Source organism: Actinomadura sp. 9N407 (assembly GCF_044326315.1).
Lineage (GTDB): Bacteria > Actinomycetota > Actinomycetes > Streptosporangiales > Streptosporangiaceae > Spirillospora.
The window spans coordinates 113770-171121 of sequence record NZ_JBIRAW010000019.1 but is presented as its reverse complement, the minus strand read 5'-3'; the positions used below and the strand labels follow the sequence as shown (position 1 = coordinate 171121).

Below are 57352 nucleotides of genomic sequence, written 5' to 3'. Positions count from 1 at the left end.
GGATGGTGCGCTGCGCGGTCACCACCGACGCGGGGCAGCGAACGCCGCCGCCGGCGGGCAGGCCGTCGGCGAGCAGGGCGGCGGCGGTGACGACCTTGAAGGTGGAGCCGGGCGGGTAGGTACCCAGGAACGCGTTCATCCCGCCCAGCCCGTCGGCGACGGCCAGCACCTGCCCGGTGGACGGGCGCACCGCCACCAGAGCGGCGCTCCGGTCGGTGATCGCCTTCTCGGCCGCGGCCTGGATCCGGCCGTCCAGCGTCGTGCGGATGCGTTCGGATGGGTCGGCGCCCAGCACCGCCAGCCGCTGGGGGGCGCGGCCGGCTTCGGTGACCTCGACGGCCCACCCCGAGGTGTCGGCCTCGAAGTCGCCCAGATCCTCCGCCATGGCCGCGATGTAGGGCTGGAGCGGGCCGCCGTCCGGCAGCACCCGCCCCCGGCCGTCGGTGAACGTCGCTGGGGCGGCCCGGGTCTCGGCCAGCGACCACACGGCGAAACCGGTCACGGACGGATGCAGGGTGGCCGGGCTCCACAGGACCCTCCAGCGGCGCTCGACCAGCCTCAGGACGAGGGTCGACCGGTAGGACCACGTCACCTGTCCCGCGAGACGGCGAGTGACCTTGAACTCCCGGCGCGCCCGGTTCCGCTCGCCCGCGTTCTGGACCAGCGGGCCCGGCACCAGCGCGACCGTGTGCACCTGCAGTCCCCGGGACAGGGCCCGGTGCTGCGCGGCGAAGTCCGCCGGCGGGTCGGCGACCAGTTCGGCCATGCGGTCCAGGGAGCCGCCGCGCCAGGCGGCGAAGTAGTCGCGGGAGACCTGCTCGGGAGTGCCCGGGTCCCGCCACGGATACGTCACGGCGGCGGCGCCGCCGACCGCCAGGACGATGAGAAGCAGCACGGCCAGGACCAGGACCCCACGAGATCGCAACGCCGCCTCCTTCGAAGGCCGCCAACGATCATCTCCGATCTCGGGCCCCGGCGGGCTGGCCGGTTCCGGGCACGTAGATCCTCGACCACGCTGGCCTGCGATTTCTTCCACGTCGATTGTGAGGTGACCTTGCGCCGGGTCTATGTGTTCTTCGTGATGGAGGTGGGCACCCGTCACGTCCACCTTCTGGGCGTGACCGCGCACCCGGACGGGGCATGGACGGTGCAGCGGGCACGGGATCTATTGATGGATCTGGGCGAGTGGGCCACCGGGTTCCGCTTTCTGATCCGCGACCGGGCGGGGCAGTTCACCGCGGAGTTCGACGCAGTGCCGGCGGCTGCCGGGATCGCGGTGGTGAAGATCCCGCCGCGCAGCCCGAAAGCGAACGCCATCGCCGAACGCTGGGTCCGCACTGTGCAGGCCGAGGTCACCGACCGGATGCTGATCACCAGACCCCGGCGTTTGCACGCGGTCCTGAGGGGAGTACATCGCGCATTACAACCGGCATCGTCCGCACCGAGCCCGGAATGTGCGGCCACCAGACCACGACGACATCACCACGGCCGAGGTGACGGACATGCCGTGAGGTTCCCCCGTAGGACGGCCACCTGGGGTGAGATGGGTCAGTGTCCGGTCTGTGAGGTTTGGTGCTGTTCCTCGAAGGTGCCAGTGCGACCGTGGAGAGCGGCTCGTTCATGTCCTCCGCTCTCCCGGTGGCCGGTTTCGCGATCATCGAAGCCGCGTCCATGGAGGAAGCCATCCAACTGGTGTCGATGACCCCATGCGCAGTTGCACAGGGGGCGAGGTTTGGCCGTTGTAGGAATCGTCGTAAAGCAAGGCGACGCATCCCTGCGGTTATAGCCGCGCGGTCTGCGGTATGAGCGCGCGGCCGGATCTTCGGCGGGTGCGGCATCAGAGCCGGGTCGGCGGTCATCGGGACAGAAGGACGCCGATCACGATCAGGAGCGCCACCGCCATGAGGGGAACGACAGTGAAGAACGCGAGTTGGAGCAGGCAGCCCCGCTGCTTCACAGTGCCGGGAGCTCCGATGGTGCCTGCGAGGTACAGGGGCGCAGGGCCGCGGTACTCCAGCTCAGATGGCTGCTCAGGGGTGAGGACCTTGTCTGCGGGGATCTCGAAGGCCGCCCTCCCTCAACGCTGGTGGTAGTGGGCACCGTCGATACCGACGGTGACGGCAGCCTTGGCGACTGAAAAAGAAATATGACACAAGGTGTCAGGTTTTGGGTCGAGCATGGTTTCACCGGTCGGCGTTGATGGTGGGCGTGGACCGGGCACCACGATGGATACGGATGAAGAAGGAACTCCATGCGCGAAACTCGAGAAGATCTCAAAGAGTTGCAGGCCCTGCTGGACGCTTCTCTGTCCCGCTCCTCCGCGCACCTCCGCTCGATCATCGGCACCGAGAGCACACTGACCGCGGAGCAGCTCACGCGGGTCCTCAGCGGCATGTGCGCCCTGGCCCTGTCCACCGTGACGGCCAAGGGCGAACCGCGGATGAGCGGCGTGGACGGGCATTTCCTGCACGGCAAGTGGCACTTCGGCACGGCGCGCGGCGCCGTCAAGGCCCGTCACCTCGCGGCCCGGCCGGCCGTCAGCGCCGCGCACATGCGCGGTGAGGACCTGGGTGTGTTCACGCACGGCACGGTGGAGATCCTCAACCCCCGGCACGGCGAGCCGGCCGCGGACTGGCCGGACCTGCTCGCGTACTTCAAGGACTTCTACGGCGCCGACTCCTTTGACTGGGACAACGACGTGGTCTACTACCGGCTGCGTCCGCACTGGATGAGCGTCTACGCATCCGATGTCGCCAAACTCACTGCGGTGTCCCGGTCCTGATCCGCAACACGGGCCGTAGCGGTACGGGCTACGTCCTGGCTGACAGGTCCGGTGAAGCGGCCGCTCGGCGCCATTGGTGACGAGCGGCGTCGCATGGTGGCGTGATCGGTTTTTTCGGCATGGGTGGGGCCTGGCCGCCCATGTCCTGCTGTGTTGCGAGAGAGTGGACGAAGATTGACTGCATTCGTACGGGACGTCGCGGGTGTGGGGCGCGAGACCACCGACGTGGTGGGGGCTCGTACCAACAATCTGCGGGACGTGTCGGTGAGCATCCCCAAGGGGCGGCTCGTCGCCTTCACCGGAGTGAGCGGCAGCGGCAAGACCTCGCTGGCCATCGACACGCTGCACAACGAGGCCCAACTGCGGTATCTGGAAGGACTCTCGCCGTTCGTGCGGCAGTACATCACCCAGCGCAATCGGCCGAAGGTCGACCGCATCTTGGGACTCGGTGCGACGCTCGCGGTCGACCAGCGCCGCCTGAACCGCAACCCCCGCTCCACGGTCGCGACGATCACCGGCATCGACGGGCACCTGGGGCTGCTGTACTCGCGCCTCCCGGGGATCGGCGGGGATCCGGCGGCGGAGAGCGGGGACGGGCACCTGACGACCGCTCACTTCGACCGGAACACACCGGAGGGCAGCTGCGTGGACTGCCACGGGGTGGGCGGGCGCTGGCAGGCGCAGGAGGACCTGATCATCACCTGCCCGGAGCTTCCGCTCTTCGAGGGTGCCTCGCCGTGGTACGCCAAGTGGCGGTCGGGGGAGCACGCGTTCGTGCCGGCGCTCGCCGAGATGCGGGGCGTGGACCTCGGCCGGCCGTGGCTGTCGCTGCCTGAGGAGTTCCGTCACTGCGTGCTGTACGGCACGGGTGAGGAGACGGTCGAGGCGACCGTTGACATGCCGAACAAGAACGAGACGGCCTTGATGACCTACACCTCGAGCCAGCCGCTGCGGGGCGCGCTCGCTGAGGTGGAGCGGGTGTTCGTGAACGCCAAGGCGTCCAGCGCCAAGCAGCGCTACCTGCCGTACATGCGCAAGCAGCCCTGCGGCACTTGCGGCGGCAGCGGGTACGACCGGGTGGCCCGGTCCGTGCGGCTCGGCGGGCTGACGTACCCCGACCTGCTCGAGGTGGAAGTACGGGAGGTGCGCAGCTGGGCGAAGCGCGTGGCGGACGACCTGGGCGCCCGGCAGCGCGAGGTGGGTGAACCGTTGCTGCAGGACCTGGGCCGCAGGCTCGGGATCCTTGACCGGCTCGGCCTGGCTCATCTCCGGCTGTCCCGGAGCGCGGCGACGCTGTCGGGGGGTGAGTTGCAGCGGACCCGGCTCGCCGCGCAGCTCAGCACCGAGCTGAGCGGCATCATCTTCGTCCTGGACGAGCCCGGGACCGGGCTGCATCCGGCGGACAAGGCGCACCTGCTCGACATCGCTCTGGAGCTGCGCGAGGCCGGCAACACGGTGCTCCTTGTCGAGCACGACCCGGAGCTGATCGCCCGGGCCGACTGGGTGATCGATATGGGGCCCGGCGCGGGCCGCCTCGGCGGTGAGGTCCTGGTGTCGGGGCCTCCTGCCGACGCGGCCGCCCACCCGAAGTCGCTGACCGGGCGCTATCTGGCCGGTGAGGGGCCGCGGCTGCGCCGGCCCCACCGCCCGGCCGGGGATGACACCGGCTGGGTGGCGCTGCACGGCCTGCGTGTGCACAACGTGACCGCGGACCTGGTGCGTTTCCCCGCCGGTCGGCTCACCTGCCTGACCGGGGTGAGCGGCAGCGGCAAGAGCAGCCTGCTCGGCGCGCTCGGGGCGAGCGTGGAGGCCGCCCTGAACGGGACGGCGACCGACACGGTGCGGGAGGTGACCGGCCTCGAGGGGTTCAGCTGGGTCGCCGTCGTCGATCAGGATCCGCTCGGGCGAACGCCGCGATCCAACCCCGCTACCTACAGCAAGGCGTTCGACATCGTCCGCAAGCTGTTCGCCGAGACCGACGTGGCGCACGGGCGCGGGGTCGATGCCTCCTGGTTCAGCTTCAACACCGCGGGTGGCGGCCGTTGCGAGACCTGCACCGGGTATGGCCGCAAGCTGGTCGACATGCACTTTCTGCCGGATGTGTGGGTGGTCTGCGACGCGTGCGAGGGTCGGCGCTACAAGCCGGAGGCTTTGGAGATCAGGTATCAGGGATTGGCCATCGATCAGGTGCTGGAGCTGACCGTCGCCGAGGCCGTGGAGCAGTTCTCCGAGCCCCGGCAGCTCGGGGAGACCCTGAGAGCCTTGAACCAGGTCGGGCTCGGCTATCTCCAACTCGGCCAGAGCGCCACAGAGTTGTCCGGCGGCGAGGCGCAGCGGCTGAAGCTGGCGTCCGCGATCCAGCGCGGTGCTGCGAGCCGCAAGGCCGGCCTCGTCGTTCTCGACGAGCCCGTCTCAGGCCTGCACCCGTCCGACATTCAGCGTGTGGTGGATGCGCTCGATGTGTTGCTCGACTCGGGCAACACCGTCGTCGTGGCCGAACATGACATCCCCGTCGCCGCGTCCGCGGACTGGGTGATCGACCTGGGGCCGGGAGCCGGTCCGGACGGGGGCACGGTGGTCGCGGAGGGCACCCCGGACACCGTCGCGACGGCGGACACCCCGACCGCCGGTTTCTTCCGCCGGTACGCGGCGGGCCTGCCGCTCCTGGAGGTGCGGGAAGGCGCGCGCTGCTGAGGGGCAGGGCCCGTCTTTGCGTCACGATCCCGATGCGCAGCAGGCCGGCGGCGATGCCGGCGCTCTGGCGGCCGCTGAACCAGCCCAACGACCGCCGCCCGGCAGCGGCCGTCCAGACCTGCAGTTCGTGGTTGGGCGGCCTGTGGTCGGTCGGCCACCAGGTCAGCTCGGGGCCGGGCTCGCCGCAGACGGGGCGGTCCGGAGTCCGGGTGCCGAAACGGGCGGCCCACAACGATCGGGCCGACGGGGTCGGCCCAACGGGAACAACCGAACGCTCAATGCCGTGCGGTGCTCATCATTCCGCTCTGCCCAGCCCCAAGGTGCCCGTCATGCGCTTGCGCCTCGCCCGGATGAAATGCCGTTACGCCGCTCGCACCGACGGCTCGTGAGACTTATGGGGTAGATGCCGATTGGCTCAGCAGCGTGGTGACCGTTCGGCTCGCCCGTTCTTAGCGTGCGACTAAACATTCCCTCCCTTCAAGGAGGCCGTCAGTGGCCGGACACACCAGAAGAACGATCCTGCGGGGCGGCGCGGTGACCGCCGCATCGGTTCCGCTGGCGCAAGTGGCCTCGCCTCCCGGAAAGGCGTCTGTTCAGGGGCTGGTCAGCGTGAGGCCGGGAGATCCGCGCTATCCCTCGATGGTGCGCCGAGGCTACAACCGGCGGTTCGAGGGGCGGCCAGAGGAGATCCATGTGGTGCACTCCGCTGACGATGTCGTACGCGCAGTGGACGATGCGGTGCGTACCGGCCGGAAGCTCGCCGTGCGCAGCGGAGGTCACTGCTTCGAGAACTTCGTGGACGCCCCGGACGTCCGGGTGGTCATCGACCTCTCCGAGATGACGACCGTCCGCTATGACCGGCGCCGTAGGGCCTTCGAGGTGGAAGCGGGCGCCACGTTGGGTGAGATGTACCGGAGGCTGTACGTCGGGTGGGGCGTGACCGTCCCGGCCGGAACCCACGGCTCGGTGGGGGTCGGCGGCCATGTCAGCGGCGGCGGCTACGGTGCCCTGTGCCGTCTGCACGGCCTGTCGGTCGATCACCTGTACGCGGTGGAGGTCGTCGTCGTCGGACGGTCGGGCAAGGCCAGGAGCGTGGTGGCCAGCAGGGAGCGGTCAGACCCCAACCGGGACCTGTGGTGGGCCCATACCGGAGGCGGCGGCGGGAACTTCGGGATCGTCACCCGCTACTGGTTCCGGTCGCCGAGCGGCAGTCCGCTGCCGGCTCCTCCGGCCACGGTCTTGGACTTCACCCTGTCATGGCCGTGGGAGCGGCTCGACCGGGAGACGTTCGTCCGGCTGGTGCGCAATTACGGGGAGTGGGGCGAGCGCAACTCGGCACCCGGGTCGCCGGCGTGCGCGCTGTACGGCGAGTTCTTGCTGAGCACCAGATCCGCCGGACACCTCACGCTGATCGGCCAGGTCGCCGCAGACAGCGGCGCCACGCGGCTGCTGGACGACCTGACCACCGCGCTCGGAGGCGGCGTCGGGGTACGGCCGTCGCGTCAGGCGTCCACCCTTCCCTGGCTGACCGCGGCGATCCACGGTCTCGACGACGCGCCGGGCCCTTTCTACAGCGTCAAGATCAAGTCGGGCTATCTGCGGCGGCGCTTCACCGATCGGCAGGCCGTCGCCCTCCACCGGCATCTGACCAGGTCCGACTACGACCATCCGGGCGGGAGCGTGTTCGTGAACACCTACGGCGGCCAGGTCAACACCGTGCGGCCCGGTGCGACCGCCACCGCCCACCGTGACTCGATCTTCAAGGTCGGCTTCCTCGCCGGCTGGGAGGACGCGGCCGAGGAGGCCCGGCACCTGTCGTGGATCCGCGAGGTCTACCGCGACGTCTACGCCGACAGCGGTGGCGTCCCGGCCGACGGTGCGTACATCGGCTACCCCGACAGAGACCTGGCCGACCCGACGTGGAACGGCTCGGGCATCCCGTGGCACACCCTCTGCTACAAGGACGGCTACGCTCGGTTGCAGCAGGTCAAACGGCACTGGGACCCGCGTGGCGTGTTCCACCACGCACTCTCCGTCCGCCCCTCCTGAAGCGAGGACCTACGCGATCGAGATCGGGTTACCGCCGAGCGGAGGATGACCTTGCTCGGCGTTGAATCCGAGCCGAGGGGATCCGGCTCCAGGCCCGCCTGGACACCTATCTGGTGGACCGGGTCCTGAACCTGCACAACATCCTCGTCGGTCTTGCATCGGGGATCGCGGGATTGGCCGCGGCCGACCTGTTGAACGTCCCGGAGAACTATCGGGACTATCGCGTCGCACTATGGCTGCTGTGGTTCGCCGCGCTGCTTGCGGTGGTGACCGCCTACGCCGGAGCCGTGATCGACTCGGTGCTGCTGCCCGCTCAGATACCGGGAATCGTGGACCTGATCCTCCCGCTCGCGCTCGGGATCGCGGAGTTCCTGTTGTTCGCCATCCTGGCCCCACAAGGTCACCAACCTGTCCAGCTAGGCCTCGCCTGATGGCCACATGGTTCTGAAGGTTCAGCGACATCAACGTCTGGGCGGAATCTTCAACGAGTATCGACATGCCGCTTGGCCTGCATGGATAGGGTTTTCGGCACCCGCAACGTCCACGCCGACACCGACGAGTTCTTCTTGGTGCTGGACGGCGAGTTGGCCATCGCCCTGCGCGATGGCGGCGACGACTCAGGCGCTGAACGGTCCGTCACCTTGCCCAAGGGGACGGTGTTCGTCGTCCCGCGCGGTATTGAGCACAAGCCGTCCTCGCCTGGAGGGGCTTCGATTTTGATGTTCGAGCCGACCGGCACCCTGACCGTGGGCGATCACCATGAGGCGGTGCCCTCCCATATCGACTCCACCACGGGCCACGCTCTTTCCCGCCCACCTCAAGCGTGAGCCGGGCAGTTGTGGCCCGGGCTGTTTGATCGCGAGACCGGCTTCCACCGTGGGTGCGTGCGAGGCGGTGGTAGCGATGGGGTGCCGTAACGAACAGGCGAGTCGAGAATGCGGCCGCAGCGGCTTCATGTTGACCATGCCTGTCCGACTGTCCTACCCCGGGCTCTCCCACCCCCGGACAGAAGGCAGGCCCATAACGTCCCCGCCGATCACTATGCGCGTCGTCCGGCTCTCCGGCTCCGTGGACAACCTGCGACTGACCACGCTCCCGCCCTACAGGGACGGCTGGGTGCGCATCCGCGTCGAGGCGTTCGGGCTCAACCGCTCGGAGTTGAAGCTTCGACTGGGTTTGAGCCTGGGCGTCAACTTCCCTCGGGTGCCGGGTATCGAGGCCGCCGCACGATGCGGGCCGAGGCCACACCGCATGCCGATCGCTGGGGCGCGGCACCTACACGCATTCCTGGATGAGTACGTCGCGCATTACAACCAGTATCGTCCGCGCCCGGAATCTGCGTCCACCAGACCGCGACGACATCACCACGGCCGCGATAACCGACATGACGACGGCGAGAATACGGCGGCGGAGAGTCTGGGGCGGTTTGCTCAACGAATACCGGCAGTCGGCATGACCCCGACCGGTCGACCGCGACGTCGCAGGTCACACACCGCGACAGAGTTATGGAACCCCACAGCGTGGACGATATTTTCGGCACCCGCAAGGCGGTCTGCGGCTTCTCGGCATCGTCGTTGTCGCCACCCTCGGGCCCATATCCAGGCCCTTCGCGTCAGTCGAAGGTGGTGGAGATTTCGTGCCAACCGCCGGGGACGAAGGTGGTGGCTTCGTCCGGTCCCCAGGTTCCTTTGGCGTAGGGGAGGGGCTGGGTGGGGAGGTCGAGGACGGGCTGGATGATGCGCCAGGATTCTTCGGCCAGGTCGAAGCGGACGAAGCGGCGGGGGTCGCCGGTCATCGCGTCGGTAAGGATGCGCTGGTAGGCCGCTTCCATCGGGCCTAGGACCTTGGTGAAGTCCACGCTGAGCGGGACTCGCCGGGTGCTGTCGCGTCCGGGGACCTTGGCGAGCAGGTCGAATGTGACCCCCGCATCGGGCTGGATGCGGAAGCGGATCAGATTGGGCTCTGGGGCGCCGTCGAAGAAGCTGATGGGCGGGGTGCGGAGTTGGGCGACCACTTCCAGATCGGTGGTGCCCAGTGCTTTACCGGAGCGGATGTAGAACGGGACGTCGGCCCAGCGCCAGTTGTTGATGCGCAGGCACAGCGCAGCGTAGGTCTCGGTGGTCGAACCCCCACGGACGCCTTCGGTGGCGAGGTAGCCGTCGTACTGGCCGCGGACGATATCGCCGGGTGCAACGGCCTCGACGGCGCGCAGGACCCGCCATTTCTCGTCGATGAAGGCGCGTGAGTCGGTCGACGGCGGCGTGTCCATGGCCAGGAGCGCGAGGATCTGCAGAAGGTGGTTCTGGACGACATCGCGGATCGTGCCGTTGGCGTCGTAGAACGAGCCACGGTCGGCGACGTCGAAGTCCTCGGCCATCGTGATCTGCACGTTGTCGACGTAGTGACGGTTCCAGATCGGCTCCAGGAGCATGTTTTCGAACCGGAACATCAGCAGGTCCTCGATCGGTTCCTTGCCGAGGAAGTGGTCGACGCGCCTCAGATGGTCCTCGTCGAAGAACTTCAGCAACTCGGCGTTCAACGCCCGCGCCGACTCCAGGTTGTTGCCGAACGGCTTTTCGACGACCATCCGGGCGTTCCTGTTCAGGTCGACCCTGGCCAGACCCTCGGCGACCGTCGCGAACAGCGAAGGAGGAACCGCAAGATAGTGAGTGAGGAATCCCGCATCGCCGACCTCGCCACGGATCGCATCGAAGGTGGCGCCGTCGGTGTAGTCGCCGGCGACGAGCCGGAGGTTCCCGGCGAACTTCTCGAACGCCGCGTCGTCCACCTTGTCGTGCTTGGCCTCGCAGGCCTCACGGGCCCGACTTCGCAGCCCGGCCAGGTCGAGGTCGGTCTTGGCGACCCCCACGATCGGCTGGTCCAGCACCCCGTCCGCCGTCAGCTGGTATAACGCCGGCAGCAGCATCTTGTACGCCAGATTCCCGGTGATCCCGAACAGCACCATCGCGTCGGCCCGCTCCATCGCCGCCCCCTCTTCTCGGCTCACAGCTTGACGCCTCGGCCATCCGGAGAACAAGCGTCCCGCGGGTCGCATAGCGCTCGGTCATGGTCAGAACGTGTCGCCTCGTCTCCATCGATCCCGGTTCGCATGTCGTTCCGTGCCGATGCCTGTGGGGCTCCAAAACGGGACATAGGTGTCTGACCTGCCGGTATGTCAACCGTGGTGGCCGCTGCGCTGGCAGGATCGGGTGCTTGTGACGGTACGGATGCTGTATGTGATGTTCGTCCGCTTGGCCGGGTGGATGGCGCTGCTGGCGCGTTCGACGGCGTCCAAGGATGCCGAGCTGCTGGTGCTGCGCCATGAGGTCGCGGTGTTGCGGCGCCAACACCCCAGGCCCAAGCTGGACTGGGCCGATCGAGCGGTGATCGCTGCCCTGGCGCGACTGCTGCCCAGACCCGCGAAGATGAGCCGGGCGGCGATCGTCCGGCTGGTCGGCGCGGTGCTGATGGAGCAGACCGACGAATGGGCCGAGGCCCGCCGCTATATGGGTCTGGAATTCCTGGCCAAAGCCCGCCTGCGCGTTATCGACGGCACCACACCCGACCCCAAGATCGACACCCAGGAACTCACCGCTTAACCTGCAGAAACAGGATCACGCGGAGACCCGCTCATACACCACTCCGCTGGACGTGACCCGCGGTCCTGGATGAATATGTCGCGCACTATAACCAGCATCGTCCGCACCGAGCCCGGAATCTGCGGCCACCAGACTCCGACGACATCACCACAGCCGCCGCAGTAACCGACATCGCGACGGCGAGAATACGGCGGCAGAGGGTCCTGGGCGGACTGATTAACGAGTACCGGGAGGCAGCGTGACAGGCATCAGCCGACCGTGATGCCGCAGGTCAAACACCACGACAGGGTTATGGAACCCCACAGGGTCGGCAGCGTCCGCCGCGAGTGCACCGACCGGCTCCTCATCACCGGTGAACGGCACCTGCGCCACGTGCTGGCCGAGTACAACACTCACCGGCCTCATCGGAGCCTGGCTCAGCAACCCCCCGACGCACGCAACCCACGGCGCCAACCCCACAACATCCGCGTCCTGCGCCGTGATCGACTCGGCGGACTCATCCACGAGTACTCGCAGGTCGCATGAGGTGACACGGTTTCCGGCACCCACACGGCCGAGGTGGGATCACGCCGACCGGCTCTGGCTCACAGCGTTGTCCCGGCTGGTTCGCCGCCGTTACTGGGCGAAGATCTTCCCGGTCACGATCGCACCATCACCTGACCGTCCGCAAGTGGACCTACACCGACCGGCGTCGGCCAGGCCGACCGTCCACCGGGGCTTCCATCGAAACGCTCAGGCTCATGCGGTCACAGCTCCCGCGGTTCGGTAGTTCGCAAGAGACCCGGCATGACAGCCATCAGTCGACCGTGACGCCGCAGGTCAAACACCACGACAGGGTTATGAAACCCCACAGGGGATGGCGCAGAAAGTGTCCCCTCCTGGATCGCGGCTGCGAGGTGTGCTTCTGCGGTCCTGCGTTGCCTGTAGAGGCGATCTATGCAGATGCCCTGTTCGCGGGCGATGTCTCGTACCGACAGGGCGTCCAGGCGCGTCGCGACGATCAGTGAAGCGCCGACCGGGGTGATGATCCCCTTGCGCACGGCGTCCAGCAGCAGGGACATCGGATCGGTGTCCCTGCCGCTGGCGGCGGACGCCAACTCCCATGGGTCGCGGGGCAGGTGACGGGCTTCCCATCCGAGGGCACGAAGTGCTCCCTTCCGCGCCCACAGCATCAGGCGAGGGGAGATGTTCGGCCGCTCGGTGTCGATGCGCGTCAGCTGGGTGACGAACTCGGTGAGCAGCTCCGACACGATGTCGTCGGCGTATCGCGCGGGGCTGGAACGGATCAGCCGGGCGGCTATGTTCTTCAGGCCTGGCATCGCTACCCCGACGCAGCCGATGACCCATGCGGGGTCCCCGGTACGTGCGCGGGCGACCAGCTCTGCCCAGGCGGCGTCCTTGAGGGCGTCGGAGGTGTTGCGTCCAGCAGCAGCGGCCGTAGTTCTCCGAGATCGATGCGGCGGGCGGTCAGGTCGTGCCCCAGCTGCTGGCCGTTGACCGCGAGCGGACTCGGTCCGGTGATCAGGAGCTTGAAGGATTGCTCGGCGACTCTCAGCGCTTTGCCTGGCTGCGTGCTGTCGCCACCGGCCCGAGCTGCTTCGTTGTCGGCTGCGGTGGTGACTTGGTGGAAGGACATGACGACCCCCGTTGCGTCGTGGCGGTTGATGGCGCCAGGTATCCGCCACGGCGTGAGCACTTCATGAGCAGCCGGTAGGCCGAAGGCAGGTGCTCACGCGGTGTCGAAGAGCTGCAGAGATCGGCTGTGACCTGCGGATACGACGCTGCTGGCGAGTCTTTGGGCAGGGACGGTAAAGCTGGAGTGAGTGCCGAGATTTTGGATGACCTCGTCATTTCGGCGAGGCGGGAGATGCTGGTAAAGATCTCGTGTAGGAACCCGCTCATCGCTTGCCCGCGAGGCGTCACCTGCTCCAATGAGGGCTAGGCGGCTGCGCGCTGGTACGCCTCAACAGGCCGTTCCGAAACCACAAAGCGCGGGCGTCCGGCTAACCGAGTTGCAAGCCAGGCGGAACTTGCGGGGCGATGCTGGCTGAACCAGCGCGAGGTGGGGTTGCTCCTGCAGGAGTCGACTCTGGGCCGCGGAGGTGCCGTTCCAGCGCGGTCGCCAGGGCGTTGGAACCGGCGTATCAACAGCCGCACCGGAGGAAGCATCGGCCCGCGCCAGGGAGATTGAGACGACATTGAAATGACGCGGGAAGGGCCTGAGCGCTTCGTCATGCGTCAGAACCGTTGTGAGTGGACTGGGCGAAGCGCCGCAGGGGGCACTGGCCGCATCGGCCGGGGAGGAACGGGGCCGGCGATGGTGGTGGTGGGTTGGTGCCGCTGCCGCGGTCATGCTGGTGCTCGCTGTGCTGCTGGTGCTGTTGTGGCCGGTTACGGCGTGGTGGGTCGAGCACGTCGACGGTGTGAAGCTGCATGGCCGGGATGCGCTCACGGGTAAGGATCGGCAGGAGTCATTGGACAAGGCCCGTGGCCGGATCACTGCGATGGCCACCGGGTTCCTGGCAGCGGTCGCGATCTACTACACCGCCGCCAACGCGCGCTCAGCCCGTGAGACCGCCAAGGCGGCGCAGGAAAGCGTGCACGCCGCCCTGCGTGCGGCCGACCACACCGAGCAAGCCCAGCTCCGCACCCATGAGCTGACCGAGCGCGGCCAGCTCACTGACCGGTTCACCGCCGCCGTTGCCCAGCTCGGCGACACCAACCCCGCCATCCAACTCGGCGGCGTCCACGCCCTGGCCGGGATCGCCGACGACGCCTCCCGCACCCTCCGCCAGACCTGCATCGACGTCCTGTGCGCCTACTTGCGCCTCCCCTACACCCCCGACCCCGGACCTCTGCCCACCGACCAGCAGACCACCCCCACCGCCGAACGCGACACGCACCACCAGCAGCGCATCGTCTACCGGGGGCTGCGCGAAGTACGCCACACCATCCTCCGTCTTATCGGCAACCACTTGCGCCTACCCGCCGAGGACCCGTATTGCTGGCAAGGCCACGACTTCGACTTCACCGACGTCGTCTTCGACGGCGGTGACCTGCACGGCGCTCACTTCACCGCTGGCACCGCCAACTTCACTAACGCCACCTTCGCCAACAGTTTTAGCTTCCGGAACGTGACGTTCTCTGGCGGCCAGGTCAGCTTCGCGGGCGCAAGGTTCTCCGGGCAGGTCGACTTCGCGGACGCGATGTTCGCCGACGGCGAGGTCAATTTCTGGGGCGCGATGTTCTCTGGCGGCCAGGTCAGCTTCGCGGGCGCAAGGTTCTCCGGGCAGGTCGACTTCGCGGACGCGCAGTTCTCCGGCGGAGAGGTCAACCTCGTGAACGCGACGTTCTCCGGTGGCCAGGTCAGCTTCATGGGTGCAACGTTCTCCGGTGGCCAGGTCAGCTTCAGGGGCGCGATGTTCTCCGGTGGCCAGGTCAGCTTCGTGAGCGCAACGTTCTCCGGTGGCCAGGTCAGCTTCGTGGGCGCGACTTTCTCCGACGGCAAAGTCATCTTCATAGGCGCGACGCTCTCTGGTAGCAAGGTCAACTTCTGGGGTGCGATGTTCTCCGGCGGCGAGGTCAACTTTGAGGATGCGACGTTCTCTGATGGCCAGGTCAACTTCATTGCCGCGATGTTCTCCGGCGGCGAGGTCAGCTTCGGGCGTGCATTGTTCACCGGCGGCCGCGTCGACGTCGCAGCACCGCGGGCGTGGGTACGGCCTCCGGTGGGGATCCCGATGGATGCTGAGGGGCGGCCTCCTGCAGGTGTGTCACTGCCGGACACGAACTGAGGAGGGGCGTCGTGGACCGACGTACGCAGGCCGCGAATATCCGGAGACGTCACGGCCGGGTTGACGTAACGTCCCGAGCCGACCACTGCCAGAACCTTGCCGAGGCCATGAAAGAACCGGATCTGACCTGCGTGTCTCAGTGACCCGCGTTGCCGCTGGGACGCGGGAGCCAGCCAGGTGCCGCCGGCCAGTAGCGAGGCCAGCCGGTAGGAGGCGCGTCGGTCCTGGCAGCGTTCGTAGGGCTGGGTGGTGACGGAGGAGGCGTGCCCCAGCAGTTGCTGGACGAGTTCGACGGGGACGGCGGCGTCCGGCAGCAGGGTGATGGCGGTGGCGCGCAGCACGGGCGGGGTGAGCCCGGCGTCGTCGCTGATCCGTCCGGCGGTTAGCGCGGCGACCTCGGCGGTCGCGCAGCCCGGTGGAGATCAGCAGCGCGGCCGCGGCGGCGTCGACCGGGCAGGTTCAGGCCCGGGCACGGCGGGCGTCGACCGGACCGGATAACGGTGCGACCCGCCTTGGACACGGTGGATCCATGAAACCGGCGCTGGTCAGGGCGGTACCCGGTGGCGGCCGTGCGACCGGGGCGCCCGGCCGCGTTCGGACACGATGTCGAGCCATGCACCACGCTCTGCTACCTGGCGGCGTGGGCCACGTTCGGGAGAAGGACGCCGATCAGCAGCCGACGATCTAGCGAAGTCGGCGACGAGATCGACACGGGCTTCCTCCAAGGCCTCGACTTCGCCGACCAGCCGAACTCAACCGATTCCTCCGGTTGCTGCACGCCTCGCTGGCTCCGTGATCGCAAGCGCGTCACTGCCAGATATCCGAGCATGATCCATGAGAGCTGGCTGGCCTGACCTGGAGGCCGCCGCCACAACCTTCCACCACACCACGAACCTCTTCAGCTGATTAGGGGCACCACCAGTCATCCAGGCCTTGGCTCAAGAATCACAGTTCGGTTGCTGCGCAAGCCCCGGCTCATCCCCGCCGTATGACGCTTCTGGTGAATCCGGAGGCCGGCTCTCCGAAGAGGAGGTCGAAGAAATAGGAGTTGTTCAGCAGTTCCGGGTAGTCCTCGGTGAGCCGGGTCAGGCTGCTGTTGAGAAAGCCCATCAGCGCGGCGAAGAACTCGGATCTGTCGGTGTCGATGATCTTGTCGCTGTACAGGCGGGTCAACTGGACGGCGTCGCCGTCGACAGTGATCTTGACGACGTCGTCCTGGTCGAAGAACGGAACGCTGCCGCGGCCCGACACGACGGCGTCGGTGAAGGCGCGCGGGAAGAACGTCACGACGTTGAGCAGAGCGAGGAAATTTCTGCCGTCGGTGCTGAGGTCCACATCGCCCGAACGGAGGATGAGCCTGCCGCGAAACAGCGAGGATTGCAGCCAGCCCAATCCGGTCGTGGCCAGGTCGGCGGGCGCGCCGTTGGGTAGGAGATGCCCTCGGGGGTCGCGCTCGAAATCGATGATCAGACTCATTTAGTCGCAGCTGTCCTTCAGGGTCGGGTGGATGGTACTGAACTGCCCGTCTGCCATGAACCAGACCTGGACGCGCCTCGTGCCCCTCGCCGGACCGCCGGCTGTCGGCTCGACCGTCCTATGTTCTCCCTCCGGTCGAGTTCGAACCAGTGGCAGTGGTTGCCCTGCTGATTGCTGGCGGTCGCCTCGAGGACCTCCCAGAGCAGTTCCACGATCCCCTCGACCGAGCTGAGCGCCTCGGTGAACTTGCTGCCGTCGGAGCCTGTGCCATGACTGTGCAGGGACAGAACGTGGGTCTCGATCCGCTGGACCACGTTGAGGATATTGAAGGGGGGTGTCATGGTCGCCGCGCCCGCAGTTGTGCACCAGGACAGATGACGTTCCCGCCTCCACGTAGTAGGTGTGGACGCCCTCGACGGAGAGGTTGTGGACGCTGCGCATGCCGAAAACCTCATCTGGGCAGGTCACGCGGCATGCCGGTACTCGTTGAGGATTCCGCCGAGGCGTTGGTGGCGTCGTATGTCCAGGTGGGCGATCTGGTCGGGGTCGGTGATCGGTGAGGGCAGCGGAGTGCACGGGCGGGCGTTCGAAATGCCCCGGTGCGGCCGGTGCTCGTTGTAAAAGGTCTCGAATTCGCGCAGGGCATGGAGCAGGTGGCGTTCGTTCCAGATCAGGGTCCGGTCGAGAAGCTCATGGCGGCAGGTTTGCACCCACCGTTCCATGATCGAGTTCATGCGTGGCATCCGGACGCCGGTGAGCACGATCTTGATGTCGGTGTCGGTCAGGACGGTGTCGAATAGTTCGGGGTACTTGCCGTCGCGGTCCCGGATCAGCCACCGTGCGCGGCACCCGGTGTCCTCCAGGTCCATGACCAGGTTCCTTGTGGCCTGGACCACCCACGCGGCGGTCGGGTGCGCCGTTGCACCCAGGACGCGTATCCGGCGGGTGCGGTGCTCGATCATCGCCAGCACGTACATGCGTGCACCGGTCAGGGTGACGGTCTCCAGGAAGTCGCAGGCCAGCAGAGCGTCGGCCTGGGAGCGCAGGAACGCCGCCCACGTGCCGGCGGCGCGTTCGGGTGCCGGGTCGATCCCGGCCTCCTTCAGGATTTCCCACACGGTGGAGGGCGCGACCTTCACGCCGAGCACGAGCAGTTCGCCGTGCACGCGGCGATAACCCCAGTCGGGGTTCTCCCGGACCAGGCGCAGCACCAGCGCCCGGATGGAGCGCGCCGTCGGCGGCCGGCCAGGCCGTTTCGGCCGGGACTGGGTAGCGTGCCGACGTCGGACAAGGTCGCGATGCCAGCGAAGCACCGTATCCGGACGCACCAGCAACCGTATCCGGTGCAGCGCTCCGGGCGTCAGACGGTGCAGTAGCGCCGCCAGGAACGCCCGGTCGACCGGGGTGAACCGCACCTTCTGTCCGCCCAGCGGACGTTCCAGCACCGCGAGTTGATGCCTCAGCGCGAGGATCTCGGTGTCCTTGTCCCGATCGCTCGCGGGAAGAAGGCGCAGGACCGAGAAGGTGTTCGCCACCGTCAGATAGGCCAATCGCAACAACACAGCAGACCATCATGCCGCGGTGACCACCTCGCGCACGGGTCGTTAGGAGCTGTTCAACCAGTGCCACTGCGCCCAGTGGCTTGATCACCGGCCGGGTGCACTCTCACCTGCATGGATGACATTTTCGGCACCCACAACGTTGCTCGGCGAGCAAGGGGTCGATATCCACGTCATCCAACGCATCCTCGGACACGCCCAGCTGAGCACCACGCGCCGGTACACCCACCCGACGGACGGGCTCACGGCCAGCGCCATGGGACGCATTGGAGCGGCGCTCTGGGGCCGATCTGGCCCCGAACCGCAACCCAAACTGCAACCGAGACGGCCCAGGGCAGACACCGGATCCGGTGTCTGCCCTGGTCACATGGGGTGGGTCGCGTGGGACTCGAACCCACAACCTACGGATTAAAAGTCCGCAGCTTTCATGTTAGGCCAGCTATTTTGGTGCCGCCCGATACCATTCTGTCCACGTCCAGTCCGATTTCGGTGCCAGGCCATATCGTTGCCTGTCAGTCCGTACCAAGGCTGCCGAGCCAACAACGAGCCAACATGGCCATCGATGGGCGTGTTTAATGGAGTGACCTCATCTCAGCGTACACGTGACTCCGGTAGGCACGCATCGCCGGCATGCAGCGCTGTGAGCATCATGAATGAGTCGGTTATGTGAGCCGGTCCCGGTTGGCGTTTGCCTCGGCCCGTACGGCCTCGGCGAAGGCATCGTCGTCGTCATCTTCCATATCCTCCTGGTAGAGGAGCCAGCAGCCGCGGATCCCGTCGAGGAGATCTTCCAGGAGGTTTTGCGCGGGCCGCGTGGGGTCGAGCGGGGTGGTGCGGATCTCGTCGCGGAGGGCTTCGCGCAGGCGGGGGTCCTGGTGCTGGTCGGCGAGCTGTTCGGCTTGGTCGATGCGTTCGCACAGGTCGTCGATGTCGGGGATGCGGCCTTCGGCGACGATCATGGCGTCACCGATCATGCCGGTGATCGTGGCGTACGGGGTCAGGCCGCTGTTCAACTGTTCCAGCACGATGGTGGGGGTCGCGTGTGCGAGGGCCTCGATGTTGTCGGCTTCCTCGACGATCTGGGTGGGCTGCAGGCTGGTGATCTCTGCGGTGACATCGGCGGCGGCCTGCAGCCAGTGCGCGGCGGCGATCGCAGCGGCGACCGGATCGACGTCGGTGAACAGGGCGGGGCTGCCGAGCGGGTTTCTGGAGAAGATCGTGTCGGCGGCGTCGACTTGTGAGGGTGAGGCGTCGGCGCGGGTGAGCGTGACGGCTTGGCGGGAGCGGCCGGTGAAATCGCCTCGTTCGGCCCGCTCCACCGCGGCCAGTTCCTCTTGGACTTCGGTGACGATCCGTGCGGTCAGGCCAGGATCGCTTGGGGCATGTAGTGCGCGACCGACCTGGTGGGCAGCCTCTTCGACGGGGTTGTAGGACTGGAGGAGCATGCCATCGGTGGGGAGGTTCGGATTGGTCACGGCGTCGGTGGCCTTGGTGAAGGCTTCCCGATGCCGTTCCCGGCGCCAGCCTTCGCTGTTCTCCCCTTGGTCCTCGGATGCCGAGGCGGGATGGGTGTAGGTGCGCCAGGCCTGGGCGCCGAACTGCGTCAGTGCATGCGCGAGGTGCTGGGCCTGGTCGCCGGAAACCTCGCTGGACAACTCGGTGACGGTGAAGGCGGTGTGAGCGGCGCCGGTCTCCCAGAACACCATGAGCGCATGACGGTCCTCGTCATAGGCGTAAGTACTCAACGGACCCTCCCAGAGGTGTTAGCAGCAACCGTGCCACGCCACACCCGGGCAAGGGGCGATCCGCCCCGGCCGCGCAGGCGCACTGACCAAGTCTGCGATCAAGAGCAACGCTGAACTCGGACCAAATCTGGCCAGCTCTGAGGAGTGACGGGGCCGGGCCGCTAGGTTCCTGTCATGTTCGGGCAAGCTGTGGTCAAGTACCTCGAAGAGCGGATGCGCGAGCGCCTCCATGGACAGGGCCTGACCGACGCGCACCTGGAGCGTCCGATGGGCGCACGAAGCCCACGCGTTAGCCACTGGCGACACCAGAACGCTCGACCCTCGTATGAGGATGCCAAGCGACTCGGCGAGGAACTGGCCAAGCAGCACCCAGAACTCGGCATCGGACCGTACGACCTCCTGCAGCAGGCCGCATATGACCCTGTGCCAGATCCAAAGGCAATCGAGTTCGAGGAGTATGTCCACGAATGGGACGAACTCACGATCCGGTTCCACCGGGCGTCGTGGTACCAGCGCTACTTGATCGTCCGTGAAATCAAAAAGATCCTCGACGAAAAGCCCTGACTGCTCGCGCAGGTTGCCCGTTTAATGCCCCACCATTGAGAACTCCGCGAGCCTGCAAGGCTCCGGGGGCTGGCCAAGCGAAGGGACCGACATGGGCAACACTACACAGGCCATGAGTGCTACGGAACGTCTCGTCAGGGCCGCCCTGGAACTCCACCGCCTCGCCAATGAAGCGAGGAATGACAAGCAGCTCAGCGCGACGGTGGAGGGCGTCGATCAAGCTGCATCGGCATTCGCTATCGATGTGAGCGATCACGTCGCCTCGCTCCGTGAATCCATTTCATCCGCTAGTGATTGATACTGGTCATGTCATGATCGCGATGCGCCGGTTGGGTCCACGACACAGAAAGCACCCTAAGAGCGTGTCTCGTGTGGAGGGTTTGGCGAGTTTCTTGTAGCAGGTGATGGTGGCCGCGAGGGTGAGGAAGGCGGTGAACGGATGGCCGTGGCGTTCGTAGCGGACGGTCAGCCGCCGGTAGCCAAACAGCCAGGACAGCGTTCGCTCGATCACCCAACGGTGGCGGCCCAGGCGTTCGCCGGACTCGATGCCGGGCCGGGCGATGCGCGGCACGATCCGCGCCTGCGTGACCAGGCCAGGTGCTCGCATGAATGACCAGGCACCGTCCCGGCTTCAGTTCACCACGGCTCAACTTCAGAACAATCGACCTTCTGCATCCGGAAAATCGCCGGGTTGGTCGATGTGAGGACGTGATCCATCGGAGATGTCTTTTGTCGGCTGCCCTGCTGGCGAGTGAGGGATACTTTCCGTTGGACCACGGAGGGTCTCGTCGCCGATTGGTTCGTTGAACTCTCGCTCTTCTATCAACGGTTCGTCGATCTTACCGAGACCGGCATGCGGGTCGAGGAGGCCAGTGATCAGGCCCTGGGTCAAGTCGATGTAGGTCAGGTACGGGGTCTCCCGCTTGGGGATGGTCCGTTTGTGGTTGCGCAGGGCGCGGTCGTTGTCGGCGATGATGATCTGGAAGGAGTTGTATCGGGCCCCGTAGGAGGATTGGCTCCAGGTGATCACGTAGTCGAGGACTCGGTTGTAAATATGGTCGGCCAGGTCGGTGTCGGCGTCGCCGGCACCGAAGTTCTTCCGGGGCGAGTCGATCATCAGGAGTGTAGGAAGAAGTGAGCTGGTGCCTTCCTGGGTGATGGCCAACAGCGCGAGACTGTAAGCGATGCTCACTGCCGAGCGTGCACCGCCGCCGCGACCGTCGAAATCCAGCCCGTCGATAAGTGGCAGGAGTGTGTTGCGGTCAATGTGCACCTGGCCGGTGAAGTGCGGCAGTTTGATTCGGTCCAGGATGGATCGCAGGGTGGCCCGCAGGTGTCGGAGCAGGTTGTCAGGACGGGCGTGTTCGTCTCGCAGATGCTCGAGTTCGGCTTGGCGGCGGTCTTGTTCGGATTGTAGTTCGGTGATCAACTGGCGTAGTTGAGTCAGTGGCTTGATCCGACCCAGGTCGTTGCGTTTGGCGGTCAGTTCGGCGGTGAGTCGGGCGTGTTTGGCTGCGGCGCTGCGTATCGCTCCTATGTGAGGGTGAACGTCCGGGCCAGTGGTCATTTCTCGTTCGTGTCGTAGACCGCTCACTTTCAGTGCCGCCTTGTTCGCCCTATCACCGGCTTCGGTGACGACGGATTCCAGGTCCTCGAGGGTGCGCTGCGCAACTTGGAGTTTCTGGCGGATCGCGTCCACTTCGACTTCTTGGACGACACCGGGGTGCAGGCCGTTGCACAGGTAGCAGCGTCCGGGTGCGGGAGGCTGGCGCGGCACTGGACCGAAGCAGATGGGGCAGTTGGCCAGCACCTTATGGAGGGTCAGCGGAGAGGGCGGGCGTCGCTGAAGTTCTTGAAGCTCTTCCAGAGCGGACTGGAAGCCGTTCACCTCTTGCTGAGCGCGGTCATGGTGACGGCGTGCGCTCTCCAGCGCGGTCTCGGCTTCTCGCCACTCCCGATGGGCCATGCGTATCTGCTCGGCCAGCGTGTGATCGAGCCGCTCGGCAGCGCCGGCGTTCGCCTGCAGTTCGGACAGCACCGAGGCTGCCTGCTGTCGTGCGCTAGTCAGAGCTGCGATGTCCATCTCGATTTGTTGCTGGACACGGTCCTGAGGCGCGCCGAGAAACTCCTCGATGATCTGGAGGCGGTCGCGGTGCCGACGCAGCTCTCGCTCCCCGTCTCTGATCTGGCCTTCGAGACGCTGGATGGCGGGTGAGGTGAGGTGAAACAGCAGCCGCATGATCGCGACTCGTACCGTGTCCTGCCCTGGCGGCATGATGAGGAAGCGGTCGATGTCGCTCTGGCACAAGTAGCAGTAGGGCAGGATCGCCGAGGCGAAGTCCAGTTGTTGCCCGCCTGGCGCGCTGATCGATGCGATGGCCTCGTCGAGGCCGAACTCTTCTAACAGCCAGTCCGAGAAGGTCTGCTGGTTCTCGCTGCGCCGTACCGGGAACTTGCCGACGAGGGTGCCGTCGGCTGCGGTGACGGTGATGTGTGAGCGGCGCAGGTGGCGGCGGTTGAGGACATAGGTCGACGTGCCGATTCGGACCGTCGCCTTAACCTCGCGCAGGTGCTTGTGGACAGTGCCGCGAAAGCGGACGGTGCGGCCGAACACGAAGGCGATCGAGTCCAGGAAGGAGGTCTTGCCCCGGTCGACCGGACCATGCACGATCACAATGTGCTTGTCGAGCTGGTAGGGCCGCTGCCAGCCGTGGTCGGTACGTATGGCCAGTTCCAGCATGCGAAGGGTTGTCGGCATGGCTACCCCTTCCTGGGCCGGTGGCCCGTCGGCTAGTCACACAAACCAGAGTGAACGCTGCGTCCCGAGGATGCAGCCGCTTCCGAAACCCCAGCCGCACACAAGGGGGCGCCTATGAGGTGAGGGGGCGCATCGGTCTGATGATGAAGCATCGTACTCTCGTATGCTAGATTCAATTCACGGAGACGTGAGTGCTGGCTAGGTCAGGAGAGGTGTGATGGGGAAGGGACGTGGCCCCGGCGACCTCCCGGCGTTCCCTGATCTCATCCGGGAGCTCCGGGAAGCCGTCGCCCTGTTCGACGCGCTGCGCAGGGTGCAGATGGATTATGAGGTGCCCGACGAGCTGTACGAGTTGTGCCGGGCCATCGTCGATCATCGTGACCAGACTGGCGAGCCCACACCCGGAGGCCCGACACCCAAGGGTACGCGTTCACCGCGTGGTAGGCGGGTGGTGGAGCAGCGTGCGCTCCGGCACGCGCCTCTGCGGCAGATGGTTTTCGAGGTGATCCGGCCAGGTGAGGAGTTCACCGTCTCCGATGTCACGCGCGGGCTGGCCGACCTGGGCATCGCCGCCGAGGCCAACGCAGTGAGCAACGCCCTGGGGTACTGGGTCACCCGCGAAAGGCTCAGGCGTGTCCGCAAGGGTGTCTATCAGAGCCTGGCCGCAAGCCAGGGCGAAACCACGTCCGGGGTGCCTCTCAAGGAAAGCTCTGGAGAGGAGCGGGTCCCTGGCCGCGGGGGCACGCTATCGCCGGGCGGCCCCGGTGGGGATAGGAAAGCGGGGTAGTAGGTCCGTGATCCCGATGTGCGGACAACGGCTGTGCCGCCGGTGATGTGCGCGACACGCCGAATGGCCGGCAGGTCCTTTTCTGGAGAATCTCCGGCTGACACGAGGATCGAACGTCGTTACCGCAGGCACGGGAGGTCTTGCCGATTCGATGACCTGGCCCGCCTGTACATATCGGTCACATTTGTTCACTTGTCCGAGGTCGTCTGCATGTTACCTATACCGCATTCATCGGCGGCATATGGGATCATGGCAGGTACTCAAAAGGCCCCGCGCGGTCGCACCCGCCGGGGCCTGTGGTCCATTCCTAGATCCTGGTGGGGAAAGGATAGAACGTGGGTAACGATAGCACTTCAGCACGCATGCTCGGGAGACTTGACTTTCGCGGGCATGTCGTGTCGGTGTATACCGACGACCGCGGCTCCTGGGTCTTCGTCGGTCAGATCAGTGCCCTGATGGGCATCGATCCGAACGCGCAGCGGCAGGCGATCGAGCGTAAGCACTGGTCAGAGGGCATGACGTGTCAAATACACGCCATGCTGCCCGGGCAGCCCCGGGCCTACCCGAACTTCGCCCTGCACGAGCGCCGGCTCCCGATGTGGATCGCCACCATCTCCACCGGCCACATCAAGGACATCTCGGTCCGTACCGAGGTCGAGGCGTGGCAGAGCGAGTTCGCGGACGCGCTGTACGACTACCTTGTCCAAGGCGGCGCCATCCGAACCGATGCCACGCACGAGCAGATCGAGGTGCTGCACGCCCGAATCCAGGCCATTCGCACCTCCGAGAAGCATGCCCACCGTCGGCTCACCGACCTCATCGCCGAAACGTCCGCCGACTACGACACCACCAGCGCGCAGGTCCGCAGGTTCTTCGCCAGCGTCCAGAACATTCTGCTGTTCGCTGTCTCCGGCAAGGTTGCCGGCGAGCTAACAACTCAGCGGAAGATCGCGTGCTACCAGGGCAAACGCGGCCCCACCAAGAAGGACCTGGCCACCGCGAAGAACTATCTCACCGAGAAGGAGTTGCGTGCGCTGGAGAAGCTCGTCGGCGTGTTCTTCGACCTGGCCGACATCCGCGTCATGTTCCGCGACGACGTGACCCTGCCGCTGTGGCGCGACATGCTGAACGACGCGATCCGCACCGCTGGTCGCCCGGTGCTCCGCGAGCATCGCCCCTGGGCCGCCTGACCTGTGCTGCGCTCTCCCGAGACAACCACCCGCTGATCCGACACGCGATGGCCTCCTGGAAACCCAGGGACATCACCGGCTCGTCGTTCTCTGCGTACTTCATGCAGCCCAGCAAGGGAACGGAGCGATGCTGGGCAGGAACCGGAACGAACGTGCGCCGGGAGATCGTGTCGGCGGTCAAAGTCGCCGACACGATCACGACGGATTCCCATCGCACTAACTGGCTTGGGTGCTGCCCACGCCTACGCGACAGCACCGCCTGCACAGGCCATGGCACGGACACCTCAACGTCGAGTCTGCTGTGCGTTGCGCACCGTAGCCGCGAGCGTGTGGAGCATGTCAGCGATTTGGTCGGCCTCGTCTGGCGTCAGGTGACTGCCCGGCTTGCCATCGTGGCCGGTAAGGGAAATGTGTGGCGGTTTACCCTTGTCAGTATAGATACTGGCGAGTATCGAGGAGTGGTAGGTCTCGTCGCCGCTTGCGGTACTGACCGTGTACGGGTAGGCGGCCAGCGCGACACCGTAAATCTTGCCGATGTGCTCGTCGTCGCCCTGCGGGGATGTGTGGTCCTCGATGCACCAGGATGGGCATTCAGAGGGGCTGTCGCCGGGGGACTGTTTCAGCCGACCGGCAGCTACACGCTTCAGGATCTCCAGGGCGACTCGCTCGGCCTCGTCGAGCGTGAGATTGATGCCGATAGGAGAGTCGGCGCGGCCGACCCACAGACGCGGCCCAAGTTCGCGGTAGTGCTGCAGGAGGTAGACGTCCGCGTGGGCGGGGTCGTCGTAGGGGACCGACTTTCCTGTCCAGCCTTTCCCATCAGGCGTGACGCCGGGTCCCAGGGGAGGTTCCTCGGCGGTCAGGGTGATGTGCGTAGCCGGTCCGAAGTGGAACCGGTCTGCGATGTGGTCCTTGTCCTTGTGCGCATCGCCTACCTCGCACCAGGACGGGCATCCGTCCGGCAGCCAGGCAGGCCACTTCGCAGCCTCGGGGGCGGTTGCGGTCGTTGGCTGATCTTCAGGGGCGGCGTCGACGGTGAGGCTGTCTCTCGTCTGCTCCAAGGTACGGCCGCTCTCGGCCTTCAGGTCGATGATGGTCATCCCAGCCACTCCTCTTGTTGTGGACTGTTCTTGAATCATTGCGTATCGTGACCAAAGTCTCTCGGTGGCCATGGACTCATGGCCGGTATCGGACGGGTGTAGTTCCTTTGCAAGGACTTCGTCACCTGCGTGGACTGTGGCTTTGCGCCAGTACGGCAGGAGGGTCGGCCCGGTGTCGGTACGTCGCCGACGCCTGGCCTTGTTTGTGCCGGATCTCCCCTGCGGGGGAGACGATCGCTCCGCCGAGGGAGTCGAGGCTGACGGCGCGGACGGAACCCTGGAGCCATGACCTCTTCGGAACCGTCCTCGGCCGTCCGGTGGGCCGCCCGGGTCGGGATCGCGTCCCTCCTGCCCTACGCGGCGATCAAGGCCTATTGGGCGTTCGGCGGCTGGGCGGGCTTGATCAGGACGGGTCGGAGATCCTGGCTGGTTCAGCCGCGGCGATGCGGGCCGGGCAGATCGCGGCCGTGATGGGGCTGGAGGACTCGGCGGCCAAGCGGGCGGGATTGCTGTCCAAGCTGAAGCGGCTGGTCGAGTGGGGTTGGGCGAGTGAGAACGAGCCGGGGCTGTTCGCCTTGACCGCATCGGCGGCGCGCGAACCGGCCGCCGGGCCGGCCAGCAGGTCCAGTGGTGGGCCCGACGCATCGCCTTGTCACCGGTCAAGTGACTGCGGCGGGCTCTTCCCCGGTGCAGATTCGAAGGCAACCACACCTACAGAACCAAACCCTTCAATCACGATCGACTCGAGGACCTGTTGCTCGCGTCCCTGCTCGACCTGTGGAGTCCACCGGGTTCGGTGAAGCGCGAACGCGAACCACTGGACCGGCTTGGTGGGTTGCGTGGGACTCGAACCCACAACCTACGGATTGAGAGCGGCGCTACGAAACGCTGCCCGCATCGCCGGCACATCCCTGTCGAGAGCACCAAATCCGTCGGCTCCGGCAGATATCGTGTGGACCCTGATCGAGGAGTTTCATGAGCGACGTAGACGGCACAATCGTGCCCGTTTGGACCCTGTCCACAACCCAGGGTTTGACTGTTCCCGCATTCGCCGACGAGGGGACCCTTACACCGGAGCGCCTGTCCGAACTGCGCTCAGCCCTCGCAGCGTTCGCATCGGCCCCGTTGGTCACGTTGGAGGCTCACTCTCTCCCGGCGAAGCGTGACCGATCGACTGGTCTGCCGCTCGACGCGATGAGCCCCCTCGCCCAAGAACTATCTCGGCTCGTGGCTGCCAACGCGCAGAAGGTCCCGGCTGTCGCCCACGTTGCGGAGTCCAGCGAGGTGCTCTACCGCATGGTTGTTCCTGCGAAGGTTGCATCGCAGGTGGGCAAGGGACTCGTGAGGCCCATGCGGTCCAAGGCTGTTGACGGCGGCGTGTACGGCGACTTGATCGCGGTCACGGGCAAGAAGGTCATCGCCGCCAAGGCCTCCTTCGTGCCGGTCGAGGCGGCATCTGCAGGAGCAGCCGGAACCGCCGTCGGCGCGGCCGCCGGGACGGCCGTAGCGGGCACCGCGATGACAGTGGCCGCTCCGCTCGTTCTCATGGCGGTGGCGGTCGGCGCCAGCGCCTACGCCGATCACGAACGCCAGAAGGCCATCGAGAACATCACTGAACTCTTGGAGAAGCTCCACGACGACAGGCTGGAGGCGGAGCGCAGCGAGCTCGACGGCTGTCGTGACGCCATCGACAAGGCAACGGCTTTGCTCCTTGACCGCGGCAAGGTCGGAGCATCGCTCGGCTTGGACTCCGCTGTGCATGCGATCAGCACGGCTACGCAGAACGCAGAACGCCGGGTGAAGAAGTGGGAGGCCACGCTCGACGGTGTGGTCGGCAACCATGTCGATGTTGCCGAACTGGAAGCTGCATTCCCAGGTGTCACGGAAGACGGCGGCGAGTTTCGGGCCCACCTTGAACTGGCTGCGCTCGCGATTGCTCTCAAGCGTCGCGTAGTCGTCCTGCAAGGGGTGGAGGCGGGGCAGAGCGATTACGAGAACCCGTTCGAGAACTTCGTCCGCAGCCTGCGCGACGACCAGCAGCGGATCAACGATCTGGAAGCTCGCGTGGAGAACGTCCTCATGCGACTGTCGGCGCTCGAGTTGCGGTCCCCGAAGCGGCTCATCGACAAGGTCATGACTCGAAAGCAGGTCGACAGCCTGCTCGACGCGTCGTACCGGCTCCGGGCACTCGGCGCAGGTCACAGTGCTTCTGCGCCCAAAGGTGACGTCGTGATCGAGATCGAGAAGCATAGCGACGGAACCCTGCTGGTGCTTCCTGCGCGCGCCTCCTGAACGCCCCTGTGGTGTTTCAAAACGGGGCATAGGTGTCTGACCTGCCGGTATGCCAGCCGTGGTGGGCATTGTGCTGGCAGGATCGTGTGCTTGTGATGGTGCGGATGCTGTATTGATGTTCGTTCGCTTGGCCGGGTGGATGGCGCTGCTGGCGCGTTCGACGGCGTCGAAGGACGCGGAGTTGCTGGTGCTGCGCCAGGAGGTCGCGGTGTTGCGGCGGCAGAACCCAGGCCCAAACTGGACTGTGCCGACCGGGTGGTGATCGCCGCCCTGGCCTGGCTGCTGCCCAGACCGGCGAGGATGAGTCGGCTGGTGTACCGGAGACGCTGTTGCGCTGGCGTCGGCGCCTGGTCCGATGGCGGTGGACCTATCCTCGCCGCGGTGGCCGGACGCCGGTCGATGCCCGGCTCGTGGTGCTGATCGAGCACATAGCCTGCGAGAACCCGAGCTTGGGGTGCCGGGGGATCCAGGGCGAGTTGTCTGGTCTGGGCATCCGGGTGGAGCGTCCACGTGCGGCGGGTGCTGAAGCGGCTACGGATACTGCCCGCGCCGCAACGCCGCCGATGCACATGGCGGTAGCTCCTGCGCACGCAGGCCTCGACCATGCCGACCTGCGATTTCTTCCATGTCGACTGCGCGGTTACCTTGAGCCGGGTCTATCTGTTCTTCGTGATGAAGGTGGGCAGCCGCCACATTCATCTCCCGGGTGTGAGCGCGCACCCGGACGGAGTGTGGACGGTGCAGCAGGCCCAGAATCTGCTGATGGGTCTGGGGGGTTCGGTTTCCTGGTGCGCGCTCGGGCGGGCCGGTTCACCGCAGCGTTCGATGCCGTGCTCAAGGCTGCCGGGATCAGGGTGGTGAAGATCCCGCCACGAAGCCCGAAAGCGAACGCCTATGCCGAACGATGGATACGTACCGTGCGGGCCGAGGTCGCCGATCGACTGCTGATCACTGGGCCACGCCACCTGCACGCGGCCCTGGATGAGTACGCCGTGCACCATAGCCGGCATCGTCCGCACCGAGCCCGGAGTCTGCTGCGACCAGACCGCGACGACATCACCACGGCCGTGATAACCCACATGACGACGGCGAGAATACGACGGCGCAGGGTCCTGGGCGGTCTGATCAATGAGTATCGGCAGTTGGCCTTGTCCTCACCAGTCGGCCGCAACGTCGCAGGTCAGAAAGCGCGACAGGGTAATGGAACCCCACACGCTGGTCTGGAACCAGCGGCACCGGCTCGACGCCCTCCGCGAGTTCGAGAACTTCCACAACGAGCATCGGCCTCACCAAGGCATCACCACCGCGCGCCCCCTTGAAGCCGCTGCCTTCAGCGATCACCGACCCGAACCAGATCGCCTGCCTGAGCATCCGAAAAAGGCAACGTCTGGGCGGGATCCTCAACGAGTACGAGAATGCTGCTTGACCCGCGCGGACGAAACTTTCGGCACCCGCACAATTGAGATCGCCATTTGTCGAGTTGTGGCTGGTTGCCCCACATGCAAATGCCCTACGCCGAGACGAGCTGCATCAGCTCGGTGTAGTCGGTGACGACGTCGTAGGTGACGTTCTGGCCGTTCTTTGCGTTTAGTGAGGCGAAGAACTTGCGGGCGCACTCGATCTTGGCCTCCTCGACGCCCTTGAGCTGGAGAGTCGAGAGCGAGCCCTTGGTCTCGGCGACGAAGTAGACGTGCCTGACGCTGCCCTCGGTGAACGCGATGGCCCAGTCCGGGTTGTAGTCGCCGACCGGGGTCGGGATGAAGAAGCCGCGTGGCAGCTTCGCGTAAACCGCGACCTCCGTGCTGGTGTCCAACTCGGTCACGAAGGCCCGCTCGATCTTGGAATCGGTCACCACGTAGTCGTAGATGTGCTTCGTGAGCTTGCCACCGGCATGGGTGAGGTCTTGTTTGGTTTGATTCTCGGTGAAGATGGCCGAGTCGAATCGGTCCTCCAGCGCGTCGTACGTCAGATGATCGACAATCACGGTGGCCTTCTGCTCGTTGATCAGCCGGGTCGCCTCGGCGATGAACTGCTCCGGGTTGAGCCGGAACTTCGCAAAAATGGTGGGATGCACGCCACGCAGGATCGCCGCGGCCGTGCGGCGAGTGAGCTTGGTCTTCTCCGTGATCTCGCCCAACAGGTCGTACTTCACCTGCGAGCCTGCACTCACGGACTCGGTGTGGGTCTGGGTGCTCGACACCGCGAAGCCGGCGCCGCTGGTGAGGTCATCGGACTCCAGTTGATCGCGTTGCTCACCGGCCTGGACGACATACTGCATCGGCGCGACGTTCAGGTGCGTGTCGAGATGGGCAATGGATTTGCGGATCAGCTCGGCCGAGTCGAACTCGACCTGATACACGGCCTTGTGGTTGATCCGGCCCCAGAGTGCCTGGAACTCCTTCCTTGCGAAGTTGGCCTCGTTGAGCGGCACCTTCTTCGGCTTGCGGCCGTCGATCAGGTCAGGCACCTCGATGTAGAGCGCGTCGACGAGCGGCAAGATGAAGTCGATGACCGAGCGCAGCACCTCCGAGGTCGGCTCAGCGAGCGCCCCGGAGTCCTTGGCCAGCTTGTAGGTATCCGAGATCGTGTCGTCGTCGTTGAGGTAATCGTTCTTGATGAGGTACTTGTACAGCGCTTGCGCGACCACCTCCTCGACAATGGACTCGCCGTCGGGTGTCTGGATGGTCTTGCCGGCGAAGAACTTGACGCTCGCCTTCCGAGGCCGTGCAGCCAAGGACTCGGAGATCTCCTTCTGGAGTCCGGTGACGAAGTCGGTGTAAGACTCGTCGGTGACGACGGTGAGCTCGTTGATGTCGTGCACGGTGACCGGGTTGTCCATGCGCTCACCGTGCTGATCGACCGACAGACGCAGACCGCGGCCGATCTCCTGCCGGCGGGACACCGTGTTGTCGCTCTTCTTGAGCATCCCCATGACGAACACATTCGGGTTGTCCCAACCCTCGCGCAGCGCCGAGTGGGAAAAGACGAACCGCACCGGCTCGGCGAACGACAGGAGACGTTCCTTGTCCTTGAGGATGAGGTCGTACGCTGCGGTGTCCGTGGACTGACCCTTGTCGTCGCCGCGCCCGGAGACCCTTCCATCGATTTGGCGCTTGGACTTCTTGTCGATCGAGAAGTAGCCTTCATGCACCCGCCGCACCTCGTCCCGACGGAGGTAGGCCTGGTACTCGGACGTGGCGTCATCGATAGTCAGCTTGCCGAGCACCTCGTCGCGGATCGCCGCGTACTCCTCCTCGAAGAAGCGCGCATAGTCGCCGAGGGTGTCCTCACGGTCGTAATCGCGGTACTTGGCGACCTCGTCGATGAAGAACAGCGAGAGCACCTTGATGCCCTGGCTGAACAGCTCGCGCTCCTTGTCCAGATGCGCGCGGATGACCTCGCGAATCTGGATCCGACGCTTCGTCTCCTCCGTGACGTCGCGATCGGCGAGCTGACCCGCGGCAACGACGTCGCCGTTGCTCAGCTCGATCACGTCGCGGTTCGCGTCGATCTCGGTGATGAACAGACCCTTATAGGCTTCGATCCCCTTCGACCTGTCATGCAGGTTCGCACCGACGTCGAGCCGCTTCACCTGCCGCCTGATATCGGACTGGGTCTGGACTTCGATCTCGACGCGGGCACGGGGTTTCGCTCCCTTGGCGATCTCGATCGCGTCCAGATATAGGTAGGCGCTTGAACCGGCCAGCCCCTTGACCGTGATGCCGCGGACCGCGATCTTCTTGACCAGCTTCTGGTTGTACGCGTCGAGGGCGTCGAGGCGGTGCACCTTGGTGTGTTCGACCTTATGGGTGGCCGAGTAACGCAGCATCACCAACCCGTGGAAGCGTGAGAGAGCGTCGAGAGACTTCGCGGCACCGATCTTCTGTGGTTCGTCGATGATGACGATCGGCCGGTTCGCAGCGATGACGTCGATCGGGCGACGGGACTGGAAGTCGTCGAGCACGTCGTAGATGCGCCGATTGTCCTTGCCGGTCGCGTTGAACGCCTGGATGTTGATGATCATTACCTGCACGCCAGCATCGGAGCTGAATCGCTCCAACTCGTGCAGCTGTGAAGAGTTGTAGATGAATGACCGCGGCTTAGTTCCGTATAGCTGCTGAAAGTGGTCCGCGGTCACGTCGAAGGACTTCTTCACGCCCTCGCGAATCGCGATCGACGGGACGACGATGATGTACTTCGACCAGCCGTACCGCTTGTGTAGCTCCATGATCGTCTTGATGTAGACATAGGTCTTGCCCGTACCCGTCTCCATCTCGATGTCCAGGTTCGGGGCACCGGGCGCGGCCTTGCTGTCGACAAGCTTGCCTGCCAACGGCAGGTTGCGGGACCGCTGGACCTTATGGACGTTCTCCAAAAGCTGGGCGCCACTGAGCGCGATCTCGGCGTTGCGCAACCCCGAGTCGGGCCTCTCGTTCGTCTCGAACAGCGCAGGGTTCGCCGCCGGGATCAGCTTGCCAGGGTCGATCTGGTACGAGATGGCGCCATTCTTGGGTTGCCCATCGAAGACCTCGACGACCGAGTCGACGGCGTCGGTCTGGTACTGCTGGACCTTGAACTGAAGCTTCATCCCGCTCAAATCGCCTTCACATCGGTCACAGGAGAAACCTCACGGAAAATCTGCTCCGCGTTGATCCGCGCGTCGTCCGACGCGAAACCGGAGTCGCGGAACACCGCGCGAAGCGGTTGCCGCTTAGCGATGGCATTCACCAGCTCTACGCTGACTCGCTCGTCGAAGCAGGCGATCAGCGCACCGTCCTCGACAACGAACACCTGGTGCCCGTCGATCTGCTGGATGCTGATGGGCATTGTCAGTTCGAGGCCCCAATCGAGCAGCACCTGGAACAAGAGATCCTCGCTGGAGCGGCCCGCCTTCACGCTGCCTTCGAGTTGATCGAGGGCGAGCTGACTTGTCTCGTCTGGTGAACGCAGTACGTCGGCCATGTTTGTCGTGTCGACGCGGACGAGGCGATAGCCGGCGTCTGGTGACTGTAGTTCCTTGGTGAGCTCGGCGGCAACGTTTTTGAGCCGTTCGAGGCTCATGCCGAGAATAGATTCGAAAGTTGGCTCCGGCTTGGTCAGGGGCTCGTGAACCTGTACCGAAATGAATCGGCGATTACCGCCGTCAGTCGCATTTTGAGTCAGAACGGCATGGGGTGTTGTGCCGCTGCCGTTGAAGAAGTCAAGGACGATGTCCTCGGAATTGGCAGAGGTTGCGAGCTGGAGTACCCGTTGAATGAGTTGCACGGGCTTGACCGAGTTCAGAACGTTCTCGGTGTGCTCAAATGGAACGTACTTGAGCAAATCCTTCTTCGCATCCTGGGTGTGTCCCACTTCGCGGTAGGTCCAAAGTGTCTGCGGCGTGCGACCCCCAGCCACCTCCGTCAAAAATCGCTTAACGGCGGGTACGTTACTACCATCCAACCCCCACCAAATGCGTCCGTCCGCATTGAGTTCGTCAAACTTCTGCCGGCTGAAGCGCCAGTAGCTTCCGCGTGGCGGACCACCAATAACACGACCCGATGGGGTCGTGATTGGGTAGACGCCCGCATCGTATCGGTTTCGAGCAGCTAGATCACTCGCCTTCCACGGTCCGCGCGGATCGCCGTCTGGATTCTTGTAGCGCGCTTCCATTTCTGCGGTGCGTGGAAGTTGATTTGGCTGCCACTGCATCTTATCTCGGGCATAGCAGACGATGTAATCGTGATCTTCCGAGAACCACTGTGCAGAATTCTTCGGCGAGTAGACCTTCTGCCAGATGATCTGGGCGACGAAGTTTTGCGCACCAAAAACTTCATCACACAGCTTACGTAGGTTGTCGACCTCGTGATCGTCGATGGAAATGAAGATTGTACCGTCATCCTTGAGCAGATTTCGCGCCAACTTAAGACGCGGGTACATCATGCTGAGCCAGTCGGAGTGGTAGCGACCGTTAGTTTCACTGTTCGCGACCAAGCGGTTGCCAGTCGCATCGACTTGACCCGAACGGGTGAGGAAAGACTCGACGCTTTCCGCGAAATCATCGTCGTAGATGAAGTCTCCGCCGGTGTTGTACGGCGGGTCTATGTAGATCAGCTTGACCTTGCCGAGGTAGGACTCTTGAAGCAGCTTGAGTGCGTCGAGGTTGTCGCCTTCGATGAAGAGGTTCTTGGTGGTGTCGAAGTTGACGGACTCTTCACGTGCCGGGCGGAGGGTCTTTGCGATGGGGGCGTTGGCGACGAACGCGGCGGCGCGCTTACCGGGCCAGTCGAGCTGATAGCGCTCTTGCGGTCCTTCCACCACATGATCAGAGAGATCCTGGCGTAGCAGGTCGAAGTCGATCGCCCTGGTGACGTTGCCGTCGGCGTCGATGGCCTCCGTGATGACGGTCGGGAACAGCTCGGCGAGCCTGTCGATGTTGGCGTTCGTCAGGTCTGGCGACGTCATGCGTAGTTTCTCCACGGGTTACCTCTGCTGTTTCAGTTGTGCTTGTTTAGTCTTGAGGGTGCGGCGCAGCTCAATCTTGCGATTGAGTTGCGGCTCGGTGCGGAGTTTGCGCTCCAGGGCGGCGATCTCGCGTTCGAGCTTCCGCGCGAGGTTCAGTCTCGCGGCGACCTCTGACACTTGCTCGCCTGGTCGCGCCGCTATGGGGGTCAGCGGTTCCAACAGTGCTGTGTAGAGGGCGGGCAGGGTGACCGCTGTCGGGAGCGGCTGTCGATCGGCGTCGGCGGGCTGCCAGCCGGTCGTGTAGTAGGCGCTGAGCTTCGGGGCACCGGAGCCGAGCTGCTTGTGTGCTGCCACCGTCCGCACCTGTCGTGCGCCGTCGAGTGTTCGGGTGACCTCGAAGATGATCGGGTACTGGATGGCTTTGTCGATCGCAGTGAGCACGGACTCGGAGACGTCACTGCCGTTGGTGTCGATCTGGAAGACCTGGACCTCGGGCACGGTGGTGCTGCCGGGGAGGTTGATGGTCGCTTCGGCGAGTTTGTAGGCCCAAGTGATGCGGTGAACTTCGGACACGAATTTTTCGCGCACGGCGGTGGCGACCGTGCTTCGTTCGTAGAACTTTCCCTTGGGTACTCGGCTTCCGAACTTCGCCGCGGCGGGCCACTGGTACAGCAGGTCAGTCACTGGAGTCGCCCGCCTCGGCGCGGTTGACGACGGCGATGAATGCGGTGAGTTCGAAGTCGTCGAGCCCGGCGATGGTTTGGGTCAGGGCGGTGGTGTGGCCGCGAGTGAAGAGGCTGTCGATGTCACGTTCTTCGGTGACGTGGATCATCGAGTGTATGGCGTTGGTGAGTAGTTCGGAGTACCTGCTCATCTGGGCGCCTTCACCGGTGGCGGCGTTGAACGCGTGCACGACCTCGGTGACGGGTTCCTCGTGGGCGCGGCATCCGGCGCGCAGGAGATCGAGCAGGTGCTTGGCCTCGGTGTGGTCGCCGATCACCTGGCCTTGGTCGTCGAGGTAGACGAGGTAGTGCGGGTGGAGGCGGTTGCCGCGGTTGATGTGTTCATCGGCGTTGACGTTGCGGAGGGCGAAGATCACCCCGGGCACGAGGCCCGTCTCCGGGTCGGCGGGGATGACGGCGTGCAGGCCCTTGGGTACTGCGGCGAGGTCGCCGTATTCCTTGATGTATCCGAGGAGGTCCATGCGGAAGTCGTTGAGTCCGAGATCGGTGATGGAGACGCCGGTGCGGACGTCCTCCAGTTCGATGACCTCATCCTGGAGCTTGCGCAGCTGTTCCTTGCGGAAGGCGGCGTCGGAGTCTTCGAGGGTAAGGACGTTGTCATCGGCGGTGCCGGCGAGATCGGCGATCACCATCCTGCTCTCGACTCGCGCCTTGAGGTTGATGTACTCGTCCAGGGAGATGTCGGGCCAGAAGTTAACCAGCTGAATCTGGGTGTTCTGGGAGCCGATCCGGTCGATGCGACCGAAGCGCTGGATGATCCGGACGGGGTTCCAGTGGATGTCGTAGTTGATCAGGTAATCGCAGTCTTGAAGGTTCTGTCCCTCGCTGATGACGTCGGTGCCGATAAGCACATCCAGCTCGCGAGTCTCGTTCGGCATGATCAGGTGGCGCTGTTTCGACCGGGGCGAGAAGAGCGCCATGACCTGCTGGACGTCGTAGCCGGGGCCCAGGGTGCTCTTCGCGCCGTGGCTGCCTCCGGTGATGACGGCTGTCTCCAGCCCTGCGGCGGCCAGGGTGGGCGCCAGTTCTCGGTAGAGGTACTCGGCGGTGTCGGCGAACGCCGAGAAGACGAGCACTTTGCGGTTGCCCGGGTTGATGGGTTGCTGGGCCTTGTGCTCGATAAGCTGCGTGAGCTTGCGGAGCTTGAGGTCATGTTCGGCGGTGACACGGTGCATCTCGTCGAGGAGTTCACGCAGGGTCTTTTGGTCGTTCCACAGGTCGCGCTGCCAGGACTCGATGTCGAGGTCGTCGAAATCGATCTTGATTTTCTCGCCGAAGGACAGCGCCTCGATGTTCGCGTCGTCGGCGTCGTCCAAGTCCAAGTCGAGCCCGGCAAGGTCGGGCGCGATGTCGGCGAGGGCGCCCGCATGGTTGCCGATGCGTCCCAAGGTACGGGTCACGGACTCCTGAATCTTCGTCAGTGTGAGGCGGAACGCCTCGACGGAACTTTCCAACCGTTTGAGGAGGTTCACAGTCATGAGCTTTTTCAGCCCTTGCTCACGGCCCGCCTGTCCCAGGTTGGAGCGAGCGCTCCCCGCAGTGACGTTGTACAGGTCTTCGTACTTCGTCCGTCTGCTTGGGAACACGTACTCCAGCGGCGTGTACACGGCCAGGGTGAGCGCCTGGAGCTGCTCGAAGATGTCGTTGAAGTCTGGCGCGTCCGGCAGGTCGGTGAGGGGTTGCCGGATCGAGAGCGGGATGCGGCGTTCGGGGAAGGCGCCGATCTCGGTGGTGTCGTAGAAGGCTTGAATGTGCTTGCGGGAGCGCGCGATGGTGACCGAGTCGAGGAGTTCGAAGAAGTCAAAGTTGAGCATCTGGAGGATGCGGTCGGTAGTCCGCTGCTCGGTGTCGAGCTTGGACCACTCGTTGAACACCCGTTGTGCGTCGGAGAAGACCTTTTCGATCGTGGTGGAGAGGTTCAGGTGCTGCGCGAGGTTCTCCGACTCGCCCTCGTAGGCGAGCTGGAGCTGGTTCTTCAGGTCGTTGAACCGGTTGTTCACTGGGGTGGCCGAAAGCATCAGCACCTTGGTCTTCACACCTTCGCGGATGACCTGCCGCATGAGCCTCTGGTAGCGGGATTCCTTCTCCTCGGCGTAGTCGGCGTTGCGGAAGTTGTGCGACTCGTCGATGACGACCAAGTCGTAGTTGCCCCAGTTGATCCGGTCCAGGCGCAGGCCAAGGGATTCGCCCTTGGTGCGGGACAAGTCGGTGTGGGCGAGGACGTCGTAGTTGAACCGGTCGCCGGCGAAGATGTTGGTCGTGAGGTTGGCGTTGTAGTTCGTCCAGTTATCGGCGAGCTTCTTCGGGCACAGCACCAGCACGGACTTGTTGCGCAGCTCGTAGTACTTGATCACCGCCAGCGCGGTGAAAGTTTTTCCCAGACCCACGGAGTCGGCGAGAACGCAGCCGTTGTAGGTCTCCAGCTTGTTGATGATGCCGGTCGCGGCGTCACGCTGGAAGTTGTACAGGCTCTGCCAGACCATCGTCTCCTGGTAGCCGGTCCTGTCGTTGGGCAGGACGTCCTCGCTGATGTCATCGAGAAACTCCGCGAACAGGTTGTACAGGATCAGGAAGTAGATGCGCGCGGGCGAGTTCTCCGCGTACACGCTGGCGATGTGGTCGTGTACGGCCTGGGTGACGTCGTTGAGCTGCTCGGGGTTGGCCCAGATCTGGTCGAACAGTTTCATGTACTGCGATGTCATCGGCGCATCGTCGAGACGGTTCACGAAACTTGAAACGGCATTGCCGCGTTCGTAGCCGAGGTCGGCGGTGGTGAACCCTTGAATCTGGGTGTAGGCCGTTGTGTCGTCGATGACGGCGAACTGCTGCATCGGGTTTCCGGTCGCATTGGACCTGAACGTCGCCTTCTGGAGCACCCAGTCGGCGCACTCGCGGGCGATGGCCCGCTGGGTCAGCTTGTTGCGCAGCCTGATCTCGAATTCCGAGCCCGACAGGGTCGACTCCGCGGTTCCGTTCGGAATGAAGAACTCACGGCGTTCCTTGCGGAGCTTGTCTGTGGCTTTCTCGGTCACGAAGGAAGGCGAGGTAAAGACAAACTCCAGTTCGGAGACGTGCTCCAGCTCTTTACGCAGGGCCTCGAACGCGAAGATCGAGAACGTTGATGCGGCGATGCGCACCTTTGAGCCGAGAGTGATTGTGGCCTTTAGGTCATCACCGAGTAGATCGGAGACATTGTCGATAATGCGCAAGCTGTCAGTCACCCGCCTTATCAGGCTCACGTGCTGCGGCGCCTCCGCGGCGGACCCAGCCGTCGACCTCGCTGGCCTGGAACTTCCACAGGCGGCCGATCTTGTGGGCGGGCATGCCCTTGTCGGCGATCCATGTGTAGATGGTGTCCTTGGTGACGCCGAGGTGCGCGGCGATGTCGTCGGCGGACAGCCACGGCTGACTCACACAGGTCTCCTCTGCTCCGCAGGTCCTCAGAGGACGGGGCTCACGTACCAATGTTACCGGTGCAATGCCGGTTTGACCGAAGGAGACCGTGTCTGAGCCCCCACGCCGATGGGTATCGGCGAGAATGAATCATGGAGCGTCTGTAACGTTGACCTGGCTAGGGAGGAATGCGGGCCTGGTGCCCGGTGAAGGTTCAGACCCGCGCGTATGCCGTGCTGGTGGCCCGGTGGCGTATTTGACGATCATGCTGATCCGCGCGGGTGCCGTGGTGCTCCGCTGGGTCCAAGCCGGTCGAACCTGGCCTGAAGCCGTCTTCGCCGAACACGCCGCCACCTCGGATGCGAGCCTGCGGATTCATGCCCGCGGAAGTGCGTTGCTGACTGCTCTGGCGGCACTGGCCGCCGGTTCTGCGGGTGACATGACCGACTTGAGCGGGCGAAGAGTACCTCGGTTCCGAGGTGCCACCAGGGCGGACGCCGGGCCCGGATTGAGCCGCCGAGCCGCCATCGAGCTGCCAGGGGACAAATCAGGACATGTTGGTCGGGGGATAAGCCGGGAATTCTCGCGTTTTCCCTGGTCAGTGGTGGTGGGGCTCGTGAGGGCGATAACCCGTCCCTCTTCCGCGCGGAGCCTGGCCCCGTCACCGTCAGGAGGCCAACCAAGCCGGTGTCTGCTCCCGTGTGAGCGGGGACGGGCATGCCGGTTCGAGCCCGTGACGGGGCACGCAGCAGAGGAATCCCGCTCCATGCCCGCCGGACGGGTGTAACGATCGCCCGCACCTTCGAGCTCACAAAAGCCTCTCCCGCGACTGATAATTGGACGGAACGCCACGGTGGGACACCAGAACGCCGGATTGCCCCCGCCAACGGTAGGGCCCGTCGCATACCGGGCGCCAGGCGCACGGCTGCACCGCCAGCCCCACACCGGGACCTGAGCCCTTCCATCACCAACCAATTCGACATCCCCTGACCGCCCGCACCGTCACCGCCGCGCCGACCACTAGCAGCGCCGGGGCCGCGGCCCGCACCCGGTCCGGGGTGGGGCCGGCGGCCAGCAACGCGGTCAGCACCCGGGTGGTGGCCAGCAACCCGAACGCGGTGAACACCCCGACCGCCGCGTTGAACCCCACCGTGGCCGCCAGATCGGCCCGGCTGGCCGGCCACGCCAGCCGCATCACCTGCCCGATCAGCGCGGGCAACCGCCGCGCCATCGTGAGCATCCCGGTCTCCGACAGCTCCGCGGCCTTGGCATGCCAGCGATGCTCGGACAGCTCCGGGCCCAAGGGCGCCGCGCCGGGTTCACCATGCCCACCCTTGGACGGGTGGCTGTTCTTGCGGGGCCTCATCGGTCTGCTCCGTTGGCTGCCCGGTGGCAGGGGCGGGCGAGGGTGAGGGTGAGGGGGTGGCTGGTTGCGCCGATCATCAGGGGCGACCTTCCGTTGCGCCGTGGACCGGGCCTACTTTCATCGGCGGCTTGGGCGAGTGGTAGCTCTTCGGCGGTGCCGGGGCAATACCAGGGAGGCCAGCTTCGTATCCCGCGCAACCTCGCTGATGGACTCTGGGTGCAGGCGGTCGTCGGCTACGGTGCTGCGGGTGACTACGCGTGAACACCCTGCACTTATCGCTGACACACATCTGCTCCTGGCTCGCCAGGACGGTCGTGTGCTGCTGCTGGTGCGGGCGAACACCGGCTACATGGACGGTCATGCCTCCCTTCCAGCCGGGCATGTTGAGGCCGGGGAGCCGGCCGATGCCGCCGCGATCCGGGAGGCCAAGGAAGAGATCGGAGTGGTCGTTGACCCCGCGGATGTGTCGTTCGCGCATGTGATGCACCGTCGTACTCCGGGCGAGCCAGGTGCGCGGGTCTCGTTCTTCTTCTCGGCTCGGCGGTGGATGGGCGAGGTGGTCAATGCGGAGCCTCATAAGTGCTCTGGGCTGATCTGGGCCGACCCCGCTGATCTCGTCGGCTCGACCGGTGGAGTCCCGGTGGTCGGGTATGTCTCCGCGGCCATGGCCGCGATCGGGGCCGGTGAGGGCTTCATCGCGCACGGGTGGTGAGCCGTTCTGGTGGGGTGGGCTCATTGCTTGCGGTCGAGCAGCAGGTAGGGGTACCCGCGCCGGTCGCGGCCGGCAAGGTTGATCCCACGTGAGGTCATCGACTTCACGGCGTCGGTGATGGCGTTGGTGGCCTGGTCCAGGCCTCCGTCGGCGGCGTATTCGAATTCCACGAATCCGCCGAGATCGTCGACCTCGTCGATGGCGACCTCGACCGCACCGGAGGGTGTGGGCATCTGCCATCGTTCCCGGTGCTTGGTGACGGTGATGATCTCGGTGAAGCCGAGCGCGGCCAGCAGGTGGGAGACGGCTTCGGGGTCGGTGAGTGCCGATTCGTACTCTTGGGCGTGGGTGGCCTCGGCCGCTCCGAGCGGAAGCCATCTCTTGAAGTTGATCGAAGCGGTCACCGGTCCCGATTGCGGCTCCTCCAGCCGTAGCCGCAGCCATTCCGACACCACGTCGTGCGCCAGGAAGTCCCGGGACGGGTGGTTGTAGTACACGTCCACCTGGCGGGAGGACCCGGCGATGACCGCGCCCAGTTCGCTGAGGTGATCGCGCAGCGCGTCCGGTTCGGCCAGCGCGAATTTCTGCTCGACTTCGATGTGCTTCACGCGTTCTCCTGTGCGTCGGTCCGCGGGGCGGCGCCGGTCGCCGCCGCCCATGCTTCGATCAGGCCGGTTACCTGTTCGGCGGCGGTGAGGGTGGCTTGTTGTCCGTTGATGACGGGCACTTGCCGGATCGACGCCCAGGTCAGGTAGTGGCGTCGCACCCGCTCCAGGTAGCCGGGCCCTTGGGTTTCGAATCTGTTCCGGGTGCCAAGGCCGCGCAGGCGTTCTTCGGCGACGTCGCCGGGCACGTCGAGAAGGACGGGCACATCGACCGGCAGCGCACCGGCCAGCGCCCCTTCCAACGCCCGGAGCAGGAAGGGGGAGGCTCCTGCCACGGTCCCGTAGGCGGTGACCGCGCCTGCCCACCGCTCGAGCACTATCAACTGGTGCGCGGGCGGACACCGGTCGGCGGCCAGGACGGCGGCGGTGTGGAGCCTGGCGGAGGCGAACGCGAGCGTCTCGGCGTCGGCGGTGAGAGCCTCCGTGGTCATGATGGCGGTCCTGACCGTCGCGCCGAACCCGGTGTGCAGCACGGGATCGATCGCTTGCGCGTTCCCGTGAGGCCACCTCCTGGCCAGGGTGTGGGCCAGGGTGGTCTTTCCGCTGCCGTTGATGCCTTCGATGCACACGATCACGACGGAACTCCCGCACCCAGGTACGCGGCAACGCTGTCGGCGGCTGCGTCTGCCAGGTCCGCGCCGTCGGCCCCGTGGGCCAGGCCGGCCACCGCACCGGCGGACAGGGCGGCGCCGCTGCCCAAGGCCGTGCCGGTGACGATCTGCTGGGGGCGGCGCTGCCATGACCCGGCGGGTCCCGCCAGGGCGAACCCGCCCGGCCCGGCCGAGACCAAGGTGTAGGACGCGGACGCCGCGGAACGCAGCTTGCGGGCGGCGCCTTCGAGGGCGGCGGCAGGGTACGTGTGGGGGAGGCTCGCCTGGATCAGCAGTGGATGGAAGGGAGCGAGTCTCGCGCTTTTCGCGCTGTGTCGGGATCCCGACAGATTCACGACCAGGCGGGAAGGAGCCCATCTGGCCAGCCACGCGATGACGGTGTCCTCTAGTTCGTCGTACAGGTCGACGTACACCCATGCGCCCGCCACAGGTGGGGGGAGAGGCGAAGGATCGGGTGTGGGAGGAGCCGGAGGCAGAAGCCAGTACCGCCGTCCGTCAGTGGCCTCCAGCGTGGCCGACCGGGTGACCGGTCCAGAGCGGCGCCCGGCGGTGCGTACCTCCAGCCCTGGCGCGGCGTCACCGAGCGCACGCTCGTCGCCGTCGGTGGGGCCGATGAGCAGGCAGGACACAGGCTCCCGGGCAGCGTGCAGCAACCGGGCGACGATCACGGCGTCGTTGCCGAGCAGCGTCATGGCCTCGGCGTGTTCTCCGTACCCGTCCAGGAGCAGGGAGGCGACGCGGTAGCAGGTGATGGCGGACAAAGTCCCGGCGCACACGATCGTCTGGTCACCGATCACGGTGTCGCTCCAGCAGGCCGGTGTCGAAGGTGAGGGGACGGCCGGTGACCTTCACCGACTCGGCGACCAGCAGGGCCATCACATCGGCTGGGGCAGTGGGTGTGACGAACTGCCGGGGGAGGCGCAGGCCGGGCAGGAAGCGGTCGGTCAGGGTGACCAGGAGGGTGAAGGTCGCGTCGCGGTAGCGGCGCACGAGCTCGGTGGCGTCGGTGGCGCCGCCTGGTCCGGCGGACCGGGCGGCCATGCGTGCCTGGTAGACGGTGGTGAACATACCTTCGGTCCACACCCTGCACCATCCGGCGATCTGCTCGATCTGCTTGTGGGCGTAGCGGGCTTCGAACCGGCAGAACGCCGGGTTGTACTCGTCCAGGAGATCGGGGTGGCGGCGGTGGAGATGATCGGCGTAGCGGCTGTTGGCCAGCACCTCCAGCTCGGTCGCCATGTAGGCGACGTGCTGGTACACCGGGTCTGCGGACGTTGGCTGGTCGGCTCCGTTGAGGTAGTGCCCGACCGCGGCAACGGCTGCGGTGGGGCCGTCCGGGTGCCGCTCGCACAGCACGTCGGTGCGGGCCAGGAATGCCAGGTTCTCGGCCAGTTCATCAGGGGAGAGCAGCGGATCGAAGGTGATGAACCCGAACTCCAGTGGCACCCCCAGCACGGAGGCGATCCGGAGCGCGTCCACGGTCTGGGTGAGGGTCTGTCCCTTGCCGTAGCGCCGCAGCTGCGAGGCCGAGCCGGACTCCACCCCGACGAACAGGCGCCGCATGTGGGGTGCGGCCTGGGCCAGCAGCCTGGCTCGCTGCAGGTTCCATCGCGGTGAGCGCCGCCGGTCGAACAGCTGCTCCAGCCGCGTGTAGACCTCGTAGGTGATCCCTAGTTCCTCCAACGCGGTGAGGATCCTGGCGGCCTTGGACCGGCCGGGTGGAGGATCGGCCAGACCCTCGGCTCCGAAGAACTCCTCGTCGACCAACGACACCGCGACTGCGTTACCGCCTGGTGTACGCAGATGTGAGAAGCGTTCCAGAACCGCTACGCAGACCCCGGCGTCGGTTCTCCGCCACCCCGCGCCCTTGTGCGCGCGGGGGCAGAACGTACACGCTCCGAACTGGCAGCCCAGCGAGGTCTCCAGCGCCAGCTGCCCGCCCTGGGCCATCACCGCCAGCACCAGAGAATCATCGGGGGCGACTAGCCAGGGTGATGGCGGCCGACTTGGGGCTGTGCTTGTGGGAACGTCGGCTCTCACCGGCTGAGGGCCAGCTCGACGTTCGGGAGCGATGGCTGCTGGAGCGGAGATCGGTTGCCGCAGGCCCGGGATACTGCGCCACTGCTGCGGGGCGTGGAGAGTCCGGCACACCGACTCCAGCGGCTGCTCTCCCAGCCCGGTGGCGATCAGCACCCGCCCCTCGCCGGCGGCCTGCTTGAACGGCTTGGTCGCCTCTTCGGGCGAGAACGCCGCCAGGATGTTCCCCAGCACCACCACGGGCGGCTTCTCCCACGCCGTCGTCTGGTGCTCCAGTAGCTCCGCAAAGTCATACAGGAGCCGCCACTGTCCGAAGTTCACGCCGACACCGACCACGTCCGGGCGCTGTGCGAGTGCGTCCGCGACCCGGCCGAGTGGGTCGTCCTGGAGGCTGTAGTCGATGACGTCGACCTTGGCCGCGTGGGTGAACCGCAGCCAGGACGCAAGGCGCGCGACTCCGAGCGGCAGCCGAGCGCCTCGATAGCGATCCCGGTCGCCGAGACCGACCAGCAGGACTCTGGGCATCGCCAGCCGGGCTGCCAGGGCGGGCGATGCCGAAGCCTTCAGCTTGAGGATCTTGGCGTCCGGGTAGAGCGGCCCACCATGCTCTATCTCGCAGTGTCGGACGGCAGGGGGACCGTATCGGGCCTGCAGAAGTTCGGCCACCATCGGCGGGTCCGGCAGGTGGGGCCGTTGAACCGCCGTGACGGTGACGTGGTCGGGGACGGCGTGGACCAGGTAGGGACGGATCGGGTCTCCGCCCAGCTGGGCACCGGTCCATCCGCCGCGGGTCAGCGCCGCCTCGGCCTCGTTCCACGGGCGGGGTTGGCGAGTCAGCCGTAGCAGGGACGCGTGCAGGGACTGCTGGCTTCCGGCGGGCCCGATCATGAAGCACCGTCCAAAGCGGGGGGCGGGCCGGTGAACATGCCCTGTGCGGCCTCGAAGTCCAGGGCGTTGCGGCCGCATCCTTTCCAGTAGGGCTCGATCGGGTACGCCGCGTGCAACTCCGACAGCCCGGAGGCGACCTCGGCGAGCTGCTGGTACGAGGGCCGCACCGACAGGCCGATGGCCGAGTGGACGTCGGAATGGAAGGCGTTGATGATCGGGGATACGCCCATCCCCGCCAGCGCCGCGGCGCCCTCAAGGGTGGTAGCGGGGGGTTCCAGGCCGGCGATGAGGATGGAGTGTGCCCGGTAGGCGCCGACGACTTCGACGAGGTGCTCAAGGGCAGCGAGGATCGCCGCGTGTCCGTAGTCGGCGGCCTTGCCCGGCGCGATCCGCTCGAAGGCCGCCGGGTCCCAGGCTTCCAGGTTGAACCCGGCGTGCACGTCCGCGATCCCGTCCAGGCGGCTGATCAACCCGAGGGTGCGTGGGGGCATCGTCACCAGGTGCACCGACACCTCGCCGGTCCTTCCGGCCGCGCCGATCGCTTCGGCGGCGGCATTGACCAGATCGACGTGGCGCAGGAATCCGGTGTCCAGGTTGCGTTCGTTGCCTCCCACGATCATCACCTGGTTGATGCGGCCCGGCTCGGTCTCCAGCACGGCCGACACGGCGTCGCGTACCCGGGCCGGAGCGAGCCGGTTCGCGAAGGGAGTGTCGGCGGCGGTGCCGGCGAGGGAACAGAAGCGGCACTGCGTCTGGTCGGCGAAGAAGTAGCAGGCCCGCGGGGAGAAGAACGACAACGCGCTTCCGCCGTACAGGTTCGCGGCATTGCCAAGGGGCACAGAACTCCGCAGGCACTCCAGATCGTCGATCACCTCGACCGTGCAGGAGAGCCCGAGCCGGGAGTTCACCACGCGCGACCCATGCTCGTCGGCTTGGAGAGTCCAGGTGTCATCGCCGTAGACGTTCACCGCGACCGTCACTGGCGGCTGCCTGTCACCAGCCGCGAGCCGGATCTCCTGCGGAACGACCGCGTCACCGGCCCAGACCGGCGAGTTGTAGAAGTTGCGTCGGCGTACCGCCCCGGCCTGATCGGCGAACCAGGTGGCAAAGGATGAGTCGATCGCGACACCGCGCGAAAGCAGAGCCAGTTTCATCCATGCGGCCATCGCTTCAGTCATGGGACCACGTCCTGATCAATCAGAAGGGCTGCTCGACCAGCAGCGATGGGAGCATCACGTGGCCCCTCAGGTCTGCGGGCCGGGAAGGTCTTGGGTGCGGGCGCGAACCCGGTCGGAAGCCAGAACCGCGGCTCCCCCAACGCCCGCCAGCACAGGCGGGGCCCGGTGAATGCGTTGCGGGCGTGCAGCCAGCGGGTGTTGTCCAGCACATAGCCCTGGCCTGCCGCAAGCCGCAGCGGACGCTGATGGGCGATCACCGCGTCCAGCAGGTCACGCACGTAGGGCTGAACCATGGGGCTCCAACGGGCGAGACCGTCCAGCCGCAGTCGCACCGATATGCGGCCGTCAGGGTGCACGGTGAAGACCTGGGTGGCGTGGCCATCTCCGGCTCCGAAGAACGCCGTGCGAGGATCCGACAGCCGCGCAGCCGCCTCAGGTCGGTTCGCCACCAATTCGGCGTGCACGGCGCGGGCATCGGTCAGCAGGCACTCACCGCCCCGGCCGGCCGGCCTCGCGCAGACCAACAGCATCAACCGCGGCGGCGCCGGCACACTCGACCGCTCGGTGTGGGGTGCGAGTTCCTGGTCGGTGAACCCGGCGAATCCGCGCCGCCCTGCGTGGACGCCGGTATCACGAATGGTGGTCAGACCGTCCGGGGCGCTATCCCGATGGATGGTGATGTCCATGATCCGCTCGGCCAGGGCAAGGACATCCCCTCGCGACGTCAGTCCATCGAGCACCACCAACCCTCTTTGCCGCAACTGCCGCGCGGTCACACGCGGCGTGTCCGGGCCGACCGGATGAGGGATGCCCACATCGTCGGAAGCCTGGAGTCCCTGGCTCATCGCGCGACTCCTTCGCTGGACTACTGCTGGGCCCACTGTTGGCCCCCGCCCGTCGCGCGGTAAAGCGACAGATTGTCAACTCTGCGGCTCGGCCGAGGCCTGCACCCGGCCGAAGAAGACGTGCTAGCTTCCAGCACACCGGCCCGACCACCGACCGCAGGGACCGCCATGCAGACCCCTCCGACCTGGCCCGTATCCGTCAAAGGTGTCGCCGTGGACGACAACGGCCGCGTGGTGTTGCTGAAGAACGAACGCGACGAATGGGAGCTACCTGGAGGACGCCTGGAGCCCTCCGACGTCAGCCCCGAAGCGACCGTGGAGCGCGAGATGTCCGAAGAGACCGGCTGGAACGTCAAGGCGGGCCCGCTCCTGGACGTCTGGATCTACCAGCCGCTGCCCGAATCGCTTCCCGAGCGGCGTGTCCTGATCGTCACCTACGGCTGCACCGTCCTCACCCCCGGCCTCGCCCCCGTCCTCAGCCACGAGCACAAGCAGATCGCCCTGTTCACCGCCGACGAGGTCCCAGCACTGCACATGCCCGACGGCTACCGGCGATCCATAGCAGCCTGGCTCCCCAGGACCTGAACGCCATGGCCAGCGCTCCCCGAATCCCGGTGCACGCCGCAGGTCACCACACCCACTGGCACTGGGCCACACCACAGGCCCAGCGCATCCTCGCCACCGGCGACCTGGGGAAAATCCTTCGTTTCCATCGCGACATCAACGGCATCAACCAGACCGCCCTCGGTCAGCTCCTCGGCTACGACAAGACCTACATCTCGATGCTGGAGCTTGGGAAACGCACCCTGGACGACGTGAACTCACGGCGACGTGTGGCCGAGCAGCTCCGCCTCCCACCACACGCCCTGGGGGTCACCGACCTGGCCGACACCGACCACCGCGCCATGCTCCAATTCGGCGAATCCACCGTCCGCCTCGCCGAAATCGCCCGCCAGACCGGCCACGCCTCCCAAGCCGTCGCCGAACTCTGGCCCCTTGTCGCCCGGCTCGAAGCCCGCATCGAAGACGGGCACGCCGAACGGGACGTCCTTCACCTCCTCGCCCGCGCCCGCGCCGGGCTCGGCGTCGCACTCGGCAACGTCCTGCCCGAAGAACGCCTGAGCACTGCCGCCCACTGGACCGCCAAGAGCCTCACCATCGCCCTGCATTTCCAAGACCCCGCGTTCTCCTCCGAGATCCTGCGCATGCACGGCAACGAACTCCGCAAGGCCCGGCTCCGCGGCGCCGCCGTCCACCGCCTCCAGCACGCGATCGCCCTGGCGCCTGATTTCAGGGCCCGCGCCGCAGCCCTGCCCCTGCTCGCACGAGCAGCCGAAACCCTCGGCGACCGGCCCCTGTTCGACCAGGCGATGCGCGAGGCCGACACGCTGCTGGAGAAGGTGGACCACACCTCCTTGTTCAACCCGTACGCACTGCACGAGATTCGGCTCAGAGGCCTGGCCTCCACCGGCCGCGCGGACATCGCCATTCGACTCGTTGAGCATCCCCCGGCGCTAACCACCACAGTGGCGCCGCAGTGGCACGTCATCCAACGAGTCACCGCCGCGACCGTGCAGTTGCTGGCCGGCGACCACAGCGGAGCCCGTTCATCGCTGGAGGGCGCGATCAGGGAAGCGATCACGCAGCGGCTCCCGCACCAGTTGCAACGCATCATGCGGGCCTCAGCAGACCACCTACCAGACACCTACGCGGACGCCTCACAGGCCCTCGATCGACTCCGCGAAGAGATGGCCGCGTAAATGGTCATCAGGAAGCAAATCGCGTGAGGACGGCTCTCCTTTTTGCACTGTCACTGTGGTCTCAGGACATGCATGACCGTTTGTCATCGGGAGATCCGTGACCTCGGTCGGGCTGGGGCCCTTGCCTTGGACGTAGAGGCGCATGACGGGGGGTGTCGCGGCGCGGTCTAATCGCCAGTTCTTCTGCGCCGTGCAGTGACTGGAGAGGGGCGAAGAGCCCGCCCTGGGCGGGGCCCTTCGGCCGGCTGGTGGTTCAGCAGGTGTACGCGGAGCATCAGCGACTACAGCTCACAGCGTGAATTAACCGCAAACAGAGCTGTCCGGGATCTTCGGGGCGGACCACTTCCCTTCCTGTTGGTTGGTCATCTGGGGCTGTGCTGTCTTTCGCTGGAGATGCGGGCGGGTGTGGGGCTATGTGCGGCAGAGCTGAGTCATGAGTTGGTGGGTTTGGTCGTCGGGTTCGGTGTCGAGTTCGGCGAGGCGGGTGGTGAGGAGTTGGTAGGTGCGCCGTACAGCGTCGGGGCGGCCGAGGTGGGCTTGGAGTTTCATGATGTTGCGGTGCAAGTGTTCGGAGTAGGGGTCGTGGCGGAGGGCGTGTTCGAGGGTTGCCAGTGCCTGATCGGGGTGGTCGTCCTGAGTGAGCTGGGCGAGGTGGGCGAGGGCGTCGACGACAGTTCGGCGTAGGTACTCGCGGTGGGCCTCGGCCCATTCGTGGATCTGGTCGGTGGCGAAGTCGGCGGTGTAGAGGCTGGGGAGTGGTTGTAGGGCTTGGGTGCGCTCGGTGTCGTTGGTGGCCTGGCGGGCGTGTTCGAGGGTGGTGGTCAGGCGCCAGAGGTCGCTGTCGGTGAGGTGGGGGTCGAGGCGGTAGTGGCTGGCGGCGTGGATGATGAACATGGGTTCGCGTAGGCCGGTGGCTTGGCGCAGGATCTTGCGGGTGTTGCTGATGGCGGTGTGGAACATCGTGGTGGCGGTGTCGGGGTCGTGGTCGGGCCACAGGGCGGCGGTGCCTTGGTCTCGGCTGACGCCGTTGGGGTGCAGTGCGAGGTAGGTCAGCAGGGACCGTGAGCTTCTGCGCAGGCCTGTGTTGATGGGGCCGTCGGCGGTGTGGAGCTGCACGGGGCCGAGTAGCTGGAGCTCTACCAGGGCCGGTTGCGCCTGGTCAGTGGAGCGTGGTGGTGGTACGAGGCGGGCGGCCGGCGCGGTCTCGGCGGCCGGCTCGGCGGGTGCGGGTTCGGGTTGGCCGGTGGCGGTGTGGAGGGTGTGGAGCATGTCGGTGGCGTCGTCTGGGCTGAGGTGGAACAGGCGTGCGCCGTTCAGGGCGTTGGCGTGGGGGCCGTCGGCGCTGGTGACGGTGCCGTTGTCGGTGATGTGTGCGGTGGTTCCGGTAGGGCGGGGGCCGCAGAACAGGCCGCCGATGCCGTAGCGCCGTCCGAGTTGGAGGACGGCGTGGAGGGCGTTGGTGGCGGGTTCGGGGGTGGTGGCCAGGACGAGGAGGGTGGGGAGGGGCTCGCCTGGGTCGGTGGCGAGCAGACTGGCTAGGTCGGGTGTCTCGGTGGTTTCCAGGAGCCGGGCGCGGTGGATGATCTCGGCTTCCAGGTGGGTGATGGCCGCGCCGAGCGTGGAAACGGTGGTTAGACCCGGAAGCGTCGCGGCCGGCCCGCTGTGATCGATGCTGGGGTAGAGCTCTTGGACGTCGGGTTGGGGGATGAGGAGTTCGACGCGGTCGCGGGTTGCTTTGGCCAGGAGTTCGGTGGCGATGGCGCGGGCAGCGTCGAGTGCGCCGGGGCCGTCGAGGCCGAGTTCGAGCCCCGGCAGCGGCAGGGCGACCGGGGCGCCATCGCGGGTTCCCACAGTGATGTGATCGGGCGCCGGTGCGGCTTGGTCGTGAACGATGAGGTCGGCATTGGTCGGGACGAGGGCACCGCGTTCGGCGTGGCTGTCGAGGTGGGCTTTATGCGCCCTGGCGACGGCGGCGGGGGTGGCGGGTTCGGGGTCGCCGGGGCCGGGCCAGATCTTGTCGTTGAGTGGGCGTCGGCGTCGCCGGTGGAGTCGGGTGGCGGCAAGCGCGGTGCTGAGCGCTGCGGCCAGGCCGATCCCGATGTGGGTGCCGGTGACCAGCGAGATGGTGGACACGGCGTTGTCGGGCGATTCAGGCGTTGCCCCCGGTGCGTGAGGCGGGGCGGACGTGGCTGGTGCCACGGGTCGTGACGGCGCTGGGGCGCTTGCTGTCGAGGGTTCGGCCGGCTGCGGTGGTGACGTGGTCGGTGGCGTTGGTGTGACCTGGGCCGATCCGTTGGATGGAGCATCGGCATCGTTCGGCCGTGGTGCTCTGGAAGCCGGAGTTGGCGTCCGGGAGGTGTTCTTGCGAAGCCCGGGGAGGCGGATCCGTTGGCCGGGGTAGATGCGGTCGGGATCGGTCAGCCGCGGTAGCCCAGGAGGCTGGAGGAGCTTTCGGCTGGCTTCGAAGATCTTGGGGTAGCGGGTCCCGGAGCCGTAGTGGCGGCGGGCGATGTCCCACAAGGTGTCGCCGCGTTCGATGGTTCGCGTCCGCCAGCGCCGCCGCTCCGGCGCTCGCCGGGCCGCTTCAGCCGCCGGGTTGTCACGGTCGGGCGAGGACGTCTCCACGGCGAGGATGGTCGCGCATTTCGCCGGTTGTGCCGGATCGGCTTGGGCGGTCACTGCGTGGGCTGGCGTGGGTGTGACGGGGGTGGTGATTGCGGTGCTGGTGGTGAAGATGAGGGCGGTCATGGCGACCAGGTCGCGGGCCAGGTGCTGCATCGGCCGCGCCGGTCTGGGCATGCGTGGGCTGGGTCGTCCCGCGAGGTAGCCGAGAGTTTCGGCGCCGGTGAGGGTGGCGAACAGGGCCCAGGCGGTCCAGCCGATCAGTCGTACGGTTCCCAGGAACAGCGTGTGGTCGGCGTCGGGTCGCATCAGTGCCGAGGTGATCTGCGGCCATGTCGGTACGTGGCCCGGAAGCGGCGAGCCGCCCACCCCGTACAGGATCACGGGGAAGGCGATGAGTAGTAGCGCCAGGAGGGTGAGGGCGCCGATGCCGCGGCCGATTTCGGTGAGGCGGGTCATGGCTGGGCGGGTCCTTCCACTCCGGAGGTCAGGTCGGCGGTCGCGGTGGCGTCGGCGTGCAGGGTGGAGATGCCGATGAGCGGCAGGAACAGGGCCTGTTTGGTGACGGTGACCCGTACCTGGATGGAGCGTGCGCCGACGGAGGTGACCGAGCCGGTGTGGCCACTGGCTTGCAAGTGGTGGTGGGCGGCGCGGACGGCTTTGGTGCGGTCGACGACGAAGCGACCGCGGGTGTAGGCGCGGTCGAGGTCGATCTGTCCGGCGCCGGCGCGTGCGGCTTCCTGTGCGGTGGTGTGGGCGTCGTGGCGGGCTTCGAGTTTCTGTTCGAAGTCGACGACGGCGCCGAAGAACACCACGACGACCAGCGTGATGATGACGGCGAACACGCTCAGGCTCCCGCTATCGGTGGCGAGCCTGGGAGTGGGTGGGCGGCGCGTCATGGTGATCAACGGCCTCGGTAGGGGTCCAGGGGGGAGTGCCGGGTCCGGGTGACGGTGCGAGCCCCTGGCATCCCGGGCAGGGCGACGTCGCCCAGAGCGATGTCGCAGGTGACCTGAGCGGTCACGGTGGCGTTCTGCCCGACCGGGCGGTGGAACCCCGCCAGCCCGAGCTGCACCTGGGGTGCGCAGTGCAGCCCCTTGTCGCGCAGGGTGGTCAGGGCAGTAGAGGTGGCGTCGGTTCGGGCTTGGCCGGGGGTGCGAGCGATGGAGGCGTGCCGGGCGGCGTCGGCGGCGGCCTGGCTGACCACAGCGGCACCGTGCTGGATCCGCATCGCAGTCAGCAGCCCGGCCAGGAACAGGATGAACAGCGGCGCCAAGATCGCCGCTTCCACCACCGCGTTCCCCGCATCACCGCACCGACTCCGCGGCCCGGCCCGGCCCGTCCCGGCGATCATGGCTCTTGCCGGGTAGTGAAGCGTTCCCGGGCGCCGCGAGCAGCCCGGTCGACGCGGATGTGCATGCCGGGCAGCACCGAGGGCGCGTGGCCCTGCACCCGGACGGTGATGGTGTTGTCCCCGGTCACGGTCACCGACGCGGCGCGCAGGACCGGTTCTTGGTGGGCGAAGCCTGCGGCGGCGCCCTGTCCTTGGGCGTGGGTGCCGTGGCGGGCGCGGGCGACGCGCAGTCCTTCTTCGGCGGCGGCCTGGGCCACGTCGCGGGCGACCGACACCAGGACGGCTTGGGCCAGGGCGAGGAACAGGACGCCGACGGCGGGGAACACGATGGCGATCGAGACGGCGGCCGAGCCGCCGTCTCGCGCGCGTGGCGTGCTGGTGCGGGGTGTCACGGGCGTTAGCCGGGGATCTTGGCGATCCAGGACTGGACCTTGCCGGAGACCGCGAGGTAGATGGTGAATGCCAGGCCGGCGAACCCCGCCACGATGATGATCGTCTCCACAACGCTGGAGCCCCGGTCCCGGCGACTGCGGGCGGTGTTGTGGAGCCGGTCTGCGGGTGCGGTCAGGTGCGCGGCGAGCCAGAGTGCCGCGGTGTTGAGATGGTTCATGCCTCCCCCTTTGTGTCGGTGTGTGGTTCAGCCGGATCCCATGAGCTTGGAGAAGAACGGGAAGCCGACGAGGATGACGAAGCCGAGCATCAGCAGGGAGGTGGGGACCCACATCGCGGTGGTGCGGGTGTTGGCTTCGGAACGGGCGGCGGCGGACGCTTCACGCCGCATCGCGGTGATCTTGGCGACCAGGACGTCGTGCATCTTGGCGCCCTCGTTCCCGGCGATCTCGGCGGTGTGGGCCAGGTCGATCAGGTCACGGACGCCGATGTCCTCACCCAGGTGGGCCAGCGCGCGCCAGGGCTGCTGCTGGCCGTGCCGGGCCCGGGTGAGTGCTTGGTGGATGCGCTGGAAGTGCCACCCGTCGGTGATCTTGGCCGGCTGTTCCAGCGCGGCGTTCAGCGCGGCGCCGGCTTCGCGTTCCAGCACGACCAGTTGCAGGTAGGCCGAGAACGCGTACCGGAAGTCCCGGCGGTGCTGGCGGGCCGCAGAGCGCAGGTTCCAGTCGGGGGTGAACGACAGCACCACGGCCAGGATCAGGCTGGCCAGGACGGGCAGCGGCCACGACGGCGACCCGCCGGTCAAGGTCACCAGGGTGAAGAAGACCGAAGGCGTGGCGAGGCCGGTGATGAACAGGATCAGCTTGTCCAGCATGAACCGCTCCACCGGCCGCTCCAGCAGCGCCAGATCGGCGCGGGGGAGTGCCAGCATCCCGGTGGGGCGGGCGACATGTTCGGCCAGCCACGTCCCGACCCGATCACCACGCGACGGCGTCTCGGCAGGTGCTGCGGGTTGCAGGAGTGTGGCCTGGATGTGAGCCAGCGCGGCGTCCAGCCGAGGTGGTGCGGGCCGGAACTCGCGGACGACGGTGATGAGCCCGAGCGCGGCCAGGCATCCGGCGATCGCGGCGAGCGCGGTCACGACGCACCTCCCGACCCGGTCGGGGGCGTGGGGGTGCGATGGTGCAGGAAGCGGCTGCCGGTCGACAGCACCGACAGCCGCCGCATCCACCACAGCCCAGCCGCGTAGATCGCCGCGACCACCGCGAGGACGGCTTGGCCGAGCGGTGTCCCGTAGGGGGCGGCGAGCGTCTGGGAAGAGATGAACAGCGCGCTCAACGCGGTGACCGACAGGACGATGACCAGCAGGGTGGTGCGCAGGCTGGCCCGTTCGGCCTCCACGTCCCGGCGGACGATGACCTCGTTCTCGACCGCGTCGGCGAGCAGGCCGAGGGCTTGGCGGGCGCCGGGGCCGCGGCGTTTGGCGGCCAGGATCAACGCGCAGGCGATGAGGTCGCCGATCGGGTCGTCGAGGTCGTCGGCGAACGCACGCAACGCGCCCTCGGTGGGGGCGTGGTTGTTGAGGCGGTCGGCCAGCACCCCGACCGGCTCGGTGATCGCGGCGGGGGCGATGCGGGCACTGTCAGCCAGGGCCTGTTCCAGGCCGCGGCTGGCGCCCATCATCTCGGCCAGCCGCCGCGCCCACTGGGCCAGGGCCTCCAGCTTGGCGATCTGCCGTTGCGGGGCCCGGCCCGACAGCATCGACGGCAGCCAGTACACCGCCGCGCCGACGGCGAGTGCGGCGACCGGCCACCGCAGGACCAGCAACACCCCCAACCCGGCCCCGGTAGCGGCGAGGAGCCGGTTGCGGCGGCCCGGCCAGGCCGCCGACTGCAGCAGCGTCTGCAGCCGCGACGGCGGCCGCGCGTCGCGTGAACGCGGCGGAACGCCCCTGGCGCCAGCGACAAGGAGCAGGACGGCGGTGGCACCGCACAGGCCCCCGCACGCAGCTAGAAGAACCATCACGACCAGCCCCGCTCTGCCGTCGCGAGGTCGGTGTCGGGTGCCAGCAGGGCGGGATCGAACCCGTGCGCCGACAACTCCTCCAGCAGGGCCGGGCTGATGTGCCCGCCCGCCGGCGTCGCGGTCCCTTCGGGGCCGGGGACGAAGATGTGGTTGCGGGTCGGCTCGGCCGAATCACCGGGAGGCCCGACCTCCATCACCTCGGTCACCACCCGCTGGTTGCGGGCCGGGTCACGCTCGACGTAGACGATCAGCGGCTCGGCCATCCCGAACATCAGATGCAGATCCTCGGGACTCAGCCCTAGATCAGCGCGGCGGCCTAGCTGCACCACCCGGTTGAACACATGCTCGGGACGGTGGACGTGCAGGGTGCACATCGAACCGCGTGCCCCGCTGTACATCACCTCCAACATCGGCGCCAGCTCACCCTGCCGGGCCTCACCCACGATCACCCGATCAGGGTTGAGACGCAGGCACGCCGGAACGAGGTCTTGGAGCCGCACCAGGCCGGCGCCCTCGGCGTTGGCCTGACGCGCCTCCAGCGCGACCACGTCGTGGTGGCGGTGCGCCAGCTTCGGATCGTCCAGGAACAGCTCGAAGTCGCTTTCCAGCGTGATGATCCGCTGGTCGGCGGGGATCTCATTGGCCAGTGCCCGCACCAGCGTGGTCTTGCCGCTGTTGACCTCACCGCACACGATGATGTTCCGCCGCGCCAGGATCGCCGCGCGCAGGAACCGCTCCAGGGGTTCGGTGAGGGTGCCCAGGGCGGTCAGCTGCCGCAGCGTGACATCGACCAGGCGGTGTACCCGGATCGCCAGGTGCGGATGCCGCGACACCCAATGCACCACCGCCAGCCGCACCCCATCGGCCAGCGCGACATCCAGCAGCGGACTGGCATGGGAGAACTCACGGCCCGTGTTCCCGCGCCGCGCCAGCAGCTGGATCCAGTCGACCAGCCGCTCATCGTTCTCGGCCACCGGCGGGCCCGGCTTCTTGGACCCGTCGGTGTAGGTGACCCACGTCTGCCGGCAGCCGTTGACGACGATGTTCTCCACATCGGATCGCTCCAGCAACGGCTGCAACGGCCCGAGCCCGAACCGGTGATCGAACACCGCCCGCGCCACCCGCCGCTGCACCTCAGCGGTCGGCACCAGACGACCGGCCGTCATCTGCTCGTGCGCCCACACCTGAACCTGCGCCTCGATCAGACCCCGCGCCCGCCCGCGGTTCACGTCATCGTCGAGGAGGTCCACCAGTTGCTGGGAAACCTCACGGATCGCCGCCCAATCATCGGCCAGCATGTCGCTGTGTGGCGCCTCGGCACTGCTCGTACCGAACGCGACCGGCGCACTCTGGTCGGCGCTGACGGTGTCCAGCGAAGCGCCCCACCCAGGCCCGGTCACCGGGCGTCTCCCGCCGGGGCCAGCGCGGATGGGTCCGCCTCGGCGGGGGTCGCGGCCTGTTCGGCGGCTTCGCGCATGCGCCGCCCGAGCCCGTCCAGGCCGCGCATCAACAACGACGTTCTGAACGTCAGACGCGGCGCTGCCCCATCCGACAGCACCCGCGCATCCGCGACCGCATGCGGCAACTCGGCCAGCACCGGCAGCCCCAGGACGCGTTGCAGGTCTGCCGCGCTGTAGGAGCCGTCGTCCACAAGGCACAGACCGAGCTGCGCCCGCTCCCCGACCACGCCACGCAGTACTTCCAAGCGAGGCTGGGCGGCATCGACCTGACTCAAGGTGGGTCGCACCACCAGCACCACGACGTCCGCCGCCTCCAGCACCCCCACCGGAGTCTCGGCCCCGCCCACGCGACCCACGTCGGCGATCACATCGCTGCCGCCGGCCGCGAATGCGTCCGTGAGAGGGTGCCACGCGCTCGCCAGTTGCCGGACGTGCCGGGGATCGTGAACCCCATGCAACAGCCGAGCCTC

Annotated in this window: 48 protein-coding genes, 1 tRNA gene and 3 pseudogenes (2 of these 52 running past the window's edge); 20 read left to right on the top strand and 32 right to left on the bottom strand. The window is 66.5% G+C overall.

The genetic code is table 11. The features are described 5' to 3' along the window. Positions 1-925, bottom strand: partial view of a penicillin-binding transpeptidase domain-containing protein gene (locus ACH34Q_RS27880; protein ID WP_395986030.1) — the 5' portion only. Its footprint begins 608 nt before the window's first position; only the first 925 of its 1533 coding nucleotides appear in the window; the start codon lies at positions 923-925; its stop codon lies beyond the left edge, outside the window. Positions 926-2251: 1326 nt separating this feature from the next. Here ACH34Q_RS27880 and ACH34Q_RS27875 point away from each other — a divergent pair. The 5 genes from ACH34Q_RS27875 (at position 2252) to ACH34Q_RS27855 (ending at position 8352) form a co-directional block, all read left to right on the top strand. Next, entirely contained in the window at positions 2252-2782 is a 531-nt protein-coding gene (locus ACH34Q_RS27875; protein WP_395986029.1) for a pyridoxamine 5'-phosphate oxidase family protein, read from the top strand. A gap of 174 nt (positions 2783-2956) precedes the next feature. After that, positions 2957-5476, top strand: a complete 2520-nt coding sequence (locus tag ACH34Q_RS27870) for an excinuclease ABC subunit UvrA (protein ID WP_395986028.1) — start codon at positions 2957-2959, stop codon at positions 5474-5476. Positions 5477-6169: 693 nt separating this feature from the next. Continuing rightward, on the top strand, positions 6170-7525 hold the full coding sequence (locus tag ACH34Q_RS27865) for an FAD-binding oxidoreductase (RefSeq protein ID WP_395986027.1): 1356 nt from the start codon (positions 6170-6172) through the stop codon (positions 7523-7525). Between the two features lie 113 nt (positions 7526-7638). Beyond that, the gene (locus tag ACH34Q_RS27860; RefSeq protein ID WP_395986026.1) at positions 7639-7956 is read left to right on the top strand and encodes a hypothetical protein; all 318 of its coding nucleotides are present in this window, start codon (positions 7639-7641) and stop codon (positions 7954-7956) included. Positions 7957-8037: 81 nt separating this feature from the next. After that, positions 8038-8352 carry a cupin domain-containing protein gene (locus tag ACH34Q_RS27855; protein WP_395986040.1) on the top strand — a complete coding sequence of 105 codons (315 nt, stop codon included), beginning with the start codon at positions 8038-8040 and terminating at the stop codon, positions 8350-8352. A 785-nt stretch (positions 8353-9137) separates the two neighbouring features. Here the strand turns inward: ACH34Q_RS27855 and zwf are convergent. After that, positions 9138-10490 carry a glucose-6-phosphate dehydrogenase gene (zwf, locus tag ACH34Q_RS27850; RefSeq protein WP_395986039.1) on the bottom strand — a complete coding sequence of 451 codons (1353 nt, stop codon included), beginning with the start codon at positions 10488-10490 and terminating at the stop codon, positions 9138-9140. A gap of 463 nt (positions 10491-10953) precedes the next feature. Here zwf and ACH34Q_RS27845 point away from each other — a divergent pair. After that, positions 10954-11124 (top strand): annotated as a pseudogene (locus ACH34Q_RS27845) (IS256 family transposase); the annotation flags it as partial. Positions 11125-11870: 746 nt separating this feature from the next. Here the strand turns inward: ACH34Q_RS27845 and ACH34Q_RS27840 are convergent. After that, positions 11871-12443 (bottom strand): hypothetical protein, encoded by a 573-nt coding sequence (locus tag ACH34Q_RS27840; RefSeq protein ID WP_395986025.1) that lies wholly within the window; start codon positions 12441-12443, stop codon positions 11871-11873. Positions 12444-13475: 1032 nt separating this feature from the next. Between ACH34Q_RS27840 and ACH34Q_RS27835 the strand changes: the two genes are divergently transcribed. Both ACH34Q_RS27835 and ACH34Q_RS27830 read left to right on the top strand, forming a co-directional pair. Beyond that, complete coding sequence (locus ACH34Q_RS27835) at positions 13476-14918, top strand: pentapeptide repeat-containing protein (protein WP_395986024.1); 1443 nt, start codon at positions 13476-13478, stop codon at positions 14916-14918. Positions 14919-15181: 263 nt separating this feature from the next. Continuing rightward, complete coding sequence (locus ACH34Q_RS27830) at positions 15182-15304, top strand: hypothetical protein (protein ID WP_395986023.1); 123 nt, start codon at positions 15182-15184, stop codon at positions 15302-15304. Positions 15305-15893: 589 nt separating this feature from the next. On the opposite strand, the gene ACH34Q_RS27825 is transcribed toward ACH34Q_RS27830, so the two are convergent. Then, positions 15894-16394, bottom strand: coding sequence for a hypothetical protein (locus tag ACH34Q_RS27825; RefSeq protein ID WP_395986022.1), 501 nt, complete (start codon positions 16392-16394; stop codon positions 15894-15896). A gap of 464 nt (positions 16395-16858) precedes the next feature. Further along, complete coding sequence (locus ACH34Q_RS27820; RefSeq protein WP_395986021.1) at positions 16859-17956, bottom strand: integrase core domain-containing protein; 1098 nt, start codon at positions 17954-17956, stop codon at positions 16859-16861. A 115-nt stretch (positions 17957-18071) separates the two neighbouring features. On the opposite strand from ACH34Q_RS27820, the gene ACH34Q_RS27815 reads away from it, so the two are divergent. Continuing rightward, positions 18072-18365 carry a tyrosine-type recombinase/integrase gene (locus ACH34Q_RS27815; RefSeq protein ID WP_395986020.1) on the top strand — a complete coding sequence of 98 codons (294 nt, stop codon included), beginning with the start codon at positions 18072-18074 and terminating at the stop codon, positions 18363-18365. Here the strand turns inward: ACH34Q_RS27815 and ACH34Q_RS27810 are convergent. Together ACH34Q_RS27810 and ACH34Q_RS27805 are read right to left on the bottom strand one after the other, a co-directional pair. Continuing rightward, a tRNA-Lys gene (locus tag ACH34Q_RS27810) sits at positions 18327-18409 on the bottom strand. The two genes, ACH34Q_RS27815 and ACH34Q_RS27810, sit on opposite strands and share 39 nt — an antisense overlap. Positions 18410-18615: 206 nt before the next feature. Then, positions 18616-19698 carry a hypothetical protein gene (locus ACH34Q_RS27805; RefSeq protein ID WP_395986019.1) on the bottom strand — a complete coding sequence of 361 codons (1083 nt, stop codon included), beginning with the start codon at positions 19696-19698 and terminating at the stop codon, positions 18616-18618. A 174-nt stretch (positions 19699-19872) separates the two neighbouring features. On the opposite strand from ACH34Q_RS27805, the gene ACH34Q_RS27800 reads away from it, so the two are divergent. Together ACH34Q_RS27800 and ACH34Q_RS27795 are read left to right on the top strand one after the other, a co-directional pair. Further along, positions 19873-20262 (top strand): hypothetical protein, encoded by a 390-nt coding sequence (locus ACH34Q_RS27800; protein WP_395986018.1) that lies wholly within the window; start codon positions 19873-19875, stop codon positions 20260-20262. Positions 20263-20353: 91 nt separating this feature from the next. Beyond that, on the top strand, positions 20354-20560 hold the full coding sequence (locus ACH34Q_RS27795; RefSeq protein ID WP_395986017.1) for a hypothetical protein: 207 nt from the start codon (positions 20354-20356) through the stop codon (positions 20558-20560). Between the two features lie 99 nt (positions 20561-20659). On the opposite strand, the pseudogene ACH34Q_RS27790 reads toward ACH34Q_RS27795, so the two are convergent. After that, positions 20660-20839: pseudogene (locus ACH34Q_RS27790) on the bottom strand (transposase); the annotation flags it as partial. A gap of 75 nt (positions 20840-20914) precedes the next feature. Continuing rightward, positions 20915-23002 carry a hypothetical protein gene (locus ACH34Q_RS27785; protein WP_395986016.1) on the bottom strand — a complete coding sequence of 696 codons (2088 nt, stop codon included), beginning with the start codon at positions 23000-23002 and terminating at the stop codon, positions 20915-20917. 235 nt (positions 23003-23237) lie between these two features. Between ACH34Q_RS27785 and ACH34Q_RS27780 the strand changes: the two genes are divergently transcribed. Together ACH34Q_RS27780 and rhuM are read left to right on the top strand one after the other, a co-directional pair. Beyond that, positions 23238-23807: a hypothetical protein gene (locus ACH34Q_RS27780; RefSeq protein WP_395986015.1), complete on the top strand. Its 570-nt coding sequence runs from the start codon at positions 23238-23240 to the stop codon at positions 23805-23807. Positions 23808-24142: 335 nt separating this feature from the next. Next, a complete protein-coding gene (gene rhuM / locus ACH34Q_RS27775; RefSeq protein WP_395986014.1) occupies positions 24143-24997 on the top strand; it encodes a RhuM family protein in 855 nt (284 codons plus the stop codon). Positions 24998-25281: 284 nt separating this feature from the next. Here the strand turns inward: rhuM and ACH34Q_RS27770 are convergent, their stop codons facing one another. Continuing rightward, positions 25282-26097, bottom strand: a complete 816-nt coding sequence (locus ACH34Q_RS27770; protein WP_395986013.1) for a DUF6907 domain-containing protein — start codon at positions 26095-26097, stop codon at positions 25282-25284. Between the two features lie 975 nt (positions 26098-27072). Here ACH34Q_RS27770 and ACH34Q_RS27765 point away from each other — a divergent pair. From ACH34Q_RS27765 to ACH34Q_RS27750, 4 genes and pseudogenes are all read left to right on the top strand, one after another. Beyond that, positions 27073-28389: a hypothetical protein gene (locus ACH34Q_RS27765; RefSeq protein WP_395986012.1), complete on the top strand. Its 1317-nt coding sequence runs from the start codon at positions 27073-27075 to the stop codon at positions 28387-28389. Positions 28390-28504: 115 nt separating this feature from the next. Next, entirely contained in the window at positions 28505-28651 is a 147-nt protein-coding gene (locus ACH34Q_RS27760) for a hypothetical protein (RefSeq protein ID WP_395986011.1), read from the top strand. Between the two features lie 341 nt (positions 28652-28992). Next, positions 28993-29250 (top strand): hypothetical protein, encoded by a 258-nt coding sequence (locus ACH34Q_RS27755; protein ID WP_395986042.1) that lies wholly within the window; start codon positions 28993-28995, stop codon positions 29248-29250. Continuing rightward, positions 29178-29354, top strand: a pseudogene (locus tag ACH34Q_RS27750) (hypothetical protein); the annotation flags it as partial. The gene ACH34Q_RS27755 and the pseudogene ACH34Q_RS27750, both read left to right, overlap by 73 nt. 160 nt (positions 29355-29514) lie before the next feature. On the opposite strand, the gene ACH34Q_RS27745 reads toward ACH34Q_RS27750, so the two are convergent. The 7 genes from ACH34Q_RS27745 to ACH34Q_RS27715 all read right to left on the bottom strand — a co-directional run bounded on the left by ACH34Q_RS27745 (position 29515) and on the right by ACH34Q_RS27715 (position 40335). Beyond that, positions 29515-29760, bottom strand: coding sequence for a hypothetical protein (locus tag ACH34Q_RS27745; protein WP_395986041.1), 246 nt, complete (start codon positions 29758-29760; stop codon positions 29515-29517). Between the two features lie 139 nt (positions 29761-29899). Continuing rightward, positions 29900-32977, bottom strand: coding sequence for a type III restriction-modification system endonuclease (locus tag ACH34Q_RS27740; protein ID WP_395986010.1), 3078 nt, complete (start codon positions 32975-32977; stop codon positions 29900-29902). A gap of 5 nt (positions 32978-32982) precedes the next feature. Further along, positions 32983-34833: a site-specific DNA-methyltransferase gene (locus ACH34Q_RS27735; RefSeq protein WP_395986009.1), complete on the bottom strand. Its 1851-nt coding sequence runs from the start codon at positions 34831-34833 to the stop codon at positions 32983-32985. Positions 34834-34851: 18 nt separating this feature from the next. Beyond that, the gene (locus ACH34Q_RS27730; protein WP_395986008.1) at positions 34852-35517 is read right to left on the bottom strand and encodes a DUF4391 domain-containing protein; all 666 of its coding nucleotides are present in this window, start codon (positions 35515-35517) and stop codon (positions 34852-34854) included. Continuing rightward, the gene (locus ACH34Q_RS27725) at positions 35510-38797 is read right to left on the bottom strand and encodes a helicase-related protein (RefSeq protein ID WP_395986007.1); all 3288 of its coding nucleotides are present in this window, start codon (positions 38795-38797) and stop codon (positions 35510-35512) included. Before ACH34Q_RS27725 ends, ACH34Q_RS27730 begins: the two co-directional genes overlap by 8 nt. Further along, complete coding sequence (locus ACH34Q_RS27720) at positions 38790-38990, bottom strand: helix-turn-helix domain-containing protein (RefSeq protein ID WP_395986006.1); 201 nt, start codon at positions 38988-38990, stop codon at positions 38790-38792. The genes ACH34Q_RS27725 and ACH34Q_RS27720 overlap by 8 nt, the downstream gene beginning before the upstream one ends. Before the next feature lie 943 nt (positions 38991-39933). Further along, positions 39934-40335, bottom strand: coding sequence for a hypothetical protein (locus tag ACH34Q_RS27715; RefSeq protein WP_395986005.1), 402 nt, complete (start codon positions 40333-40335; stop codon positions 39934-39936). Positions 40336-40540: 205 nt separating this feature from the next. Here ACH34Q_RS27715 and ACH34Q_RS27710 point away from each other — a divergent pair, with 205 nt between their 5' ends. After that, positions 40541-41047 carry an NUDIX domain-containing protein gene (locus tag ACH34Q_RS27710; RefSeq protein WP_395986038.1) on the top strand — a complete coding sequence of 169 codons (507 nt, stop codon included), beginning with the start codon at positions 40541-40543 and terminating at the stop codon, positions 41045-41047. A 20-nt stretch (positions 41048-41067) separates the two neighbouring features. Here the strand turns inward: ACH34Q_RS27710 and cyaB are convergent, their stop codons facing one another. Genes cyaB through ACH34Q_RS27680 form a run of 6 tightly spaced genes read right to left on the bottom strand, consistent with a single transcriptional unit; the run spans position 41068 to position 47271 of the window. Then, on the bottom strand, positions 41068-41655 hold the full coding sequence (cyaB, locus tag ACH34Q_RS27705) for a class IV adenylate cyclase (protein WP_395986004.1): 588 nt from the start codon (positions 41653-41655) through the stop codon (positions 41068-41070). Beyond that, positions 41652-42287: a dTMP kinase gene (locus ACH34Q_RS27700; protein ID WP_395986003.1), complete on the bottom strand. Its 636-nt coding sequence runs from the start codon at positions 42285-42287 to the stop codon at positions 41652-41654. The genes cyaB and ACH34Q_RS27700 overlap by 4 nt, the downstream gene beginning before the upstream one ends. Then, positions 42284-43120: a hypothetical protein gene (locus tag ACH34Q_RS27695; RefSeq protein ID WP_395986002.1), complete on the bottom strand. Its 837-nt coding sequence runs from the start codon at positions 43118-43120 to the stop codon at positions 42284-42286. Before ACH34Q_RS27695 ends, ACH34Q_RS27700 begins: the two co-directional genes overlap by 4 nt. Further along, a complete protein-coding gene (locus ACH34Q_RS27690; protein WP_395986001.1) occupies positions 43110-45248 on the bottom strand; it encodes a B12-binding domain-containing radical SAM protein in 2139 nt (712 codons plus the stop codon). The genes ACH34Q_RS27695 and ACH34Q_RS27690 overlap by 11 nt, the downstream gene beginning before the upstream one ends. Next, positions 45245-46402 (bottom strand): radical SAM protein, encoded by a 1158-nt coding sequence (locus tag ACH34Q_RS27685; RefSeq protein ID WP_395986000.1) that lies wholly within the window; start codon positions 46400-46402, stop codon positions 45245-45247. Before ACH34Q_RS27685 ends, ACH34Q_RS27690 begins: the two co-directional genes overlap by 4 nt. A gap of 20 nt (positions 46403-46422) precedes the next feature. Next, a complete protein-coding gene (locus ACH34Q_RS27680; protein ID WP_395985999.1) occupies positions 46423-47271 on the bottom strand; it encodes a TauD/TfdA family dioxygenase in 849 nt (282 codons plus the stop codon). Between the two features lie 168 nt (positions 47272-47439). On the opposite strand from ACH34Q_RS27680, the gene ACH34Q_RS27675 reads away from it, so the two are divergent. Both ACH34Q_RS27675 and ACH34Q_RS27670 read left to right on the top strand, forming a co-directional pair. Further along, positions 47440-47856, top strand: a complete 417-nt coding sequence (locus ACH34Q_RS27675) for an NUDIX domain-containing protein (RefSeq protein ID WP_395985998.1) — start codon at positions 47440-47442, stop codon at positions 47854-47856. Between the two features lie 5 nt (positions 47857-47861). Continuing rightward, a complete protein-coding gene (locus ACH34Q_RS27670) occupies positions 47862-49031 on the top strand; it encodes a helix-turn-helix transcriptional regulator (protein WP_395985997.1) in 1170 nt (389 codons plus the stop codon). 411 nt (positions 49032-49442) lie between these two features. On the opposite strand, the gene ACH34Q_RS27665 is transcribed toward ACH34Q_RS27670, so the two are convergent. The 9 genes in view from ACH34Q_RS27665 to ACH34Q_RS27625 are tightly spaced (at most 59 nt apart) and all read right to left on the bottom strand, a layout consistent with a single transcriptional unit that may run on beyond the window. After that, positions 49443-52112, bottom strand: a complete 2670-nt coding sequence (locus ACH34Q_RS27665; RefSeq protein ID WP_395985996.1) for a BTAD domain-containing putative transcriptional regulator — start codon at positions 52110-52112, stop codon at positions 49443-49445. Beyond that, positions 52109-52498, bottom strand: coding sequence for a pilus assembly protein TadG-related protein (locus tag ACH34Q_RS27660; RefSeq protein WP_395985995.1), 390 nt, complete (start codon positions 52496-52498; stop codon positions 52109-52111). Before ACH34Q_RS27660 ends, ACH34Q_RS27665 begins: the two co-directional genes overlap by 4 nt. A gap of 59 nt (positions 52499-52557) precedes the next feature. Then, positions 52558-52944, bottom strand: coding sequence for a TadE/TadG family type IV pilus assembly protein (locus ACH34Q_RS27655; protein WP_395985994.1), 387 nt, complete (start codon positions 52942-52944; stop codon positions 52558-52560). A gap of 59 nt (positions 52945-53003) precedes the next feature. Further along, the gene (locus tag ACH34Q_RS27650; RefSeq protein ID WP_395985993.1) at positions 53004-53399 is read right to left on the bottom strand and encodes a pilus assembly protein; all 396 of its coding nucleotides are present in this window, start codon (positions 53397-53399) and stop codon (positions 53004-53006) included. A gap of 5 nt (positions 53400-53404) precedes the next feature. After that, complete coding sequence (locus tag ACH34Q_RS27645) at positions 53405-53617, bottom strand: hypothetical protein (RefSeq protein WP_395985992.1); 213 nt, start codon at positions 53615-53617, stop codon at positions 53405-53407. A 27-nt stretch (positions 53618-53644) separates the two neighbouring features. Continuing rightward, a complete protein-coding gene (locus ACH34Q_RS27640) occupies positions 53645-54538 on the bottom strand; it encodes a type II secretion system F family protein (RefSeq protein WP_395985991.1) in 894 nt (297 codons plus the stop codon). Next, positions 54535-55419 (bottom strand): type II secretion system F family protein, encoded by an 885-nt coding sequence (locus ACH34Q_RS27635; RefSeq protein ID WP_395986037.1) that lies wholly within the window; start codon positions 55417-55419, stop codon positions 54535-54537. Before ACH34Q_RS27635 ends, ACH34Q_RS27640 begins: the two co-directional genes overlap by 4 nt. Then, positions 55419-56822, bottom strand: coding sequence for a CpaF family protein (locus tag ACH34Q_RS27630; RefSeq protein WP_395985990.1), 1404 nt, complete (start codon positions 56820-56822; stop codon positions 55419-55421). The genes ACH34Q_RS27635 and ACH34Q_RS27630 overlap by 1 nt, the downstream gene beginning before the upstream one ends. After that, positions 56819-57352 carry the 3' portion of a hypothetical protein gene (locus ACH34Q_RS27625; RefSeq protein ID WP_395985989.1) on the bottom strand. 264 nt of this gene lie beyond the right edge of the window, so the window shows 534 of its 798 coding nt (coding positions 265-798); its start codon lies beyond the right edge, outside the window — the gene reads right to left on this strand; its stop codon occupies positions 56819-56821. Before ACH34Q_RS27625 ends, ACH34Q_RS27630 begins: the two co-directional genes overlap by 4 nt.

Excerpts from the sequence above, each read along its gene's own strand:
- ACH34Q_RS27715 (WP_395986005.1), bottom strand. The coding sequence starts at position 40,335 with ATGAGGCCCCGCAAGAACAGCCACCCGTCCAAGGGTGGGCATGGTGAA.
- ACH34Q_RS27795 (WP_395986017.1), top strand. The coding sequence starts at position 20,354 with ATGGGCAACACTACACAGGCCATGAGTGCTACGGAACGTCTCGTCAGG.
- ACH34Q_RS27740 (WP_395986010.1), bottom strand. The coding sequence starts at position 32,977 with ATGAAGCTTCAGTTCAAGGTCCAGCAGTACCAGACCGACGCCGTCGAC.
- ACH34Q_RS27670 (WP_395985997.1), top strand. The coding sequence starts at position 47,862 with ATGGCCAGCGCTCCCCGAATCCCGGTGCACGCCGCAGGTCACCACACC.
- zwf (WP_395986039.1), bottom strand. The coding sequence starts at position 10,490 with ATGGTGCTGTTCGGGATCACCGGGAATCTGGCGTACAAGATGCTGCTG.
- ACH34Q_RS27685 (WP_395986000.1), bottom strand. The coding sequence starts at position 46,402 with ATGAAACTGGCTCTGCTTTCGCGCGGTGTCGCGATCGACTCATCCTTT.
- ACH34Q_RS27755 (WP_395986042.1), top strand. The coding sequence starts at position 28,993 with ATGCCGACCTGCGATTTCTTCCATGTCGACTGCGCGGTTACCTTGAGC.
- ACH34Q_RS27735 (WP_395986009.1), bottom strand. The coding sequence starts at position 34,833 with ATGACGTCGCCAGACCTGACGAACGCCAACATCGACAGGCTCGCCGAG.
- ACH34Q_RS27835 (WP_395986024.1), top strand. The coding sequence starts at position 13,476 with ATGCTGGTGCTCGCTGTGCTGCTGGTGCTGTTGTGGCCGGTTACGGCG.
- ACH34Q_RS27785 (WP_395986016.1), bottom strand. The coding sequence starts at position 23,002 with ATGCTGGAACTGGCCATACGTACCGACCACGGCTGGCAGCGGCCCTAC.
- ACH34Q_RS27840 (WP_395986025.1), bottom strand. The coding sequence starts at position 12,443 with ATGCCAGGCCTGAAGAACATAGCCGCCCGGCTGATCCGTTCCAGCCCC.
- ACH34Q_RS27770 (WP_395986013.1), bottom strand. The coding sequence starts at position 26,097 with ATGACCATCATCGACCTGAAGGCCGAGAGCGGCCGTACCTTGGAGCAG.
- ACH34Q_RS27815 (WP_395986020.1), top strand. The coding sequence starts at position 18,072 with ATGACATTTTCGGCACCCACAACGTTGCTCGGCGAGCAAGGGGTCGAT.
- ACH34Q_RS27645 (WP_395985992.1), bottom strand. The coding sequence starts at position 53,617 with ATGAACCATCTCAACACCGCGGCACTCTGGCTCGCCGCGCACCTGACC.
- ACH34Q_RS27665 (WP_395985996.1), bottom strand. The coding sequence starts at position 52,112 with ATGACCCGCCTCACCGAAATCGGCCGCGGCATCGGCGCCCTCACCCTC.
- ACH34Q_RS27690 (WP_395986001.1), bottom strand. The coding sequence starts at position 45,248 with ATGATCGGGCCCGCCGGAAGCCAGCAGTCCCTGCACGCGTCCCTGCTA.
- ACH34Q_RS27745 (WP_395986041.1), bottom strand. The coding sequence starts at position 29,760 with ATGCTCAGGCAGGCGATCTGGTTCGGGTCGGTGATCGCTGAAGGCAGC.
- ACH34Q_RS27710 (WP_395986038.1), top strand. The coding sequence starts at position 40,541 with ATGGACTCTGGGTGCAGGCGGTCGTCGGCTACGGTGCTGCGGGTGACT.
- ACH34Q_RS27765 (WP_395986012.1), top strand. The coding sequence starts at position 27,073 with ATGAGCGACGTAGACGGCACAATCGTGCCCGTTTGGACCCTGTCCACA.
- ACH34Q_RS27825 (WP_395986022.1), bottom strand. The coding sequence starts at position 16,394 with ATGAGTCTGATCATCGATTTCGAGCGCGACCCCCGAGGGCATCTCCTA.
- ACH34Q_RS27875 (WP_395986029.1), top strand. The coding sequence starts at position 2,252 with ATGCGCGAAACTCGAGAAGATCTCAAAGAGTTGCAGGCCCTGCTGGAC.
- ACH34Q_RS27855 (WP_395986040.1), top strand. The coding sequence starts at position 8,038 with ATGGATAGGGTTTTCGGCACCCGCAACGTCCACGCCGACACCGACGAG.
- ACH34Q_RS27780 (WP_395986015.1), top strand. The coding sequence starts at position 23,238 with ATGGGGAAGGGACGTGGCCCCGGCGACCTCCCGGCGTTCCCTGATCTC.
- ACH34Q_RS27635 (WP_395986037.1), bottom strand. The coding sequence starts at position 55,419 with ATGGTTCTTCTAGCTGCGTGCGGGGGCCTGTGCGGTGCCACCGCCGTC.
- ACH34Q_RS27760 (WP_395986011.1), top strand. The coding sequence starts at position 28,505 with ATGTTCGTTCGCTTGGCCGGGTGGATGGCGCTGCTGGCGCGTTCGACG.
- ACH34Q_RS27675 (WP_395985998.1), top strand. The coding sequence starts at position 47,440 with ATGCAGACCCCTCCGACCTGGCCCGTATCCGTCAAAGGTGTCGCCGTG.
- ACH34Q_RS27800 (WP_395986018.1), top strand. The coding sequence starts at position 19,873 with ATGTTCGGGCAAGCTGTGGTCAAGTACCTCGAAGAGCGGATGCGCGAG.
- ACH34Q_RS27680 (WP_395985999.1), bottom strand. The coding sequence starts at position 47,271 with ATGAGCCAGGGACTCCAGGCTTCCGACGATGTGGGCATCCCTCATCCG.